The following is a 48,695-nucleotide window of genomic DNA, read 5'->3' as shown; positions in this document are numbered from 1 at the left end:
GCAAAAGAAAAGCCATCGCCATCGATCCTTCCTATATTCCCAAATCAGGCAAGAAGACACCTTGGATAGGTTACTTCTGGTCTGGTTGTGCAGGAGAATACAAGCGTGGACTGGAAATCATGGGCATCGGTGTCATTGACATCGACAATCATGAATGCATGACTTTAGGTTCCATTCAGACGCCGGATTGTAAGACCTTGGATAATATGGACAAGAGCCTCGTTGACTGGTACAGCAGCTATCTTATCAGTAGAAAAGACAAGCTACAGAGCCTGTCCAGAACGGTGGTTGCAGACGCATTCTTTTCCAAGGAAACATTCATAACACCTATGTGTGAGAACGATTTCCATGTCATCAGCCGCTTTCGGAATGACGTAATCCTGTACTATCCGACATTGGAGCAGAAAACAGGAAAACGTGGTCATCCCAAGTGGTTTGACGGCAGGATTGACTTTGCCAATCTGGATTTGACCCGGTGCAAGGAATACGAGGTGAACAAAGGAAAGCTATACGGATTGAGGGTATATGCAAAAGCTCTCAAAAGGTATGTTTCCTTAGCCGTCTGGTATCCGATGGACGGGAGGACAGACAAGTGGCAGCTTTACTTCTCTACAGACGATTCCATGGATGGACGTGAGGTGCTGGATTATTACAGAACCAGGTTCCAACTGGAATTTTGCTTTAGAGATGGCAAGCAGCATGCAGGAATCACCAACTGCCAGTCAACCGACTTCAGGAAGTTGGATTTTCACTTCAATGCATCGCTCGCAGCTGTCAACTTGGCCAAAGCGGCATGTAAGAGGCTCGGAATAGCCTATTCCATATCCTCTTGCAAGTCATTCATACACAATGCTTATATGCTTGAACGATTTATTTGCGTGTTCGGGATTAACCCAGACATGCAAGTTATTGACAAACTTTTCAAAGAACTCATTTTATTTACTGCCAGAGCCGCTTAGGCTTGGCGAATTTTTAACGAACTATTATATAGCATATATGATAAAATAAGTAGAAAAAATATTCTTCTCATTGCAAATTCAACTTTTGTTTTACTATAGAAAGTCCATTTTCTTCAGGAGATTGATAATAGAGTTTATATAGAATAAGGAACAGAACTTATGATTATCAGTACCCTAAAACCTTATTCTATATAATGTCTAATATATGTTTTTAATGTTACTTTTTTTCATTACTAAAAATCAAAATAAACAATTTCTGCATTCAAAGAAATTCCATAAATTCTTTTCTTGTTTATATCCACTACAAAATCACAAATTGGACAATCCAATATATACTTAGACAAACATTTCCCATCCATAGAAAACACATACAAGCAATCAGAATAGGAATAATGTACTTTATCATCTTTTGACTTGCCTGAATAAAGTGCATAAATCTTACCTTCCACAGCCTTTATATCCAAATAGGCTCTTCTCGATTCAGGAGATTTTACCAATACAGAATTACTAACAGAACGATTGAAATCAAATTTAAAACTAAAGCCCCTTTTGGGCCCTTTTAACATTAAAACAGATTTCCCCATAGTATCATATACCTCAATAAGATCTAAATATTTACCAGCTAATACAATATAAGAGCGAGAATCATCCACACATAGATGAGTGGAAAAAATATCAGACATAATGGAAGGGGAAAAACGATCTTTAAACTGAAAAGAAGAATTCAACACAGATTGTTTGTTCATGTTCAATGGGTCGCAAATAAAGAAACGTTCTTTATAGCAGAATAGACTATTCACAACAAAACGGCCATCATTCAACCAGTGAGGATTATTTATTCCCAATAATAGAGAGTCTCGTAAATTAATAATATTCCAATCATCAGTAGAAGTAGAAAGAGATAAATCAAAACAAGGGCGACCAACCCATAATTGACGGGTCACATCAAATGTCCAATAAGATAAAGAATCAGTTGACATATCAAAACTTGCAGCCGATAATAATTCCATTGGAGCATTTCCTTTTAAATAAACAGCTCCCAGATAAGTTTTTCCTGATATTGAATAACAACGTACTAGTGTGTCCGAAGAATACGCAGCATCAGCAACCCATAACAAGGAATCACCTAAACCTAGACAAATAGGATTACAAATTACAGAGTCATTAAAAATAGCTGAATGTAAAACATGTACATCTGAAAAAGATTCATCTTCAAAATAAGTTATATCAGTAATATTGACCAACTCACTTTCCAAAGTCCGATTAGAATCGGAGCATGCAGTCAAATAAAATAATAATACTATAAAACAAAACAAATCCTTCATTTTTAAACTAATATATCTGATTTATGATAAAGTAACAAATGAAATATCCCACTTTCGTAATATGAACAATAAAAATAACTTCTGCAAACTCCTACTAACAAACACTTGATCTTAAAAAGCGCTTGTATTAAAATCCGCTGAAGTTATTTATTACTGTTACATAGTCACAAAATCAATAATTCACAGAGCTAGTCTATCTGTCGAATAGACCAACTAAAACTTTGTTAAATCCGTGTTTTGAACTTATTAACAAAAGCATTGCGAATTAAAGACAGCGACAAACTAACATTCATCCTGTCCTTCAAGAATATCGCCTGATGACAATTTGCATTCATCACCTGGATCAGGACAACATTTTACAGTTCCGCTTTCTCCTCCTGCCAATGCTTCTACATTAGCCATAGCTAAATCTGACATTTCAACCTCCTGCTGTGAAGCATATACACTATAACCAGCAACCAAAGCAAATGCGGATGCAAAAACTACTTTCAATATTTTCTTATTCATTTTAGTTCAAATTTTTACTTTAATTAATTTATAATTCTAATAATTTCTAGGGAGGAACACCCTCCAATTTGTGGTATTAAAAATAATAATTATCTTTGTATAGGTAACACCTCCTTTCTTCGATTGGACGGGTTTAACATGGAGTGGAATATGATGTTCATTGTTTGCAGACATATATTCATGTTTCCACTCTTTTCCATATCTCATTTTTTGACTGTTCCCCAAAAGTCCAAAGTAAAGGACTTCTCGGGGATATTGCCATATATCGTTATGGTACGCCAGAAATCACCCGGCTCTTCCGCCTTGTATTCAACCGTCATTGCAGCTTTCCCTCCGGGTGGAATCTCATCCCAGTCGTATTCCGCAGTCATGCAGTCGCATGAAGTTGTTGTTCCCTTTATTCGGAACACTTCCTTTCCGGTATTCCTCAGGATAATCTTCCTGCTTGCAGTCATATTTTTACCTACCACACCATAGTGATATTCCGCAGAATCTGCCTGAATCGTGGTGACCGGCTGTGAAACAGCTTCAATTCCCGTTATTTCCTTCAGGTAAAGGTCCTTCACAGAAAGATTATGAATCGGATTACCTATCACTTTTACTCTATTAGCCGAATCCACAAGAAAGGTCTGGAAGATCATTTCCCCGGGAAAACGGTTCAGTCTGTAGAAACTGTCTTCCGTGTCCATACATACAGGATGCGAGAAATTGTCTCGTTTCAAAATGTATCTCAATTCACTGACATCTTTTGTCTGGAAGAAGAATACAAACGGGACATTACCATCACTAAGCGAATCAACCTCGTGCATAAATTTCTTCCAGTTGGGTAGCTGAAGCTTACAACTGATACATCCCACAGAGTCTACAAAGACTACTACCTTATAGTCCGACTTAGGAATCCTATAAGGAACCGTATCTGTAACAAAACGCGTGAACACAGGATTATCGGGGAAACGGATTTCCTTGTTGTTCCATTCCTTAACCAAAAATTCTATCTTTGCACGCTCATTCTTCTGGCAGGACATAGCAAAAAACAAGAGACAGATGAATGATATCTTTATGAAACCATAGACAATTGAATGCTTTATTTCCATAGGTTCAAGAGTGACTTATTCGTTAAAACTCCAACCGGACACGACATATTTTACTTTTATTGCATTAATTGGACAATCGACGCATCCCAGTCCCGCACAATGAACCGGGGTTAAATTTTCTCCACCAGCTAAGGCTTCTACATTCTGCATTAAAATATTGTATTCTGTCTTCTTGGGATAATGTAGAAACGCAACTGTACCCACAATACAAATAACGATAACCGTAAATAAAACCAATGTTCTCTTCATCTTAATTACATTTAAAATTTTGTCATGACGAAATTAAGTATAAAAATTGTCTTTATAAAAATTGTTCAGGACCTCAATCCATACAAGAAACACAATCCACTATAATACAGATACATGCAATCAATAAATGTCAGTTCATGTCAGTTGGATCCAAAGGGAGAATCAGACGATAAGCTCCGTTTCCGTCACTATGCAACGTAACGGATGAGAATTGTTTAAGCTTCTTCCTAAAGCGTTCAATCATTTTATAAAAGCTGTCCAATGAATATTCTTCAAGGTCTTTACCCATAATCTGATAAATCTCATATTTGGTCAATGTATGGTCGGATGCTTTGAGAAAGTGCTCCAACAGCACAGACATGGCAGGGGAAAGTTTCTCAATGACACCGTTACCATCACAAAACAAACGCCGTTCGGCATCAAAAAACACATCGTGCTCCAGTCTGTAGACACGGGCCTTTATATGTCTGGGCTTATTGCGTAATTTGACAGGAAGTGGCACTTTTTCGACTATCTTTTCCACCACCACAGTTCGTTTCGAAACCAACTGATTCAGTCTGTCGTAAAACAACCAGAAAAAAATATACATACACCAAAGAAGGACAACCGTTATAACCATTCCGCCCGGTAGAAGACTCCACCAGGAATAAGAAATATAACCGGATAATTCCATTTCCAGACGATAACCCAAATAGGTGGAGACCAGACTATCCGACGGAGCAAACTCTTCCATTGCTCCCGAAACAAAGCTCGAAACTTTTCCCGACAAATCGGTTATTCTGGAACATACCCCTGTCTTACCTTCTATATCGGATAATGCCAACTGCTTATCCCAGGCATAGTGCAAGGAATCAAAAGGAAACGGATATTTCTCAAGAATTAAGCTGAGATAAATATTCTTATCTCCATCTTTAAAATAAGCGTTATTCCGCCTGTGTAAAGGAAGATGATAAACATGAGTTCCATCCTGTGATGCAAATACCACAGAATCTGGAATATCGGTTTCTAAAGTCTTTTGCTGAAATAAAGAAGTGACAGTATGAAAACCATATATCTCCATTTTATCCAATTTATTCAGTTCGTTTCCCACTGCCTCAAGAAAAACAGCTTTAGCCTGCCGGCTCCATGCTTGCTCACGTTGCTTACACGCATTGAATATTAATATACCATATACTATAGTAAAAAGCATACAAGCAACTAGTACTCCTATCCTGATAATATTCTTTCTTTTAACTATATATGTCATATTCATTATTGGAGCTCATTATTTCTTTAAATCAAATCTCGTTATCAGATTGTCTGTAAACACGTCTGTTGCAAGAAATAATTTTTTTACTTCATCCACCCAAATTCCACAAACAGGCTTGTTAAGTTCATAACACTTTACAGGTAATCCAGTCAATGTAAAGGTATAAAGCTTACTGCCTCCGTCAGGCAAATGTATTCCTTGCTTCTCACTCCGGGCAATTTCCTTGAATGAAATCCCCTGAAAAACTGCATAAATCAAATGTTCTGTTACTTTCACATCGTGGAAGCCCATAATGCCGATAGGTAAGCCATATCCTTGTGATATATGAAATAGGGGTTCCCCATGTGGACCGTAATAAACATAGTGTTCTCCGGTCTTTAAATTAAATATCTCTATGACTTCGCCCAACTGGGTAACCATGGCCAGCACACCGTTTTTCGGATTATAATCCACGAAACTGCGCCATGCCTGCGCCAAAGCAGTCTTTCCGGAGTCCTCCATACTTCTTTCGCTGGGTATGGCGCCTATGCTCTCTTTAATCTGCCCGTGTGCATCCAATACATGGTAACGGTAATTACCGGTATAGTCTGTTACCAGAAATCCTTCATCTGTCTTGCAAAAGTCCAGGGTGCGTATAAGGCGCTCATCCAAAAGTATTTCTTCCGCACGTTCGACATTGCTTGACGAAGCGGATATACGCCAACGGGTTATCTGTCGGCGGTTGGAATCAAGCACCCACACAGAATCGGGAGAACAGATTCTGACGCGTTCGGCAGAAAGTACCTCTTCCGGTCCTTCTCCACGTCTGCCGAATGAAGTGATATACCTCCACTCCGGATAGGTGAATGCATGGAGAAAGCAACTGTCAGGATGCAGGTCAAGAATGACCGCAAGACTGTCCTTTATTTCCACCCGGTAAGGATAGCGCAGGTAAACGCTATCACAAGAGATGGCTTTCGCCAGCGACAGAGTTCTCACTTCTGGAAAATCCATATAACGTGGATATACTTCTTTGGACACGAAATGGCAATTATAAAACAATAACAACATTCCGATCACTATAATAATTTTCTTTTTCATAAAAATTAATCACTCATTTTTACAAATTTTAACTCATTTTCTAAACAAAATACAAAAACAAATTGAATTTCCTTTTGAAAATAAAGACATAAAATATTTTCTAAATTAATCTGGCTTCACAATATTTTTTATAACTTTAGACTCTCGAAAAACACAAAGCGGAATCGTTTGTCTATTTATCGGACCTATTAAATAAACATATTACTGTATTTTTAGCGACAATATAAAAACGTAATTAATTAACTTATATATAAAGTTCAATTTCAATTAAATAATTATGAATACAACAAAAACAACACTCACCCTCTTGTTTTCTATATTCTTTATTTCTTGTATACAACAAGATTCTGCTTATTTTCTAAAGCATGCTCTCAAACAGGCAGAAAATAACCGAAAAGAACTGGAAAAAGTTCTGAACAGATACAATAAAACTCCTGAAGATAGCCTTAAATATAAGGCTGCATGTTTTTTGATAGAAAACATGTCTTCACACTATTTTTTTGAAGGAAAGTTACTCGATCAGTACACAAGTTTCTATACTATTTTAAGAAATACAGAAGGCTCATCCAATCCGGCTCAAATTGCTGATTCTATCCGAAATTTATACCCGCCTTTTAATATAAGAAACCTACAAATAAAATATGATATAAAAACTATAGACTCAGCATTCATTTGCAAAAATATTGATCATGCATTTAAGGTATGGAAAGAACAACCCTGGGGTAAATCTGTATCTTTCAACACTTTCCTTCAATATATTTTACCATATCGCATTGACAATGAAAAGCTGACAGAATGGAGGGAGGTTTATTATAACAAATTCAACCATCTGTTAGATAGTTTACGCTCTTCAAATTCTCAAGATAAAGGAAATCCGGTAGCTGCAGCAAAAGTTTTAACAAAATATTTACAAGATAGCACACATACTTATTTTACAACTTATGCACCGGCTTCTCTTCCACATATCGGAGCCTTAGCGGCGCTACAGCAATGCGGAAGTTGTAGAGAAATTTCAGATTTCTTAGTTTACCTGTATCGCTCACTAGGAATTCCATGTGCTGTTGACAATATGCCTATACGTGCAAACGATAATGTCGGACATTCATGGGTAGTATTATGGGACAGTCAAGGCAAAGAATATTGTCAAGAATATATGGACGACATACAACCAATCGAAGAAAATGGGAACAGAATCGCTTCTACAAAAACAAAAGTATACAGAAAGACATTCAGTCTGAACAGGCAAATGGAAAAAAGCATGACTGAACTTGAAAAAGAAATTCATCCGTTCTTTAAGCATCCACATTTTATAGATGTGACATATCAATATGCCCCCAATTATAAACAATATTTCTTCATCCCGGATTCTTTGCTATATCCCAATCATCCAACTTCCGGTATTGCTTATCTATGCAATGCAGTACAATTATCATGGTCGCCTGTTGCCTGGGGACAAGTTGATGATCAGGGCATAGTCTTTCAATCTATTGAATGTGGAGGATTAGTGCGTGCTGCTACATGGATAAAAGGACAACAAATATTCCTGACTGATCCATTTATGATAAATTCCGACGGAACACTAGATATCTTCAATAAGCATGAAAAGAAATGTACAATAAATCTATATGCCAAATACAATACCCAGGATGAACCTTTTGGAGCATTGATGATAGGAGGAGTATTCCAAGGGAGCAATGATATTCATTTCAACAAGAGCGATACATTATACATCATTAAAGAAGCTCCTGTGCGATTGAACACAGTTGTAAAAGCCCAAACCAGCCGCAAGTATCAATACGTCCGCTACTATGGCCCCCAAAATAGTTACTGCAACATAGCAGAAGCCGTTTTTTTCGGAAAAAGCGCCTCTATACCTTTGAAAGGGAAAATAATAGGAACTCCAGGGTGTAAAGAAAATGATGGAAGTCATGAATATACAAACGTCTTTGATGGGAAAAGCTGGACTTCATTCAATTACAAAAACAGTTCCGGAGGATGGGCTGGTCTTGACCTCGAAGAGCCAAAGCAAATAACACACATCTCGTATACTCCACGCAATAGAGATAATTATATCCGTCCGGGAGATGTTTATGAATTGTTATATTGCGATAAAAATTGGATATCTGCCGGTTTACAAACAGCAACATCTGATTCATTAACATACAACAACATACCTCAAAATACATTACTTATCCTAAAAAATCATACTAGAGGACAACAAATAAGACCTTTTGTCTATAAAGAAGGAAAACAAATATGGCTATAAAAAGCAATGACACTGAAAAGCCTTTTTTCTTTGTACAAAAAATAAAAAAACATGCTGATATTTTATGACATTTTTCAGCATGTTTTATAAAACTCTTCAGCATGTTTTATTTATCACTCTTTCATCAACCAGTCGGGCGGCTCCGCCCCGTGATGTCCTGCCAGATTAGAACCGAAGACAAATACCTCACCCGGTTTCAGCGAGGAAATCCAGTCGGGGTATATTCTCTGTTTTTTGCCGGAGTGTATCCGGCTATATATTTTGCGTAACATGAGGCATAAGCTCCGTCTGCCAACTGCTTCAGCAGACTGAGAAATTCTTCAGGCAATAAAGAAAGTACTTTGTCCGCTATAAACGAGGGAATTTCCTGATAGTATGCTTCGGCCACTGCCCCCGTGATGCAGGCAAGTGTATCGCTGTCGCCGCCCATGGAAACTGCCATGCGGAGAGCACTCTCCATGTCCTTGCTTTCGAGAAAAGCAATCAGTGCCTGCGGAACCGTGCCTTGGCAACTCGAATCCCAACGGTAGGTTTGATGCAAATGTTCCCAGCTTTCATTCAGGTTGTAACCGAAGCGTTTTTCGATATATTGTTTGATTTCTGCTTTTCCGCTGCCGGTACGCGCCAGATAGATGACTGCCGCTACTGCCTGCGCACCTTTTATTCCCTCGGGATGATTGTGTGTGATAGAAGCCGAAATGCCGGCCACTCTCTCGGTTTCTTCTAACGTATCAAACAGCCAGCCTATGGATGAGACTCGCATGGCAGAGCCGTTTCCCCAGGAATTGTAAGGACACCGACGTACTGCCGGCTTTCCGGTTGTGTCGTCTGTCAGGCTTTGAGGATAAAAAAGCCACAGACGGAACTTACCTCCGTAACCACCCATCGGACAAGGATAAGCGTTAGCTACTTTTACCATACACTCTTCCAGTAGCTGATGCGGGTAAGCCGTTTCGCCTGCCGCCTTGCACTTCATCGCCCAATCGGCAACTGCCATGGTCATAACGGTATCATCTGTATAATTACTGGAAGAAGAAAACATCGGAAAACTGTAATCGCGGGTATTGTGAAACTCGTACACGGAACCCACTACATCACCTATAACTGCACCTAACATAGCATGATATTTTAAAGATTATACAAATGTAAAGAATTTTTCTTCCAGTCAGACAAATAATACGCACTATTTATCACGAGATATTGCCAAGAAAGGTTCTCACACTATTTATAATTCTTAAAATTTATGTTAATATCACATTTCAGGTATCTACTCAGACGCGATATTGCTTTACTTTGTACTTCAAACAAGAGTGCACTTAAACAAGATCCGAACGCCTGCCATATCCAGACAGACTCAGGATGTAATCACTAAATTGAAAAGAATGGACTTAACAAACAAACTCTATAAGGTATTTTTAATTGCAGGAAGTGAACCGCTGGGCACGGCGGGCATGCAGGCCGATATCAAATCCATATCGGCATGTGGAGGATATGCTGCCGGAGCAATTACCTGCATAGTCGATGAAGATACAATAAAGGTAAAAAGTATTCAGACCATCCCTGTTGAGATGGTTGTCAGCCAGACTTATTCGTTTCTGGAAGACGTAGGGGCCGACTGCATCAAGACGGGTATGCTATACTCTCAGGAGTTGGTAACGGCTATCGGGGATGTGGTGAAAAAACAGTCTATACCTATCGTGGTAGACCCCGTGATGGTTTCTTCTGCCGGCGACAAGCTGCTGCAGGACGATGCAATCCAGGCCTACAAGGATTGTCTTTTCCCCTATTCTACCATCATCACGCCCAACCGGAGAGAAGCCGACCTGCTACTGGGAAAGAGCCTGACCAAAGATAACATGAAGGAGTATATTCCCGAACTGAGCAAGTGGGGAAACTGTGTCATCGTCAAATCCATAGAAGACGGAGATTACCTGATTGATGTATTTTACAACCCGATCAGCAAGTGCTTCAAGCTGTACAAGAAGGCACGCATACAGACCAAGAACGTAAACGGCACGGGAGATACGTTTGCTTCTTCCATCGCAACTTATCTGGCAAGGGGATACGACATGAATACGGCTGTCGACAAGGCAGAGAATTTCATCTACAATGCGATTCTCTACGGATCGAATGTCAAGTTCGGCTCCGGATATGGTCCGGTCTATCCGTTTTACGAAAATTTAAGCAACTTCCTGAAAGAAGATATCCAGTATGCAGCAGCCCTACAGGTAGAACAATATATTCTCTGAAAGACAGCAAAGCAGACAAAAAATATTCGCATAAAAATTATAATACCCCTTACTTTTCAACTATTTTCAAAAGTAAGGGGTATTTTTTATCTAGCCTGATTTATTTCAGAAGGACTTCTTCGATTCCTTTCTCCAAGACTTCCTGTGGCAAAGCACCTTGTGAAACTTGTGGCGTATCTCTCAATGGGATGAATACGAGAGTAGGCAGACTTGTAATGCCGAAGGCTGCTGCAAGCTCACGCTCCTTATCGGTATTGACCTTATAAATTACAATCTTATCCTTATATTTTTCTGCCAGCTTCTCCAGTACGGGGGACAGCCTGCGGCAAGGTCCGCACCAGTCGGCGTAAAAATCAACAATGGCTGGTTTGCTTCCCTCATAAACCCATTTGTCCGGATTCTTCTTATAGTCGTATACCTTTTCTATAAACTCCGACTGGTTGATGTGAATAACTTTACCTGTCTGTCCATAAACCAGACTGCCTGTCATAAAAACAGATACAATCAGCAATAATATCTTTTTCATATCAATTTTCTTTTATGTAACATTTATTTACCACTCAACAGTACATTCTGAATAGCTTCTACCAGTGTTTTCTTAGGAAGTGCTCCCTGTGCCATCTGCGGTGCATCCGTCAACGGGACGAAAAGCAAGGTAGGTACGCTTCTGATTCTGAAAAGAGCTGCAAGTTCTTCTTCCTCGTCTACGTTTACCTTATATACGTCTACCCGACCGGCATATTCTTCGGCAATTTCATCCAATATGGGAGCCAGCATCTTGCATGGACCGCACCAGGTAGCGTAGAAATCGATTATTGCGGGACGTTCACCCAAAAACTTCCATTCGGGATTTACTTCATAGTTTGCTACTTTATTCAGGAAATCGGCTTTTGTAAGGTTTACTGCTTTCATATTCTTTTATCTTTATGGTTTATACTTTACTATCGGAACAAATTCTTCTCATTTTCAATGATCAGGTATTTGTTTCTGATGCAAAAATACAATCTGCCTGAAAGGTTTACAACAGCTTTTTTCTATCTTTGTATAGATAAAATCTATTGATGTATGACTTTACAGCAAATGGAATATATAGTAGCGCTGGACAAGTATCGTCACTTTGTGCTGGCTGCCGAGGCTTGTGGTGTGACTCAGCCTACTCTGAGTGCCATGATCCAGAAACTGGAAGAAGAGTTGGATGTGAAAATATTCAGCAGGGACCGGAAGAATATTTCTCCTACTGCCATCGGAGAAAAAATAATAAGGCAGGCAAGAATAGCCTTGAACGAAACCCAGAGAATCAGAGAGGTGGTAGCTGATGAAAGCAGCAGCATGAACGGCAGTCTGCGTATCGGCATCCTGCCAACCATCGCTCCCTATCTTGTTCCCGACTTTATCTATCATTTCAGAAATACATATCCCAATGTGAATCTTTCCATCGACGAAAAGGAGAACAAATCGCTGGTTCAGGATCTCAGATTCGGGAATCTGGACATTGCCATCACCACGCCTCCCGAAGCGCAGGCCAACATTCTGGAGATTCCGGTATATGTGGAAAAGTTTGTTGCCTACTTCTCGGAAAGATGCAGTAAAGCACGGCAGATAATCGCAAACGGCAATCTGCCACCGGAACACATGTGGATTCTGAAAGAGGGACACTGCCTTCCCAACAGTGGCATAAATTTCTGTAAAAACAAAGATATAGGTAACCATATCTATGAGGCGGGAAGTATTGATACGCTCATAAAAATAGTAGATAAAAACGGTGGATACACCATTATTCCGGAACTGCATATCAGTACATTGAGTGAAGAACAGAAAAAGAACATACAGACTCTCGATGTCAATCCGCCTGCACAAAGAAATGTCTCGATTCTTATAAAGGACGATTTTATAAGGGAGAGGATGGTAAATGCCGTACTCGACACCATAAAGGCAATCATACCTGCACACATGATGGATGAACGTTTCAACAGGCTTTCCATCAAACTGAGATAAACAGTCCGTTCCGCAGGGGTGTCGTACTATTATCCAATAATGTCTGTAGCCAGTCCATAATGAAATCAGTTTATCATTTCATTAATTTTATCCACTAATCCTTTCTTAAATTCTCCCGGAGATTTACGGGCATTCGAAAAAGCAAATTCAGTCATGTTTTCGGCTTTTTCCTGTCCGTTTTTATGACTGACAATATAAAGAGAAGACCATGTTACCTGATATTTCTCGGCTATTGCCTCATTTTCCGGTTTCGAGATGTCTATAATTCTGAAACTCAATGTACCGTCTGCCAGTCTGTCTGCAAAAGCACTGTCAATTGCTGCCCTTGCATTTTTTTCGATTGCAATACAGGTAGCACAGCGTTGCTTGCTGTGGAAACAAAGAACTTCTACACCATCCGAACGAACTGCCGTTTCTTTTTCTGCCGGCAAAACGGTTCCTTCAGTCTTGGATTTCATCCCGCAAGCAACAAAAACAAAGCATGCAGCTAATAAAAATAAAATCTTTTTCATATTTACATATACTTAAAGTTAGTCTTTCGTAGAATAACGAACAATAAATAGAAAAAAAGAGCCGGCTTAACCGCAACAGCTCTCTTTCTTGCACACCTGTTGTCCGAAGAAACCGGCAAACATTTTCTGCGCCAGTGCCCAGTTCTCCTTATTAATGCAATATTTCACTTTAGGAGCCTCTATTTCTCCTTGAATCAGACCTGCTTCTTTCAGCTCCTTAAGATGTTGTGAAACTGTAGCTTTTGCTATAGGCAGTTCTTCGTGAATATCACCAAAAAAACAGGTTTCCTGGCGGAGCAGAAACTGCAAGATGGCCATACGCGCAGGATGTCCCATCGCTTTGGCAAAACGGGCTATCTGTTCTTGTTCGTCTGTATATTTCTTATCAGCCATAGAATATTTATTATTTGTTGTTCGCAAAACCACGAATAAAATAATTATCCTGCAAATTCTTTCTGAATTTTAACTGTAGGGATATTGCACAACGAGTGCTTTACCATTATACTTCTTCCCTCGCATACATGCAGTAAAGAGCATAAAAGTAAACAATAAAATATAGTTTGAAATAAGATATGACTTCCAGAATGAGAAGCCAGAGAAAAGAAAATCAACGGAAGGTTATCCACCTGTTGCTCATAAAGTTGATTGCACCGTACACAAAAAGTCCAAGGAACTGAGCAAGATACTCATTACACCCGCAAATTTCGACAAGAAACAAAAGAAACAGGAATTGCGCTGCATACGCTACCGCAAAAGCACAGGCAAAAAACAAGATTTCATGCCAGATGGTATTCTTTTTCCGGTCAGCATCAAAAGGGAAAATCCAGAATTTACACCATATAAAGTTATGAATCTGCGCCACTACATAAGCCACTACATTGGCTATCATGTAATGTTCACCCTCTATATGCATGAGCAATCCTACAATCAGTGCAGTTATCAGGGCGTTCAATGTACCTACTATGGCAAAACGTAGAATACGGACAGACTCTCTCATCAAAAATAATCGGGAAAAGGCATAAAAAGATTTCGAGGCAAAGCAAGTACAGTCGTCGCGACTATCTTGCCTTGCTCGAAATTATAATATCTGAAAATAACTTTATTTTATTCTTTTATTTCAACTTTCAAGTTAAGCTCGTCGAGCTGTTTCTGATCGAGATAACCCGGTGCATCCAACATGACATCGCGTCCGGAATTGTTTTTCGGGAAAGCAATACAGTCGCGGATAGAATCGAGTCCGGCAAACAGCGAAACCCAACGATCGAGTCCGTATGCCAAACCACCGTGAGGAGGCGCACCAAACTTAAAGGCGTTCATCAGGAAGCCAAACTGTTCCTGAGCCTTTTCGGGAGTGAATCCCAAAATCTCAAACATCTTGGCCTGAAGCTGTGAATCGTGAATACGGATAGAACCACCACCTACTTCTACTCCATTTACTACCATATCGTAAGCGTCTGCACGGACAGCAGCCGGATTAGTATCAAGCAACGGAATATCTTCGTCCTTCGGATGAGTGAACGGATGGTGCATTGCCATCAATCGGCCTTCTTCTTCGCTCCATTCGAACATCGGGAAGTCTACTACCCACAAGCAAGCAAACTGGTTCTTGTCGCGCAAGCCCAGCTGATTACCCATTTCAAGACGAAGCTCGCACAACTGCTTGCGTGTCTTCATCACATCATCACCGCTAAGAATCAGAATCAGGTCACCCGGTTTAGCACCGAAAGCTTCCTTCATCTGCTGAAGCACTTCCTGACTGTAGAACTTGTCAACGCTTGATTTCACATTACCGTCGGCTTCCACACGTGCATAAACCAATCCTTTCGCACCAATCTGCGGACGTTTTACAAATTCTGTCAGCTGATCGAGCTGCTTACGTGTATAGTGCGCTGCACCTTCGGCACAAATACCGCCGATATAAGCCGCATTATCGAATACAGAGAAACCGTAACCTTTCAGAATATCCATCAGTTCGACAAACTTCATACCGAAACGCAAATCGGGCTTGTCGCTACCATAGTATTTCATGGCATCAGCCCATGGCATGCGGATAAACGGTTCTGTCAGTTCCACGCCACGCAATTCTTTAAACAAATGCTTAGCCATACCCTCGAACATCTGGATAATGTCTTCCTGTTCTACGAAACTCATTTCACAGTCAATCTGTGTAAACTCAGGCTGACGGTCGGCACGAAGGTCTTCATCGCGGAAGCATTTTACAATCTGGAAATAACGGTCGAAACCAGAAACCATAAGTAACTGTTTCAGTGTTTGAGGCGACTGTGGAAGTGCATAGAACTGTCCCGGGTTCATACGAGAAGGAACAACGAAATCACGTGCACCTTCAGGAGTAGAACCAATCAGCATCGGAGTTTCTACTTCGAGGAATCCCTTGCTGTCGAGATAACGGCGTACTTCCATCGTCATACGATGACGCAGTTCCAGATTTTTACGGACTGCCGTACGGCGCAAATCAAGGTAACGGTATTTCATACGGAGGTCATCGCCACCGTCGGTATTGTCTTCGATTGTAAACGGAGGAGTCAGTGCAGTATTCAGCACATTCAGTTCTGAAACAATGATTTCAATATCTCCTGTCGGAAGATTGGCATTCTTGCTTGAGCGTTCGCTAACCTGGCCTTTCACCTGTATGACAAACTCACGGCCCAAATGATTGGCACGTTCGCACAATTCTGCATTCACATCTGTATTGAACACCAACTGAGTGATGCCATAACGGTCGCGGAGATCAACAAATGTCATTCCGCCCATTTTACGTGTACGCTGTACCCATCCGGCAAGTGTCACGTTTTTACCTGCATCGGCAAGTCTTAACTCGCCGCACGTATACGTTCTGAACATATCTTTTTCTATTTATAGACACTTATAATTTGTGACAAAGGTAGCACATGTTTTTGATTTATGCAATAAATTTGCGCCTGCAAAAGAGGGAAAGGGCTGTATGGCCCTTACAAATTAGCAGTAAAAATGAATTTACATTATAACAGAGCAAACGATTTAACCCAAGGTAGCATCATGGGAACGATGTTGCGCTTTGCCGTTCCGATGATTCTGGGCAATCTGCTGCAGCAGTGCTACAACATAGCCGACACACTGATAGTAGGTCATTATCTGGGGGCAGATGCACTGGCTGCCGTAGGATCGGCTTATACGCTTATGGTATTTATCACATCGGTGTTTATCGGTCTGTGCATGGGCAGCGGCGCTGTCTTTTCGATACAATACGGAGCTAAAGATTATGAAGGTATGAAGCAAAGTCTGGTTTCATCGCTGGTGCTGACAGGAGGTGTCACACTGGTGTTGAACATAATTGCACTGGCTGGTATCCATCCTATCATCCGCCTGCTTCAGACTCCCGCAGAAATAAAAGGCCTGATGTTCGACTATCTGTTCATCATATTCCCGGGCATAGCAAGTACATTCATTTATAATTATTACGCATACCTGCTGCGCGCACTGGGTAATTCAATAGTACCTCTCTATTTTCTGGCAGTTTCTGTAGTATTGAATATTGTGCTCGACTTACTTTTTATTCCGATATTTCATTGGGGAGTATCAGGAGCAGCAGCGGCTACTGTCATTTCGCAAACCATAGCAGCGGCAGGACTTTGTATCTATGCATTGTATCGTTTTCCGATATTCAGACTGAAGCGTAACCAAATCCGCCTGCACCGGAAATCGGTAAAAGAAATTGCTACTTATTCGTCGCTGACGTGTATGCAACAATCCGTTATGAATTTCGGTATTCTGATGGTACAGGGACTGGTTAACAGCTTCGGGACAAGCGTCATGGCAGCTTTTGCTGTTGCGGTAAAAATTGATTCGCTTGCCTACATGCCGGTACAGGATTTCGGAAACGCCTTTTCTACATTTGTAGCACAGAACTTCGGTGCCGGACAAAAAGAACGTATCCGGCGAGGTATCCGCAGTGCTGTCAGTGTTACGACGTGGTTTTGCCTGATAATCTCAGCAGTGGTGTTCATCTTTGCCCGCCCGCTGATGCAGTTCTTTATCGATAACACGGAAACTGAAATTATCAATATCGGAGTCGAATATCTGCGGGTAGAAGGCAGCTTCTACGTAGGTATAGGTTATCTGTTTCTTTTATACGGGTTTTACCGGGCTGTACGCATGCCGGGCATGTCGGTTGTACTGACTGTTTTTTCACTGGGTACACGTGTCGTTCTGGCATATGCACTGGCAGCAATACCAGCCATAGGTGTTCACGGCATCTGGTGGTCGATTCCTATAGGATGGATATTAGCCGACTGCTTTGGTGTTTGGTATTACCATAATGTCAGGCACGGTCTTTGGAGTTCAGGATATGGCTCTGTGCAAGATACTCGGGAGTAGCGGCATAGATATACATCACACTTCCTCCTTTGATGGTATCGATAAGCGGCCGGGAAAGTTTTTGCGGAACGGCAGGACATCCGAAACTTCTTCCTAGCCTACCCCCTGCACGAATGACGGAAGGATCGGCATAGGCAGCTCCATGTACTACGATGGCACGTTCGCGGGCGCGGTCGTTTATACCTTTCTCCAGTCCGTCGAGTATCAACGAATAACCGTTCTTTCCCTGATAGGTAGAAGCCGTAAGATAGAATCCCAATGAACTTTTGTACGAGCCATATTCATTGGAGAAAGACGTTGCATATACTCCTCCGCTATTCTTTCCATGAGCTACTACCGAAGAAAAAAGCATTTTCTTTTCTTTCATATCAAATACATACAGACGCTTTTCGGTAGAAGGTTTGGAAAAATCTATCAGAGTCAGTATTTCTTTTTTGCGCTGAGCAATCCGGTAATATCCTGTTACCGCCTGACGAAAAGCGGTGTAATTCACTTCACCCTCCAATTGCATTTCTCTAAAAAGTTCAGCACACCGGTCGGGTTTTGCCATACTTTTAACTTCAGGTACGGCAGATGCTCCCTCACCTAGTCCGGTAAAGGAATACAAAAAAGAAACAAACAGGAAAAATACAGTTAATGATATACGCAGCATGGTCTTTCTTAAAAATAACGGCTGCAAAATTACTCATTTTATCTGTAACTATTTATTATCAGATAGTTAAAAGCAACAAGTTTTATTATTTATTCACTCTATTACGACTATCAGCGTAGCTTCGGCAGGCATATTGTCGAATATAAACTTGGAATGTGAAGTAGCATTACGCACACACATGTGCGAACGGGGAATGGTTCCCAGCGACCAGCTGTATTCTATCATTGCTGTACGGGGTACATTAACGGGCACTCCATGTATATATGCCCCGTTGGTAAACCGTGAGGCATAAGGAGCATATCCGCCCGTAGCTGAACCTCCGTCTTTCAGGAACACCATTTTTGTTTTCTTTTCCTGAAGCAGAAACATTCCCAATGGCGTTTCTTGAGCATAAGGCGGACGATGCACGCCTGTAGTAGCCGGATTCATGCTTCGTATCACCCACTCACCTTCTGACAGACGTTCTAAAGTTGCTATATTCTGATCGCCCCGGTCGACAAAAACGACATAGTGAAAAACAGTGCTGTCGGGCAAGACACGAAGATAGCGCGGCGGTACAAGATATTCTTCATCTTCCACCACCGGAGCTATACGCAGGAAACTGCCAGCCTTTCCACGGAGATATGCCAGCGAGCCGTCACGTCCATAACGTTCCGGGACAGAAGAATCTGTCGTTAGATACAGGGGAACAGACTGATATCGCTCCACACCAAGCGTATCGGCAATCCGTCCGTAAGCATTGCGTATATAACGTCGTACCAGAGGAGCCTCACTGTTTAGGTTTTTATAGTTTCGCAACACTACCCATTGTGACGTATCACGATGCATGTTTTCGATAAAGGCAAGACACTTCCGTATCGTTTCCCATTTGAAACTGCGCACGGTATCACCATAGGGATAAGTATCCTCAAGTGTATATTTATCGTAGAGCAAATCTTTGGTCAGATTGATATCAGACGCAACGAGAAGTTCCGGAGTATGAGCCGGAAGAAGAAGACTGTCGGGAGTTAGTTCTGTTTCTTCTGACAGACGGGGCATACCGGTTTGTTGTTCGCCGCAGGCAAATAAAAACAAGCAAACGGTCAACAGCAATATGGAGAAGCCCTTTTTCATAGCAAGGAGGTTAATGTTCATTGTAAAAGTAATAAAAAAATTTCAAAAAAAGAATCTTTTACCTAATAAACAAACCACTTTGCCTGTTTGTTGCAATTCCTTAAAAAAACACTCCGGAGCAAACGGAAAAACATTCATTTTTCCCGTCTGCTCCGGAGTACCCAGAATAGTTACAAGTATGACCTTATCCCATTTTTCCTGTCAGATAAGCACGTGTACGCTCGTCTGTCGGGTTATCAAACATCTTGTCTGTACGGTCATACTCTATCAGTTCACCCATATACATAAACATCGAATAGTCGGATATACGCATAGCCTGCGACATGTTGTGGGTAACGATCAAGATAGTAACATCTTTCTTCAGACCGTCCATCAGTTCTTCTATATACTTGGTTGCAATAGGGTCCAAGGCAGAAGTAGGCTCGTCCATCAACAGCACATCCGGTTTCAACGCAAGCGAACGGGCGATACACAAACGCTGCTGCTGTCCTCCGGAAAGGAATGTACCACGTTTGGTAAGTGAGTCTTTCACTTCATCCCACAGAGCAACACTACGCAAATTACGCTCTACGATTTCATCTTTTTCCGATTTGGAAAGGCGGATTCCATTCAATAAATAGCCAGCCAGTACATTATCGTAAATATTCATGGTCGGGAACGGATTCGGACGCTGAAATACCATACCAATACGGCGACGTTCTTCCATCGGTTGCATCTGAAGCACGTTTTCGCCATTCAACAGAATTTCACCTGTCACACGAATATTTTTATAGAGTTCGTGCATACGGTTTACGGCACGCAGTAAAGTACTCTTTCCACAACCCGAAGGTCCCATGATAGCCGTAATTGTATTTTTCTGAATGTCTGCCGACACATGCTTCACAGCCATCGTACTGGATGTATATGAAATACAGACATCCTTTATTTGTAATATCGGTTCTTTTATATTTTCCATTTCTTCGCGATTCGTTTTGCTAATAAGTTCAGACATAGTACAAAAGTAAGCAGGAACAGTGAGGCTCCCCAAATCAGGCTCTGCAAGTTAGGATCATTGAAGAATTCCCAGATAAGCAAGGGAACGGCCGACATCGGCTTAGTCATATTCCAGCTGATAGCAGCTCCTCCCAGTGCAGTAAACATCAGCGGAGCTGTTTCACCTACTACACGCGATATAGCCAGCAAAATACCAGTAAAGATACTTCCCAAAGCAGAAGGCAGCATTACCTGCAGCATAACACGCCAGTAACTACCTCCCAGCGCCAGACCGGCCTCTTTCAATGTTTCCGGCAGCACTTTCATTGTTTCTTCTGTAGAACGGATGATAAGAGGCAGCATCATAATGAACAGTGCCACGCTTCCGGCTATAGCCGAATAGCCTTTCATCGGCACTACCACCCAGATATATGTAATAATACCGATAATGATAGAAGGAGTACCCTGAAGCAAGTCAGTAAGGTAACTGACAATCGTTGCAAACCAGTTTTTCCGATATTCAGACAAACAGATTCCACAGAACACACCCACTGGTATAGCAACTACGGCAGCAAGCATCAACATCAGGAAAGTACCCACAATTCCATTGGCAATACCACCCGGAATATCCTGCCCCGCCGAGACAGCCTGCATCGCCTTATATGCATTGGGAGTTGCCTCGGTAATGAATGACCATCCCAACTGTTTCCATCCTTTTATCAGCACTTCTCCCAAAATAGCAAGCAAAGGGATCGCTGTCAGTCCGGATAGCACACACACCAGCACATAAAGCAACCGGTTCTTGAATATACGGATTCGAATGTTATTATCACGTACCATTTATACAAATTCTATTTTATAGATTACACATGTCTTGCCTTGCGTATCAATATTTTTCCAATCATATTGATAACAGCTGTTATAAGGAACAATAACAAACCGATGGCAATCAATGACGAAAGTTTCAGTCCGTCGGCTTCACCAAACTGATTGGCTATGATACTAGCCATCGTGTTACCTGTAGTACGCAAGGTCTCAGGCATCTGATTGGTGTTACCAATCAGCATTGTAACTGTCATCGTTTCTCCCAAAGCACGTCCGATAGCCAAAATATAAGCGGAAAAGATACCCGATCCTGCCATAGGGAAAACCACTCTCCGGATAACTTCTGCACGGGTTGCTCCCATAGCATATGCTCCTTCTTTCAAGTCGGAAGGAACCATTTTGATAAACTCCGAACTCAGAGAAGCTGCATAAGGTACAATCATAATAGCCAACACAAAAGCCGCAGTAAGGATTCCCGAACCTTGTGGAGATAGGTTTAAATGCATGAATACGTTACGCAATACATAAAATCCCCACAAGCCATAAATAATGGAAGGAATACCAGCCAGCAGATCGGTAACGGTTCCCAGCACTGCTGCAATTTTCTTTCCACGGAAATACTCACCTGTAAACAAGGCAACCGGCAAAGAGAACGGAATACACATCAGCAGAGCAAGAATTGTAGTAAGCAATGTTCCGGTAATAAACGGAAGTGCTCCGTAGCTTTCTTTTCCTGCCGTCGTTACCCAGTCGTCGGAGAAGATAAAATTCCAGAAACCAAAATGTTCGAACGCTCCGGAGGCATCGGCAGTGAGGGAATATACGATTCCCCCACCGATGATAGGAATAACAACAGCCGACAGAATAAGTAAAACTCTAAAAATTTTGTCTTGCATAAAATATCAGCTTTGCAGTAATAATCTATTATTTCAGAATCGGCTGTCCCTGATAAGTAACAGTCTTAAGGTTTGCCAGACTTTGTTCAACAGCTTTCTTAGGCAGCGGAGCATAGTGTACGGTAGCAGTAGTCTGCTGTACGCTGTCGCTTAACATATATTGCATCAAATCCAGCGTAGCTTTAGCCTGTGCTTCCGAACGGTCTGAATAATTCTGTTCCTTGTAAATCAGCAACCAGGTAAAACAGCTGATAGGATAAGCTCCTGCTGCATCGGCATTGGTTATAGAACAACGAGTGTCCTGAGGAATATCACCGGCAGCAGCCGAGATACTTTCTGTAGACGGAGTGATCAGCTCACCACGCTGGTTCTTTACAGCTGCATAAGGAATTTTCTGTGCGAAAGCATATTCAGAACCAATATATCCCAATGAATACGGAGTCTGTGCAATGATACCAGCTACACCCGGATTACCTTTTGCAGCCTGTCCGACAGGGAAATCCACTGTTTTACCTGATCCGAAAGTATTTTTCCAGCTTTCGCTGACTTTAGACAAATAATCGGTAAATACAAATGTTGTACCGCTACCATCCGAACGATATGCAAGAATTATCTTCTTTGCAGGCAATTTCACATCCGGATTCAGTTCCTGCAAACGTGCATCATTCCAGTCTGTTATCTTTCCAGCATAAATATCAGCAATAACATCACCCGACAAGTTCAATTTAACTACATCCGGTAAATTGTAGGCCAATACCACAGCTCCCATACATGTCGGGATGTGTACTACAGGTTCCATTTCTGACATTTCCTTATCGCTCAAGAAAGCATCACTTCCGGCAAAGTCTACGATACCATCTTTCAGGTTACGTACTCCACCACCACTACCAATGCCACCATAAGAAACTTTATTATCGTGTGTAGCACCATATCCTTCAAAGCTCATGTTATAGAAAGGTAATGGGAAAGTTGCTCCCGCACCAGTTAATTCTACAGATTCAGTTGATGATTTTTGTCCACCACATGCAGTAACGGCAATAGCCATTATACCTGCCACCAAAGGCAAATAATGTTTTTTCATTGTTTATTAATTTAATAAATTGAATTTTCTTATATTTAAAAATCTCTTTGATAATTTCATAAGGAGAAAGAAGCGTTCAGATAAGCATAATATGAATTGGGCATACTTCCTGCTTTGGGCGACCATATCCGGAAGTTAGGAGAAAGTTTTATGTATTTTCCAAGCCGGAACTCCGCTCCTACAAGTCCTGCCATACCATCATTCTCTTCATTCCATTTGTTTTTTGAAGTAAGATAGTCCCAACGACCAAAGACTCCGACTTTCTTAGACAAGTTGACCGTTGCATAGGCTGACACACCGCTCTGGTCTTGTCCGTCTGTGTAGCTGGCATTTTTCTGATAATTATATTCTGCCGCCAGAGAAAATGACTTGTGTTTATATCCGATGAAAGAAGCCAGATTTGTTATACCTTTACCTGATTCTTCCGAAGCTTCATTATAAGAACCATACAGACGGATAAAAAGATTCTTGACAGGCATCAGTGTCACTCCTGCCCCATATTGCAGACCGTCTTTTACCTGAAGTTTTTTGTAACCTTCGCCATTGGCAAGAATAACGTCTGCCGATACATAATCGTTGAAATCGTAAGCTGCCGATACAGCAAGATCGGCACTGCTTCCGAACTTATACTCATCCTGGAAAGATTTCATCACATACCGCTTACCCCAGAAGCTTTCCTGAAACTTAAACTGGGTAGTAGAAATCAAACCTGCGTGTAATGTCCACTTTTCACGTTTCCATGATATCTGGGCATTCTTAACAAAACCTATACGCTGATGATCATCAACACTTTTAGACTGTCCGAAATCGGCAACTACCTTTAACTGAAGTTCTTTCGACAAATCATACTGATATCCCAAGTACGCTCGGTCTAAATTAAAACCACGGTCATCATTCACATGACCAAAGCCGGAATGGATATCAGAAAAAATCGTAATAATAGCCTTGCCTTTCGGGGGTTCTTCTTTGTTGCTATCTTCGGCATGTGCCGGCATAGCCACACATCCTAACAAGCCTGCGATAAAGGCACATCGTGTTTTTAAATTTTTCTTATTCATTATACTTCTGCTTTTTATTTCGATAGCAAAAGTACAAGGCACACGTAACTTGATTATGTCATAATTATTACAAAGATGTTACATCGTCTTCGGGGAAACGAAGTGTTTCTACCTTTTCCAGACGAGAACGCAGACGAGGCATCAAAGATTTGCGGATGCGAAGGCGCATGAAACAGTCCATATCGTACGACTGTTCCAATATCTCGGGAGATTCTTCTTTTACAATACGCATTACATCGTTCATGAAAGGATATTCAAAAGCAACCATCACATCCTGATCTACCGTTTTTTCTATCACCGTCGCTTCGGCTATTGCTTGTGCGGCTGCTGTCCGATAGGCCACAATCAATCCACTGGTACCTAATTTAATTCCTCCGAAATAACGTACCACAATAACCAGAATATCGGTCAGTTCATTCGAATTGATTTGTCCTAAGATAGGCTTTCCGGCTGTACCTGAAGGTTCTCCATTGTCATTAGCACGAAAATCTTTCCGTTCAGCTCCAAGCATATATGCATAGCATACATGGCGTGCATCATAGTACTTTTTCTGGTACTCTTCCAAATATTGTTTTATTTCGGCAAGTGTACGCACTGGGATAGCAATGGCTATGAACTTGCTTCGCTTCTCTGTATAAACAGACTCTGACTGTCCTTCAATGGTTTTATAAGTATCTTCCAAAATAATTCGTTTTTATATTAGATTCAAGTATTTATTTATGCAATACATGTACGCGGATTCTGTTAACCAGCGACTTTCCTACAATAATCAGTGTAACGGCCGACAGCACAAGAATAATTCCTAAAATAATGCGTGGCGTAAGGCGTTCACCAAACACCAAGACACCGAAGAATAAGGCTGTAATCGGCTCCAAAGCACCTAAAATAGCCGCAGGAGTAGAACCGATATAGTGTATAGACTTAGTCATGGCGACTAAAGATATTACAGTCGGGAATAAAGCTAACCCTATCGGATTGATCCACAGCCAAGGAGTACTGATAGGATCGAGATGCGTACAGAACTTCAAACGGACAACAAATACGCTCAAGCCAAACAATAAAGCATAAAATGTAAGTTTTGCAGTAGGCATGTCTTTCAGCGACGAACGATTCACTCCTATAATATAAATAGCATACGTAAGTGAGGATATAAAGACAAGTAAAACTCCGATTAAACTTAACGTCTTTCCACCTTCACCCTTGTACAATAAGGATATGCCAACAAAAGCCAAAGCAATAGAAACAGCTGTTATAACAGAAACTTTCTCCTTAAAGAAAACAGCCATAATAACAGCAACCAATACCGGATAAACAAACAGAATGGTAGAAGCAATGCCTGCATCCATATAATTATAACTCTGAAAAAGAGCAAGCGAGGAAAATGCAAACAGCATCCCCATAACAAGTAAAGGCAATACTTCGCTACGATGCAATGCAAATGACTGTTTCTGCACCTTCATCAGCAAAGCAAGCATCACTACACCTAGTCCGTAACGGTAAAACAATACCGAATCAGCACTTACTCCATCAGCATAAAGAGGCAGAGTAAATAGAGGATTCAGTCCATAACTGGCAGCTGCCACTGCTCCATAAACAAAACCTTTGAATGTATTACTAGCCATGAAATATCTGTTACTTTTGCAAAACCGGATGCAAAGGTACACAATTTAAGTAAAAAACATTTGGCACAATCATAAAAAAGGTCAGGACATTTTCGCTAAAATCTCCTGACCTCACTATATATCGGATTAATCTTTGCCGAAAAGAATATTTCCCAGTACAAGCTAACTGTTAAAGTTGCTATTATCACTCGCCAGTGTTGGCCGGGACTTACTGCAGCAGCATAAAAACATAAGCCAATTCTGCTTTGCAATTTTATACAGCAAAAGAAATCCCATATAAAACTAATATTATTCCATCATACACTTACTCCAGCTTATGTATCACCAGACCGGAGCGAAGCTTAGGTTCGAACCAAGTAGTCTTAGGCGGCATAATATTTCCGGTATCTGCAATGTCCATTAATTGTTTCATGGAAACCGGATAAAGTGCAAGCGCCATCTTCATTTCACCACTGTCTACCCGCTTCTTCAGTTCACCAAGTCCGCGAATACCGCCCACAAAGTCGATACGCTTGTCCGAGCGCAGGTCCTTGATACCGAGAATCTCGTCCAGAATCAGGTTGGAAGAAATCGTGACATCCAGCACCCCAATCGGGTCGTTATCGTCGTAAGTGCCCGGTTTGGCCGTCAGACTGTACCATTTTCCCTCCAGATAAAGAGAGAAATTATGTAAGGCGGCCGGTCTGTAGATGTCCGTACCTTTTTCCTCCACCACAAAGTTCTTCTTCAACGCTTCAAGGAAGGCTTGCGGAGTCAGTCCGTTCAGTTCCTTCACGACACGATTATAGTCGATAATAGTCAGTTGCTCTGCCGGAAAACACACTGCCATAAAGTAGTTGTATTCTTCATCACCCCGATGGTTCGGATTCTGAGCCGCCTTTTCAGCCCCTACCAGTGCTGCTGCCGCACTACGATGATGTCCGTCAGCAATGTAAAGCGAAGGCATTTCTTTGAACGCTTCTGTCACAGCTTCAATATCCTTATCGTCATCAATTACCCAGAACTGATGGCCGAAGCCGTCATCCGGTGCCACAAAGTCGTACACCGGTTTCTGTGCCGTATATTTAGCCACCACAGCATCCAGCGTCTTGTTTTCCGGGTAAGCAAAGAACACCGGTTCGATGTTCGCATTGTTCACCCGCACATGCTTCATACGGTCCTCCTCCTTGTCACGGCGCGTCAGCTCATGCTTCTTAATCACCCCGTTCATGTAGTCGGGTACATAAGCTCCTACCACCAGACCATACTGCGTCTTGCCGTTCATAGTCTGGGCATAAATATAATAACACGGTTTGTCGTCCTGCACCAGCCAGCCTTTTTCCTGGAACATTCGGAAATTCGCTACCGCCTTATCGTACACACACGGATCATGTTCGTCTGTTCCCTCCGGGAAGTCAATCTCCGGTTTAATGATGTGATACAATGATTTCTCGTTGCCTTTCGCCTCTTCGCGGGCCTCAGCCGAGTTTAACACGTCATAAGGGCGGGAAGCTACCTGCTCCACCAAGTCCTGCGGCGGACGAACACCCTTGAAAGGTTTAACTATTGCCATAATGCTTGAAATTTCGTTTGAAAAATAACACTAACGTCCACAGCGCATAAAGGAAAAACATCAATGCCATGCCGCACAGAAATCCTTTCCAGAAATCATCCAGAAACGACCTGCACAAAGAATTCACCAGCAGCAAGGAAGCTCCGATCCCCAATGGGATCAGCGAATGCCGTTCGTATGCGGTCAGTTTCATTTATGCACAAATAAAAGAGTTACTTTTTATTTACACGGAATTTCTCACAACCATCTTTCAGGAAGCCCACAATCTGACGGGCCGCTGCGATACCGGCATTGATATTTGCTTCAGCTGTCTGTGCACCCATCTTCTTCGGAGTAGAGAAATAACGTCCCGGAAAATGATCGGCAAACTCTTCATGATGTGCTGGCATAATATCAGTTACATATTTCAAGTCCGGACGGTCATTCATCAGGCGAAGCAAATCCGCTTCATTAATCACCTCCTTACGGGCAGTATTAACCAGCAGACCGTTTTTCGGCATACGATTTACCAAGTCATAGTTAATCGAGTTTTTGGTTTCGGCAGTAGCCGGAATATGCAAAGACACCACGTTACAAGTAGCATACAACTCTTCAGCAGAATCAACCGGTTTTATACCATCAGCCTCCATCACCTCTTTCGGACAATAAGTATCATAAGCATAAATATCCATACCGATTCCTTTTGCTATACGAGCCACATTGCGTCCTACATTACCGTATGCATGAATACCCAGCTTCTTGCCCATCAGTTCCGTACCCGATTTGCCGTCGTAAAAATTACGAACCGCCATAATCATCATACCGAAAGCCAACTCAGCAACTGCATTTGAGTTTTGTCCCGGAGTATTCATCACACAAACGCCATGTGCAGTAGCAGCCTCCAGATCGACGTTATCGTAACCAGCTCCAGCACGAACTACGATCTTCAATTCGGGAGCGGCATCAAACACTTCATTATCAATAACATCACTACGGATAATAATAGCATTGGCATCTTTTACAGCTTCAAGGAGCTGTGCTTTTTCTGTATATTTTTCAAGTAAAGCCAGTTCGTAACCAGCAGCTTCTACTTCCTTACGAATACCGTCGACTGCAACTTTTGCAAACGGTTTTTCTGTTGCTACTAAAACTTTCATAACTATCAGATTTAATATAAATAAAAAAAGCACACATACCCGCACACTATCTATCCGTGCAGGTCTGTGTGCCTTTATAAACGACTAATAAATTAATGCATTTTTTCGAACTCCTGCATGCAGTCTATCAGAGCCTGAACGCTCTCTACAGGCATGGCATTGTAACAAGAAGCGCGGAATCCACCTACTGAGCGATGTCCCTTGATACCAACCATTCCTTTATCTGTAGCAAACTTCAAGAAGTCTGCCTCCAAATCCTTATATTCGTCTGCCATTACAAAGCAAATATTCATATAAGAGCGATCGCCTTTATCTGTAACCGTTCCGCGGAACAGTTTATTACGGTCGATTTCAGCATACAACATATCTGCACGTTGCTTAGCACGGCGTTGCATTTCTTCTACTCCACCCTGAGCCTTTATCCAGCGCAATGTCTGCAAAGCCGCATAAATAGGAACTACAGGAGGTGTATTAAACATAGAGCCTTTATCAACATGAGTCTGATAATTCAACATGGTAGGGATATGACGTGAAACTTTGCCCAAAGCTTCATTTTTCACTATGACAAAAGTAACGCCTGCCGGTGCCAGGTTTTTCTGTGCACCGCCATAGATACAGATATATTTTGAGACATCAATCGGGCGAGAGAATATATCAGATGACATATCGGCAACCATCGGAACATTCACATCCAAATCGGCATGGAGTTCTGTTCCATAAATCGTATTGTTTGTAGTAATATGGAAATAATCCACATCTGCCGGTACTGTATAATCTTTCGGAATATAAGTATATCCGTCTTTTTCGGAAGAAGCTACTTCAACTGTTTCACCGAATGCCTTCGCTTCTTTCAAAGCTTTTTTTGCCCATGTACCTGTATTAAGATATGCAGCTTTCTTTTCAAGGAAATTATAAGGAACCATACAGAACTCCATACTTGCTCCTCCACCCAGGAAAAGTACCGAATACCCTTCCGGAATATTCAGAAGTTCCTTAAACAAGGCAACAGCCTCGTCTACCACCGGCTGGAAGTCTTTAGCGCGGTGACTGATTTCCATCAACGAAAGTCCCGAACCATTAAAGTCAAGAATAGCCTGAGCTGTTTTTTCGATCACTTCGCGAGGCAATATAGAAGGTCCCGCATTGAAATTATGTTTTTTCATTTGGAAGTTTGTTTTGGTTAAACATTTGTTCGTTCTTACAATTGCGAATATAGCGATTATTTTTAGATTTCCAAAAGTTTTTGTAATATTTTTCTAGCAACCCAGGGCTTTTAATAACAAATTACACAAAACAATGCGGTTTAATTTACAAATTAACACAAGAAGTAAGTTCTATGACTTTTGAACAGACTAGAGTCATAGCATTTTGAGAGAATTTCTTACCGAAACAAGGTTTTATTGACACAAAGTTATCATTTAGCCAGTTCTATCAAAGCTTTTATCCCCTTAATCTTTTCATTTTGCACAAGTTTTAACACCTGTTTATATTTAGAACGAGAAACCGCTGCAAAAGCATAATGATCTTTCACATCTACACGGCCAATATCCTCCTTGCTTAAATTTCCTTTTTTAGACAAAAAACCTACAATATCTATTTTATTGATTTTATCTTTTTTCCCCTTTCCTATATATAAGGTAACAAAATCAGGCAGGGCAGGTTTAGGAAGCACAGCCGGCAAGAGATATTCCTCCGGTTCTTCCTTTATGTAAGAAGGCAACTGTTCTTCAGAATGAAGAATGATGTAAGAACTACCATCAGCTTCCCAGCGTGCCGTACGTCCGTTCCGGTGTATAAACCCGTCTTCTGCAACTGGAAGATGATAATGAACAACATTTTTTATATCGGGAATATCTAAACCACGTGCTGCCAGATCGGTCGAGATAAAAATATGACAGCTACCATTCCGAAATTTATATAAAGCTCTTTCCCGGTCATCCTGCTCCATTCCACCATGAAACGTTTCGCAATACACTTTCATGGAATGTAAATATTTACCTACACGGTCTACACTTTCACGATGGTTGCAAAAAACCAGAGTAGACTGATTTCCCAAACAACAAAGCAACTTATATAAAGTTTCCAATTTATCTTTTACAGGAGAAATCACTTTATACAAATGCAAACGTTCAGAAATACCTCCATCAGGATCAAGAAAATTTAATTTGACGGTACGGTTCAAGCCGGTAAAATGAGGAATCTCTTCAGCATCTGTAGCCGAAAGCAGAAAACGACGACGTAATTTAGGCAATTTACTTATAACATCCGACATTTCTTCCTGAAAACCGAATTCCAAACATTTATCGAATTCATCAATCACCAAAAGCTTCACTGTAGAAGCATCAAAATTTTGTTTTTCCAAGTGATCGTTCATTCGTCCCGGTGTACCGACAATTACTGACGGGCAGATACCTTTCATTGTACGATGTTCGTCCATTGCCGGACGCCCTCCGTAACAACTCATTATTTTAAATTCCGTATTCATAGACTTAAATACTTGCTCTATCTGTAAAGCCAACTCGCGGGATGGGACTAAAATAACAGCCTGAACTCCTTGCTGACCGGGCTTCAAAGAAGAAACAAGAGGCAATAAATAAGCCAAAGTCTTACCCGAGCCCGTAGGCGAAAGCAGGACTAAATCACCTCCTTCACGATAGGCATCGACAGCTGTTTGCTGCATCACATTCAACTGTTCTATTTTCAAATTCGCAAGTATTGTTTGTATATCCATAAATTCCGGTTTTTAATTATTCTACGCAAAGATAACCAGAAGTCATGACATTATCAAAGGAAAAGCAGGTACAGGCAGCAGATGATGATAACGTTTATCACATTTACAGAAAAAAGAAAGTGCCCGACCTGCTTATTCTTTTAGTTATGATGAACAAAATCTCTGAATCTATCTAATCCTTCTGTTAGCAAGGCCCTCGGACAAGCTATATTCCAACGCATAAACCCTTCACCTTCTGCTCCATACACATCTCCAGAATTCAGCCACAAATGAACATTTTCCTTTAATAGACATTCCAGTTCCTTGGATGGTAGAAGCAACTTCCGGCAATCCATCCAGACCAGATAAGTACCTTCTAATTCAGCAATAGGAAAATCAGGCAAATATTTTTTCACAATAGTCTTTCATGTATTGGTAGTTTTCAAACAGATAACGACACAAACTGCGCCAACCGCTCCTCACCCTCATTATAGGCAGCTATCGTGGCAATAACGCCAAAAGGATTAACGTCGCAGACTTCATTAATATTAATCGCTTTATCTATCTTATGGCGCATATATTCGTCTGCACAAACAATATTAGCAATTTGCAAGCCTGCGATATTAAAAGCTTTGCCAGGAGATACACAAGTAACAGAATACTTCTGAAACTTTTCAGAAAGTGAAGCAAAAGGAGTATAGACATTTTCTGGAAAGACCAGCTCACAATGTATTTCATCTGCAATGACTGTCACCCCATTACGAATACAAATCTCTCCGATTTGGCACAATTCCTGTTTACTCCACACTCTGCCAGCAGGATTATGCGGATTACAAAGCAGCATAAACTTCACTTCCGGATCTGCTGCCTTTCGTTCCAAATCGTCAAAATCGATAGAGAAAGTTTTTCCATCCCACAGTAAGGGACTACTTACTATCTCACAACCATTGTTTCTGATAGAGGAAAAAAAACAGTTGTAAACCGGTGTCTGAACTAAAACTTTATCTCCCGGAGCCGTTAATGCCTTTATGATGGCGGATATGGCCGGAACAACTCCCGAAGTATAAATAATCCATTCACGATTTATCTGCCACCGATGCCTCCGACTAAACTATCCTACAACAGCACTATAATACTCATCCGGAACGCGAGTATATCCAAAAATGCCGTGCTGTACACGTTGCTGCAGCGCACGAATAATAGCTGGAGCTGTCCGAAAATCCATATCCGCTACCCACATCGGCAAAATATCCGGCAGCGTCGCACTATCCCATTTATATGAATTAGTATGATGTCGCGAAACTATTTCGTCAAAATTATATTTCATACTTTATTTAATCAGAAAAACAAGTAAGTCCATCCCATAATTTCAGCTCACAATCACCTGGTGCTTTAATATGTTCATCAAGAATTATCTGTCCGTAACTTTCGGCAGTAATACATCCCGTACGAGGATTCTTTACACTATGTACTGCACTCTTAATCGTAGCATGCACAGAACTATATTCAAAAGCAAGATCACAATCATCAGCCATTACACAATCCTCCATTATTAACCCGTGAGCATAACAAAGAGGTTGTGTGCCCGAGATTTTACAATTAACCAAGCGCAAATTCTTAGAATGCCAGCCTAAATATTCTCCATTAATTTCAGAATCATACACCGTCACATTTTCTGTATTCCAGAACGCATCTTTCGAATTGATCACTGCATTGTGAATTTCTACATTTCTGCAATACTGAAACGAGTAGTTGCCATTCTGCATATAATCTTTTATGGTAATATTTTCACTATGCATAAAAAGATAATCAGCATTATCCACATGCACATTTTTTAAATTGACATTACGACAATGCCACAACGTTTCCTGAGCATTAGGCAAGTGTACGTTAACCAGCTCCAGTCCATCCATTTCATGGAACATTTTAGGAGCCTCCACTTTTGTATCCGTCATTTTCAAATTTTGCGAATACCAAAGTGCAGCACGTGCTCCTTCAGTAAACAGACAGTTTTTGACAATAAAGCCATTGACGTGCCAAAATGGATATTTTCCCTCAAAACGACAGTTCACTGCAATAATATTACTACATTCTTTTAAAGCAGATTCTCCTGCATGAATTGTTACATTATCAATCTGCAAATCATGAGAAGCAAACAAAGGGCGTTCGCCTCCAAACTCTGTATTTTTTACCTGTTGCATAATTTATCCGTATTTATTGATTAACTATATGAAAGTTTACAGTAACATTACCTTGCCCAAGAATATCTTTCAAACCTGTAGTATGATCAATCCGGCCTAATCTGGTATAACTATAACTGGAAGAAAACGTTTGATAGAAAAGGACAATACAGTTCGAGCCATAAAGCATTAGGTCACCGGTTTGAATAACATCTATCTGGCGACTATCTACCGGTAAACTTTGAGGAAGGTAACAATATTTTTCATTTCCGTTCAATTCAGTCATATCGACAGTAAGAGGCAATAAATCAAGAAATTCACGAACCGTTTCATTATTCTCCAATGTTGCAGTAAACGGAGTTTTATTTATTGTCACAACAATCTGCTTGACCGGAGAACAATCTCCGTCGTCATTATCCTCCGGAACATTTGAAGACGGAGGGGAAATCGTTTCGTCAATATCAGGAATATCATCAGGGGAACAAGCCGTAAAAAACAATAAACCTGCAATCAAGCAATATTTAAAAGATACAATCTTCATCCTATAACTTTCACTTTTCGAATAGAAAACTCACTCGTACAAACAATTATTCTAAAGAAAGAACAACCGTAACATTCCCTTTACCCAAAGCATTTTTAAGCTCATCTTGAGTAACATTGATTATTTTACCCAATCGAGTCAAAGAGTAGCTATTACGATCATAATAAATAACCATATAATGTCCCTGATATAAAATCAAGTCTCCAGAATCAGTTTGAATCCACTCATCATTTCTCGGCAGTCTAACCCCTAATGTTCCTACCTTTTCCATATGGGCATAATCACTCATCTCTACTGTTACATTGCATTTCGCCAATAATTCTTTCAAAGCCATTGCAGAAGAATTATTCTCCAACACAGCAACAAAAACTTTACTGCCAATATGCAGCTTAATTGTATCACGTTCCATTGTCTTACTTTTATTACAAATTTTATCTTTATTAAATTGGATTGGGGCTTTGCCTAGATTATTGCCATACGATGTAACTGCAACAAATAACAAGACAGCTATCACAGACATAAATAATCTTCCCGATAATAAGCAATATCTCATAGCATCAGGTAATTTTTATCCATTTTCCTTTTTCTAACCTTATCAAGAATATCATTCCTCTGAAACAAAGCTCAATACACATAGCCAGCCAAACGCCCTTCAACCCCATCGAAGGAGCAAGACATGAAGCCAAACTAAGACGTACAGCCCATATACTGACAAAGTTCATTATGCTCGGCATGAGTGTATCTCCCGTACCGATAAAAACTCCATAAGCAACAATTGCCGCAGCAAACATAGGCTCTGCAAATGCCTCAATACGCAAAGCCATCACACCTAATGAAAGTATCTCTGCATCAGGTGTCATTGCCCCGATTATTAAAGGAGCAGCCCAATACATGACACCACCCATCACTCCCATTACCAACATACCAGTTGCTACTGTTATCCGGGCAAAAGATCGGGTTAAATCTTTTCTTCCCGCTCCCAGACTTTGCCCGATCAATGTCGTCGCAGCATCAGCAATACCATACCCCGGCATATAACATAAGCTTTCTGCGGTTATTGCAAAAGAATTTGCAGCTATAGCAAAGATTCCCAATGGAGCAACAATAACAGTTGTCAAGATCTGTGCTCCGCAAATAACAATATGCTCTACACACATGGGAACTCCTATTTTGAACGATTTTATTAATACTTTCGAAGTCAAAAAGAAACTTCCAGGTCTGCCCACCAGAGCTAACTCTTTCGAACAACGACAGAGATACCAAGTCATCATAATGGCAACCAACATCTCAACCAGTCCTGTACCCAAAGCAGCACCTTCAACTCCTAGTCCCGCTCCAGGAACAAAAACAGATATATTACCTATCTCTAACTCCCGGGAAGGATATATCAGAAAAAAATTAAAGACAACATCCATTATACACATCAGAACATTCAGCATGCTAGGCACATGCATGTTGCCACTACATCTTAACATACCTCCCGCTAAAAAATTAAGCTGAAGGACCGGCAGAAATAAAATAAATATCAGGAAATAAGAAGAAGCATCATACTGAATAGCAACATCACCTCCCAGCCATGCAGGAAGAGGAGTGCTAACCAGTACACCAATTACAGTCAGCAGCAAGCTGAATATCGTAGTCGCAACAAAAGACTGCCGAAGGACAGCACGTGCCTGACCAAATTCTTTCGCTCCGATATGATGTGCTACCTGCACAGAAAAGCCCGTAGCAGAAGCAACACATACTCCCCAGAACAACCAGGTAGAAGTAGAAACCAAACCGATAGAAGCAGAAGCCTCCGCTCCCAGACTACCAACCATTGAAGCATCAATATATTGCATAACAATATATGAAATCTGAGCTACAACTGCCGGAATACTCAAACGTATGGTAAGTTCCAGTTGCTGCTTAAATGTCACATGCTCTCCCCTGCGAATAAGTGAAAGAGAGCTTCAGCCTTATTGGTTTGGTTTCTCATTTCCTGACACAATTATTACTTATATCTAAAATTGGCCGTATAGCAGTCTTATTTCAGATAGGTATAGAAAAACCGTTCTATCTTATCGAATGGAATAACTCCTGCCTGATTATCATATAAATCTACATGACTTGCACCTGGAATAATCAGTAGTTCCTTATTATCCCCTTTTAACTTCTTAAAGGCATCTTCACTAAAATAACGGGAATGTGCCTTTTCACCGTGAATCATTAACACAGCACTTCGAATTTCATCACTATATGTCAGCAACGGTGTATTGATAAATGAAAGGGACGAAGTAACATTCCATCCGTTATTCGAGTTCAGAGAACGTTTATGATAACCACGCTTTGTTTTATAATAATCATAGTAATCTTTCACAAACTGAGGAGCATCCTCTGGTAGCGGATCCACTACCCCTCCAACCAGTGCATATGAACCATTCCGTGCATCTATAGTCCGCTGGGCATTCAACTTCTTGCGAAGTTCATAACGTGCATCTGCATCCATCGCATCAAAATATCCATTAGCATTTACACGACTCATATCATACATAGTAACAGTGACAGTTGCTTTTATACGAGTATCGATAGCAGCCGCATTAAGAGCCATGCCACCCCATCCACAGATACCGATAACACCAATGCGCTCTGGATCTACATCTTCACGAATTGAAAGAAAATCTACAGCAGCAGAAAAATCCTCCGTATTAATGTCGGGAGAGGCAACATAGCGAGGTTCACCACTGCTTTCACCCGTATAGGAAGGATCGAAAGCAATAGCCAGGAATCCACGTTCAGCCATTGTTTGCGCATAAAGCCCTGATGACTGTTCTTTGACTGCCCAAAAGGACCACTCACTGCAATAGCCGGAAGTTTCCCTTCAGCCTGCTTAGGCTTATACAAATCGGCAGCCAACGTAATTCCAAAACGGTTTTTAAAACGGACACTTTCTACTGTTACCTTGTCACTTACAGGAAAAGTCCTATCACTATCCTGTGCATAAAGTATATTCATAAGCGTTGACATAAAAAATACGATTAAAAAACTCTTTATCTTCATAATATCTCAAAAACAATTCCATTATTATCAAACTTTCTTACCCATCTCATAAGCTTCTGTCAATACAGGCTTATCTTTTATTTCTCCTACATGCCAGACTCCTCCACCGAATACTGTTCCTTTTATTATAGGATTCTCAAGACAATCGAGGAAACCACAGAAATTGTCTACAACGCGTTTCATAATTGTTTCATCTTCTTCCGCTGCTGTCGCTATAAAATAAAATTCTTTGTTTTTCATTTCTGTATAAGGACCGCAGCAACGATCTATCAGTGTTTTCATCTGTGCACTCATTGCATAGAAATAGACAGGAGTTGCCATAACAATGACATCAGCCTCCAGCATCTTTCCGATAACCTCAGCCGCATCATCTTTTTGTGGACACGGTTTTTTATGCAGGCTACAGACGCTGCATCCAAGACAAGGGTGAATCGTCTTATCACGCAAGAAAATCTTTTCTACATGATTTCCACTTTCTACTGCTCCACGCATAAACTCATCACAAAGCGTATCGGAATTACCTCCACGACGTGGACTAGATGATAAAATCAAAACCTTTTTAGCCATATTTAATATTGTATATCAGTTAGTATAAATTATCGACAATGCAAATTTCGCAAGAATACATAAGCATCTGTGTAGACAAATTACGGATGTTATAACCTCAATTACAGATTCAAAAACAGGGTTCAATATTATCTATCGCTTCAAAAAACCGTAACTTCGGTTATACAATCAGTAATTATGGTTGTAGGGATATATGAGATTTCGCTTAATTTTGTATTCAGATAAAAATCAACTCTGCATATGGACAAGATACTTAATTTAAATAATGTGGACTTATATAACCAGATATACGGACTTGAAACATTACATCCGCTGGTAACAGTCATCGACCTGAATAAAGCCACCCGGCAAATGACCTATACGCATTGGAATTACGGTGTTTATGCGCTATATCTGAAATTAGAAAAAGCCTGTGACATTAAGTACGGACGTCAAACTTACGATTATCAGGAAGGGACTGTAGTATGTTTCGCCCCCGGACAAACAACCGAAACCACACTGACAACAGACCGCGTACAACTGAATGTACTGGGAATACTTTTCCACCCCGATTTATTACATGGTACGAGTTTAGGAAAAACAATTAAAAAATACACTTTCTTCTCATATGAAGTCAACGAGGCCTTGCATCTGTCGGCCGAAGAAAGAAGTATTATCGAAGAGTTATTAAAGATTATACGCATGGAGCTGGAGCACGGCATAGACAAGCATAGTAAAACTTTATTAGTAAACCACATCGAATTACTGTTAAATTACTGCATGCGCTTCTATGAACGACAGTTTACGACACGCAGCAAAGCAAACAGTGATGTCCTGACACGGTTTGAAAATCTCCTTAACGAATATTTTGAAGGGCCTCAGGCCGAACAGGACGGGTTGCCGACTGTAAAATACTTTGCCGACAAACTATATCTTTCCTCTAACTATTTTGGTGATATGCTAAAAAAAGAAACAGGAAAAAGTCCACAGGAATATATTCAGGAAAAAATCATAGAACTGGCAAAGGAACGGATCTCAGCTACAGAAAATACAGTCAGCCAGATTGCATATTCTTTGGGCTTCCAGTACCCACAACACCTATGCCGGTTATTCAAGAAACGAGTAGGCTGTACCCCCAATGAATATCGTACACAAAACAACCAACAATAAACAACTTCCACAGATAAGGACAAAAAGAATATGTTAGATTTCAAAACTGTGTACGAATGCAACTGTTGCCTTGGCTGCAAGACATTACACCCTCAGGTAAGCATTATCAATCTGGAAAGCCCCAACCTGGAACAAGACGCTGTAAAATTCGAGTTTTACGCAATCTTGCTGATAGAAGAATGTCCTGACTCCTGCTACTGTTGCGGGCGTAAATATTACGATTATTCGAATGCAACAATGGTGTTTCTCACTCCCGGTGAAATATTCCGGATGAGTGAGAATAATACCTTGCCCAATAAAGGATATCTGCTAGCATTTCATCCTGATCTACTTTTCCGAACCTCATTGAATAATCATATAAAAAATTATACTTTTTTTTCGTACAAGAAAGAAGAAGCATTACACTTGTCCCAACGGGAAACAGCCAAAATAACATGTTGCCTGGAAAACATTGAAGACGAGCTGCATCACCCCATTGATACACATAGTAGTACAATACTTTCACGCCACATCGAATTATTACTCGATTATTGTACACGTTATTATGAGCGCCAGTTTATTACCCGAGAAAACAAGAATAAAACACTCCTGGACAAAATGGAAAAACTTCTCGAGCACCATATTGCATCGGGACAACTCCAAGATGGAATAATGCCTGATCCGAAAATACTCAGTGAAGAACTGGGACTATCACCTGCATACTTTGAAGATTTATTAAAATTTGAAACGGGCAAAACACTTGAAGAATATTTTCAATTAAAGCGTTTGGAAACTGCTAAAAGGATGTTGCTTCAAAAAGATTGTATGCCAACTATTATAGCCAAGCAACTAGGATATCCCAGCGTGCAATATTTCAGTTTAATCTTTAAAAAAATAACTGGATTTTCTCCAAGCGAATATCGCTATTCACACAACTGATAAGTAATAAAATAATTTTTTTATCCGCACATACATTGCATTTTATCAACTGTTTTGTATTTTCGCATAAACAAATAACAATACAACAAACGAAATACAAATATATATGTGTGGAATAGTAGGATATATAGGAAGCAAACAAGCTTATCCTATACTTATAAAAGGGCTAAAGCGTCTGGAGTATCGCGGTTACGACAGTGCAGGAGTAGGTCTAATCAGCCATGAATCTAAATTGAACGTGTATAAAGCGAAAGGTAAAGTATCAAATCTGGAAGACACTGCATCACAAAAAGATACTTCGGGGCATACAGGTATAGCCCATACCCGATGGGCAACTCATGGAGAACCTTGCCAGGCTAATGCACATCCCCATTTATCACAGTCAGGTAATCTCGCATTAGTTCACAACGGCATCATAGAAAACTATGCAACTCTGCGTGAACAATTACAAGAAAAAGGATACACATTCAAGAGTTCAACCGATACAGAAGTATTAGTACAACTGATAGATTACTTTCAAACAACTTACGACACTGAGTTGCTAGAAGCTACACAAATGGCATTACACAAGGTTGTCGGAGCCTATGCTATCGCCGTATTAGACCGCAGACATCCCGGACAAATCATAGCAGCTCGCAAAAGTAGTCCATTAGTTATCGGAGTAGGTACAGACGAATTCTTTTTAGCATCCGATGCAACCCCGATTGTTGAATATACAGACAAAGTAGTTTATCTGCAAGACGGAGAAATCGCTATCCTAGAAAACGGAAAGCCACTCAAGTTAGTAAACCTCGACAATGAAACACAACCTGCCGAAATCAAGAAAGTAGATATGAATATCGGTCAGCTGGAAAAAGGAGGATTTCCTCACTTTATGCTGAAAGAAATATTCGAGCAACCGGAGTGTATTAACGACTGTATGCGCGGACGAATAAACGGTACACTACATGAAGTCACACTATCTGCTGTAAACGATTATAAAGAGCAGTTACTCAATGCCCAACGTTTTGTCATTGTAGCATGTGGTACATCATGGCATGCCGGTTTAATAGGTAAACAGCTGATAGAAACATTTTGCCGTATCCCTGTTGAAGTAGAATATGCTTCAGAGTTTCGCTACCGAAATCCGGTGCTTACGAATCGTGATGTCGTAATAGCAATCTCTCAATCAGGAGAAACAGCCGACACTCTTGCTGCCGTAGAATTGGCAAAATCTCAGGGAGCATTCGTATATGGTATCTGTAACGCCGTCGGTTCATCCATTCCCCGCATCACCGACTCAGGCTCTTACATACATGCAGGTCCAGAAATAGGAGTTGCATCAACTAAAGCCTTTACAGGACAAGTTACCGTATTAACAATGTTTGCATTAACATTAGGAAAAGAAAAAGGAGAAATAAGCACAGCCGATTACAATCGTATTATCGACGAGCTGTTACAAATACCCGAGAAGATAACAGAAGTATTAAAGCAGAATGAAAGCATAGCAAGTTTATCGCGTATATTTACCTATGCCCATAATTTTCTTTATTTAGGTCGTGGTTACAGTTATCCGGTAGCTCTGGAAGGAGCCTTAAAACTAAAAGAAATTTCATACATCCATGCAGAAGGATATCCCGCTGCCGAAATGAAGCATGGCCCCATAGCCTTAGTCGATACAGAGATGCCGGTAGTGGTAATTGCCACTCAGAATGCCATGTATGAAAAGATCGTAAGTAATGTCCAGGAAATAAAAGCCCGGAAAGGACACATTATAGCATTAATCAACAAACAAGATACTATTATCCGCAAGATCGCTGACGAGTGCATTGAAATACCAGAAACATTAGAATGTCTCGAGCCTTTAGTTACTACCATTCCATTACAATTATTAGCTTACCATATAGCGGTATGTAAAGGAAAAGACGTAGACCAGCCACGCAACCTTGCCAAGTCTGTTACAGTAGAGTAAACACACACATAAAAATACCGGATCTTACGAACAGGCATAACCTTTTGTAAGATCCGGTATTTTTTATCAGCACAATGTAATAAACCTACTCTACATAAAGCACCAGTCCTTTCAGATATTCTCCTTCCGGATGATAAATATTTACCGGATGGTCTCCCGGCTGAGTCAACTGATGAAGAATGCGCACACTACGACCACTCTGAGCCGCAGCAGTAAATACTGCATTCCGGAAATTCTCCTTATTGACAACTTGCGAACAAGAGAAGGTAAACAGAATACCTCCCGGACGAATCTTTTCGAAAGCTTTCGCATTCAGTTTCGTATATCCACGCAAAGCATTACGCAAGGCATCACGATGCTTAGCGAAAGCAGGAGGATCCAGAATAATCAGGTCATACTGATCACCCATACGGTCCAGATACTTAAACGCATCTTCCGCATAAGCTTTATGGCGAGCATCCCCAGGGAAATTCAGTTCTACATTCTCGTTTGTCAAGTCAATAGCCTTTGCTGAACTGTCTACCGAATGAACAAGGTTTGCTCCACCTCGCATGGCATAGAAAGAAAAACCTCCAGTATAACAGAACATATTCAAGACATTACGTCCTTTTGCATATCGCTCCAGCAAATGGCGGTTCTCACGCTGATCAACAAAGAAACCCGTTTTCTGTCCTTTCAGCCAGTCTACGTGGAACTTCAGTCCATTTTCCATTGCTACATTTTCAGGACTTCCTCCCTTGATAAACCCATTCTCCGTCGACAACAAATCAGCCTTAAAAGGCAATGTTGTTTCCGACTTATAGTAAATATTTTCAATCACATCTCCCATTACTTCTGACAAAGCATCGGCTATTTCCATGCGATATACATGCATTCCTGCCGAATGTGCCTGCATAACAGCTGTATGATTATAAACATCAATGATCAGTCCCGGCAAATTGTCCCCCTCGCCATGCACCAGACGATACGTATTGTTCTGAGGATTTCCAATCAGTCCTAAAGCAACACGCAAATCTTTCGCTACAGCAAGCTTACGTACCCAAAATTCATGGTCGATCGTTTCCTGCACAAATGACAATACACGCACAGCGATACTTCCAATCTGGAAGTGACCACATGCTATAAATTCTTTTTTCGATGTATACACATCTACAATTTCGCCTTCTTCGGGTTCACCCTCTACACGAGCGATAGCTCCCGAAAACACCCATGGATGAAAACGTTTCAACGATTCTTCCTTACCAGGTTTCAGATATACTTTCTTATACGACACGCTAATATCTTATTTTAATTATTTTCAGTTTCCACTACTTTTACAATCTCATAACCTCCAGTGCTGCGCAAATCATCCAGGTAATTGTATATTTCAACACACGCCCAGGCATCAGTTGCAGCATAAAGTTGCTGAGCTTCCGTCAGGACTTCAGCCTCCCAGTTTGACAGACGCTGCGATTTAGAAATCTTCTTGCCGAACAGCAACGCATAAATTTTCTGCAAGCTTTTTTCCTCTATACCGAAACAAGGAACATAATCTTGCAATTCCACCCAGTTTCCGCTGCGCGGATCTTTTGTATTTCTCTTGCGAAGCATTGCAAAATCATCCTTCAGCGAAAGACCTACTTTCAAGACATCATTTTGCAAGAACTCTTCCAGAAAATCAGGCAAACCCAAACGGTTCAACCGAAACAGGAAACAAGTGTCATGTGTAGATATCTGCAATAAAGCCACCTTATGCGTAGTTTCCCTTTTTAAATGAAGGACGAGTCTCCGTATCTACACCTACAATAGAATGCGTATTCAGATAGCTGATTGCCTTACGCGCCTCAGCCTCCGTATTGACAACGAAGATTCTTCCCTCAAAATTAACCTTTGGCAATGCTGCCACACTCTGCTTTGATATTTTATTTTGTAATACGACCATGCGTTTATTTTTTCCTCTTACAACTCTCATTCCCACCGGTCACCTGATCCATCGTCTTCTCCGGCTTCCAGTCCCTCATATAAATCATCCTCACTGTAACCTTCATCCTCTGCAAAAGGAGAAGACGCATAAGCATCATCTTCAGCCTCTTCATCAGTGTCAGTCTGTTTACTATACCTCACCTCATGCAATGCACGCATTACGTTTACAAGACGCTGCCCCCAGAACTCAGCAAAATGCTCCCGGCAGATTACAAGTGCATCGTTCATTGTCTGATCGAACCCCAACTGATATACACAAATAAAATCCTTCAACGGCTGATATATATCAGCTAAGTTCTCAGAAATATTCTGCTTGATAGGAGTATCACTATAAACCATATCATCCAAAAACACATCCAGATAATCATCTTTCTCTCCCATCAATGCAGCTATTGCACACCGGACACGCTCATAATCTCCTTCGGTTACAAAAGTTTCCGGATCGAATTCGTCTATACGCTCACCCTGAGGCAATAAAGAAGCTTTCAGATAAAGCAAAGGCAAAAGCTTGAGCGCCGTATCAACAAAGGTACGTCTCTTTGTTTCATTCACACGTTCCAGAAAGCCACAAAACTCAGCCGCTACAGTAACAAATTCTACCGTATTTTTATCAAATATAATCGGGGTATTACTTTTTTCCATAATCAAACAAATTACGTGGCAAAGGTACGAAAAAAAATAAATCTCCACAATTTATTATAAGTAGAGGCAGTCGGCGAGTTCAAAAAATATTCGTACATTTGCGTTCAAAATTTGAACATCAGAACAGCATTATGAAGAAAAAAACAGATAACAAACCCAATGTGGGAAAATCGGACATACCCAACAAGGTAATGACCGCGATTAAAGGTGAAACAGTCCATTTCATTATCGGTTTGCTATGCGTCATTTTCGGCGTTTACATGTTATTAGCATTCAGTTCATTCTTCTTTACAGGAGGAAATGACCAAAGTATATTATCCCATCCCAATCCGGGGGAATTGCTGGAAACAGGAAACCGCATACAGAATTATGCCGGAGCAAGAGGAGCCCAGCTGTCACAATTCCTGATAAATGACTGCTTCGGTATTTCGGCATACTTCATCATAGCCTTTTTAATCGTAGCAGGAATGAAATTGATGAAAGCATACGAAATCAATCTATGGAAATGGTTCGTATCATGCACAGCTTTAATGATATGGTTCTCCATTACTTTAGGATTTGCATTTGGAGGAGTTTTAGAAGACTCGTTCCTTTACCCGGGAGGATTACATGGATACAATGTAAGCCAATGGATTTGTTCTCAGGTAGGAGCTTCTGGACTTATTCTTATATTGCTGGTAACAGGAATACTGATTGGCGTATTTTTTACTAAAGGAACAATAGATGTAGTGCGCAAAGCCTTCCGTCCATCTTTGCCCAGACGAAATAAAGAAAAGGACGAAAACAAAGATTCTGAAACGTTGTCTGATAAACAAGAGTCTCCAGCAGAATATCAGGTAAAGAACAATAAAGAAACAAAAAACGAGCCGGTAGAGAATGCTGTTTCGGAGCAGACAGACGAAACTGACACATACGAGGATTCCAAACCTGTAGAGATCGAATTAGAACCAGTAGAGACAACAGCTCCCCTTCAGGTAGAAACAAGTAAACCTATTTCAAATAAAGAAACCACTCCTGCTCCCGTAGAAACAAACAAGGAGGAGGAAGACGAAAACGAATATAGTGAACCAGCATTCGAGATAAACAACGAACGAAAAGAAGAGGATGAAGAATATCGTGGAAACATAAACCAGCCCTATAATCCTCGTCTGGATCTGGAACATTATAAATTTCCGACTTTAGACCTTCTCAATTCCTATGGTGATCACGAACCTACCATCGACATGGAAGAGCAAAATGCCAACAAGAACCGTATCATTCAGGTACTACGCAGTTTTGGCATTGAGATCAGTTCTATTAAAGCAAGCGTAGGTCCGACTATCACTCTATATGAGATAACGCCAGCCGAGGGAGTACGTATTTCGAAAATACGTAACCTGGAAGACGACATAGCCCTTAGCCTTTCTGCCTTGGGAATTCGTATCATTGCTCCAATTCCAGGAAAAGGAACAATTGGTATCGAAGTGCCAAATGCTAATCCACGTATTGTGCCTATGAGTTCCATTCTGGCAAGCAAGAAATTTCAGGAAACAACATTCGATTTGCCTGTTGCTTTAGGTAAAACTATCACAAACGAGGTGTTTATGGTCGACCTTACTAAAGCCCCACACATGCTGGTAGCCGGTGCAACCGGACAAGGAAAATCTGTAGGACTAAACGCTATCGTTACATCGCTGCTTTACAAGAAGCACCCCAGTGAACTGAAGTTTGTCATCATCGACCCGAAAAAAGTAGAATTTGCCATCTATGCTCCAATCGAAAAACATTTTCTGGCCAAACTGCCTGATGCGTCCGATGCTATCATCACCGATGTATCAAAAGTAGTACAGACATTAAATTCACTCTGTGTTGAGATGGATACTCGTTACGACTTATTGCGAAAAGCTGGTTGCCGTAACATTAAAGAGTACAATGCCAAGTTTACCAGCCGACAGCTGAATCCGGAAAACGGACATCGTTTTATGCCTTACATCGTCATTATCATCGATGAGTTTGGTGATTTGATCATGACTGCCGGTAAAGAAGTTGAATTGCCTATTTGCCGAATTGCCCAGCTGGCACGTGCTGTAGGAATACATGCCATTATTGCGACACAGCGTCCTACGACCAACATTATTACCGGTACGATAAAGGCCAACTTCCCTGCCCGTGTAGCTTTCCGCGTTGCTTCTATGATGGACTCACGTACCATTCTCGACCGCCCGGGAGCACAGCAACTGATTGGAAAAGGTGACATGCTTTATTTACAGGGAAATGATCCTGTACGTGTACAATGTGCATTTGTCGATACCCCAGAAGTAGAGAAAATAGCCGAATACATCAGTCACCAGCAAGGATATCCTACAGCTTTCATCTTGCCTGAATATGTTGATGAAAATGCAGAAAGCAGTAGTGCAGCAGATGTTGACATGAACAGACTCGACCCGTTGTTTGAAGAAGCTGCCCGTCTGGTAATCTACCATCAGCAAGGTTCAACATCTCTGATCCAGCGTAAATTTTCTATCGGATATAACCGTGCTGGAAGAATTATGGACCAGCTGGAACGTGCTGGTATAGTAGGTCCGGCAAACGGCAGTAAGGCGCGTGACGTGCTTTGCATGGACGAAAACGATTTGGATATGCGTCTGAATAACTTAAAAAACCAATAACATGAAAATGAAACGATTTACCTTTTTTATACTGATGCTTGCAGCAACCGTACACACTGTGTTCGGACAACGTGAAGCTAAAGCTCAGGCCATATTGGACAAGACAGCAGCAGCCTACCAAAAAGCAGGAGGCATAGCCATCACTTTTGGAGGGACACAGCAAGGAACGCTATTATTGAAAGAATCTTGTTTCTACCTTGATTGTGCCGGCATAAAAAGCTGGTTCGATGGAAAAACACAGTGGAGCTATGCACAGCAAAACGATGAAGTAACACTGTCAACTCCCAGTCCTGAAGAAATACAAAGTGTCAATCCATATGCATTGATCACTTCATACAAAACAAAGTTCAATTACCGTTATATTGGCTCAAAAAACCGTAACGGAAAGCAAGGACAGGAAGTTCTTCTCACTCCACGTCAGACTGGAGATATCAAATCGATTACTCTCACAGTTTCGGCAGCGTACGAACCTTTGTATATCGGCCTCAGTCTCTCCAATGGAGAAACTCAGGAGTTTAATATTACCTCATATCAAACAAACCGTAATTTGAGTATCTCCGACTTCCGTTTCGACAAGAAAAAATATCCAAATGCAGAAGTCATCGACCTGCGATAAACATTCACACTAGCAATCGAGTAGGAGGTAAACATTAATCATAGGTGTTTATCTCCTATTTTCATGTTCACCGACCTCTCACACCACCGTACGTGCCGTTCGGCATACGGCGGTTCCTATTTTGGGTACCATTCGAGATACGAGCCCATTAAGGTAGGATATCCTGCTTTTCGCAGGCTATCATTATTTATCGCCACTTTCAATATAGGACTGTCAGCGATACGCCAATAACCTTTGCGAGTGTTACCCCATTCACATGCCTTATATTTTTCTATACCGCATTTAATGAGGTTCCCCACCTTGGTCTTGGGTTTCTTCCAAGCTTTCCATATACACCTACGTATTCTACGTCTTAACCACTCATCTGTGTCAAGAAGACAGCGTTTCATATCGGCAAGGTGATAGTATCCAATCCACCCACGTATGTAATCTTTCAGCTTCTGTTTCCTCTTGACGTATCCCCATCCCTTGCTACGATTAGTCAGCTCTTTGAGGCTCAATTTCTTCTTTGCTTTGGATTTAGGGTGTACTGTAAGGTGATATTTGCCTTTCATTACATAAAAGGAATAACCGAGATACTTTACTCCTTGAACTTACATATTACAGTCTTTTCCTTGATGACTTTAAGATATAGAGTTCCATCCATAAACGGGTATGGACTCTTTGGATTCTTCTTGCTGCCCTTTTTGGACTTGGGAGTAGCATGATTATCTGATAACTCTCGACCGAAGTCCTCTGCGTTCGAGTTCTAGCCAGCTCTTGAAAATAATCTACTTAACAAGGAATTAATGGTCCTCCTTGAGGAGTACTTCTCGCTCTTTCAAAAAATATTGTCCTACCCGCGCAGAAGAAATTGGGTATCACATGTCACTCTGCGCCTTTTCTTCCGGTAAAAATTCCATAGCTGCTAGGCTCCGATCTCCACACCCTTTATGTCCGTCTCATCACCCGAAGACGAACGATTACACTGGCCTTTACCCGTGAAAGCACCCCTCCTCGAAGAAAC

43 protein-coding genes and 4 pseudogenes are annotated in these 48,695 nt (G+C 41.0%); 10 read left to right on the top strand and 37 right to left on the bottom strand.

The window, feature by feature from the left end:
- Positions 1–959, top strand: a 959-nt coding sequence (locus BACCOP_RS10455) for a transposase (RefSeq protein ID WP_007568997.1), incomplete at its 5' end; no start/stop codon positions are given.
- A 233-nt stretch (positions 960–1,192) separates the two neighbouring features.
- Here the strand turns inward: BACCOP_RS10455 and BACCOP_RS10450 are convergent.
- The 6 genes from BACCOP_RS10450 to BACCOP_RS10425 all read right to left on the bottom strand — a co-directional run bounded on the left by BACCOP_RS10450 (position 1,193) and on the right by BACCOP_RS10425 (position 6,463).
- Complete coding sequence (locus tag BACCOP_RS10450) at positions 1,193–2,284, bottom strand: BF3164 family lipoprotein (RefSeq protein WP_007568995.1); 1,092 nt, start codon at positions 2,282–2,284, stop codon at positions 1,193–1,195.
- Positions 2,285–2,566: 282 nt separating this feature from the next.
- Positions 2,567–2,791, bottom strand: coding sequence for an NVEALA domain-containing protein (locus tag BACCOP_RS10445; RefSeq protein ID WP_007568993.1), 225 nt, complete (start codon positions 2,789–2,791; stop codon positions 2,567–2,569).
- 203 nt (positions 2,792–2,994) lie between these two features.
- On the bottom strand, positions 2,995–3,885 hold the full coding sequence (locus BACCOP_RS10440; RefSeq protein ID WP_007568990.1) for a DUF1573 domain-containing protein: 891 nt from the start codon (positions 3,883–3,885) through the stop codon (positions 2,995–2,997).
- 15 nt (positions 3,886–3,900) lie between these two features.
- Positions 3,901–4,134: an NVEALA domain-containing protein gene (locus BACCOP_RS10435; RefSeq protein WP_007568988.1), complete on the bottom strand. Its 234-nt coding sequence runs from the start codon at positions 4,132–4,134 to the stop codon at positions 3,901–3,903.
- Positions 4,135–4,264: 130 nt separating this feature from the next.
- Complete coding sequence (locus BACCOP_RS10430; RefSeq protein WP_235776962.1) at positions 4,265–5,323, bottom strand: hypothetical protein; 1,059 nt, start codon at positions 5,321–5,323, stop codon at positions 4,265–4,267.
- Between the two features lie 75 nt (positions 5,324–5,398).
- Positions 5,399–6,463 carry a BF3164 family lipoprotein gene (locus tag BACCOP_RS10425; RefSeq protein ID WP_007568983.1) on the bottom strand — a complete coding sequence of 355 codons (1,065 nt, stop codon included), beginning with the start codon at positions 6,461–6,463 and terminating at the stop codon, positions 5,399–5,401.
- 277 nt (positions 6,464–6,740) lie between these two features.
- On the opposite strand from BACCOP_RS10425, the gene BACCOP_RS10420 reads away from it, so the two are divergent.
- Positions 6,741–8,729: a transglutaminase domain-containing protein gene (locus BACCOP_RS10420; RefSeq protein WP_007568981.1), complete on the top strand. Its 1,989-nt coding sequence runs from the start codon at positions 6,741–6,743 to the stop codon at positions 8,727–8,729.
- Between the two features lie 196 nt (positions 8,730–8,925).
- Here the strand turns inward: BACCOP_RS10420 and BACCOP_RS10415 are convergent, their stop codons facing one another.
- Entirely contained in the window at positions 8,926–9,846 is a 921-nt protein-coding gene (locus tag BACCOP_RS10415) for an ADP-ribosylglycohydrolase family protein (RefSeq protein ID WP_007568979.1), read from the bottom strand.
- A 265-nt stretch (positions 9,847–10,111) separates the two neighbouring features.
- Between BACCOP_RS10415 and thiD the strand changes: the two genes are divergently transcribed.
- Positions 10,112–10,978 carry a bifunctional hydroxymethylpyrimidine kinase/phosphomethylpyrimidine kinase gene (gene thiD, locus BACCOP_RS10410; RefSeq protein WP_007568977.1) on the top strand — a complete coding sequence of 289 codons (867 nt, stop codon included), beginning with the start codon at positions 10,112–10,114 and terminating at the stop codon, positions 10,976–10,978.
- Between the two features lie 100 nt (positions 10,979–11,078).
- Here the strand turns inward: thiD and trxA (BACCOP_RS10405) are convergent, their stop codons facing one another.
- A complete protein-coding gene (gene trxA, locus BACCOP_RS10405; RefSeq protein WP_007568974.1) occupies positions 11,079–11,504 on the bottom strand; it encodes a thioredoxin in 426 nt (141 codons plus the stop codon).
- Positions 11,505–11,527: 23 nt separating this feature from the next.
- Positions 11,528–11,890: a thioredoxin gene (gene trxA, locus BACCOP_RS10400; protein WP_007568972.1), complete on the bottom strand. Its 363-nt coding sequence runs from the start codon at positions 11,888–11,890 to the stop codon at positions 11,528–11,530.
- Positions 11,891–12,043: 153 nt separating this feature from the next.
- Here trxA (BACCOP_RS10400) and BACCOP_RS10395 point away from each other — a divergent pair, with 153 nt between their 5' ends.
- Positions 12,044–12,973: a LysR substrate-binding domain-containing protein gene (locus BACCOP_RS10395; protein ID WP_007568970.1), complete on the top strand. Its 930-nt coding sequence runs from the start codon at positions 12,044–12,046 to the stop codon at positions 12,971–12,973.
- 65 nt (positions 12,974–13,038) lie between these two features.
- On the opposite strand, the gene BACCOP_RS10390 is transcribed toward BACCOP_RS10395, so the two are convergent.
- From BACCOP_RS10390 to aspS, 4 genes are all read right to left on the bottom strand, one after another.
- Complete coding sequence (locus BACCOP_RS10390) at positions 13,039–13,485, bottom strand: nitrophenyl compound nitroreductase subunit ArsF family protein (RefSeq protein WP_007568967.1); 447 nt, start codon at positions 13,483–13,485, stop codon at positions 13,039–13,041.
- A 66-nt stretch (positions 13,486–13,551) separates the two neighbouring features.
- The gene (locus tag BACCOP_RS10385) at positions 13,552–13,878 is read right to left on the bottom strand and encodes an ArsR/SmtB family transcription factor (protein WP_007568966.1); all 327 of its coding nucleotides are present in this window, start codon (positions 13,876–13,878) and stop codon (positions 13,552–13,554) included.
- Between the two features lie 214 nt (positions 13,879–14,092).
- Positions 14,093–14,482, bottom strand: a complete 390-nt coding sequence (locus BACCOP_RS10380; protein WP_007568962.1) for a GtrA family protein — start codon at positions 14,480–14,482, stop codon at positions 14,093–14,095.
- Positions 14,483–14,589: 107 nt separating this feature from the next.
- On the bottom strand, positions 14,590–16,347 hold the full coding sequence (gene aspS / locus BACCOP_RS10375; protein ID WP_007568959.1) for an aspartate--tRNA ligase: 1,758 nt from the start codon (positions 16,345–16,347) through the stop codon (positions 14,590–14,592).
- A gap of 126 nt (positions 16,348–16,473) precedes the next feature.
- On the opposite strand from aspS, the gene BACCOP_RS10370 reads away from it, so the two are divergent.
- On the top strand, positions 16,474–17,859 hold the full coding sequence (locus tag BACCOP_RS10370; RefSeq protein ID WP_007568957.1) for an MATE family efflux transporter: 1,386 nt from the start codon (positions 16,474–16,476) through the stop codon (positions 17,857–17,859).
- On the opposite strand, the gene BACCOP_RS10365 is transcribed toward BACCOP_RS10370, so the two are convergent.
- The 20 genes and pseudogenes from BACCOP_RS10365 to BACCOP_RS10270 form a co-directional block, all read right to left on the bottom strand.
- Positions 17,804–18,409, bottom strand: coding sequence for a murein L,D-transpeptidase catalytic domain family protein (locus tag BACCOP_RS10365; protein ID WP_370858885.1), 606 nt, complete (start codon positions 18,407–18,409; stop codon positions 17,804–17,806). The two genes, BACCOP_RS10370 and BACCOP_RS10365, sit on opposite strands and share 56 nt — an antisense overlap.
- Positions 18,410–18,604: 195 nt before the next feature.
- On the bottom strand, positions 18,605–19,624 hold the full coding sequence (locus tag BACCOP_RS10360) for a L,D-transpeptidase (RefSeq protein WP_148315611.1): 1,020 nt from the start codon (positions 19,622–19,624) through the stop codon (positions 18,605–18,607).
- 184 nt (positions 19,625–19,808) lie between these two features.
- Positions 19,809–20,579 carry a phosphate ABC transporter ATP-binding protein PstB gene (gene pstB, locus BACCOP_RS10355; protein ID WP_007568950.1) on the bottom strand — a complete coding sequence of 257 codons (771 nt, stop codon included), beginning with the start codon at positions 20,577–20,579 and terminating at the stop codon, positions 19,809–19,811.
- On the bottom strand, positions 20,567–21,436 hold the full coding sequence (pstA, locus tag BACCOP_RS10350) for a phosphate ABC transporter permease PstA (protein WP_007568948.1): 870 nt from the start codon (positions 21,434–21,436) through the stop codon (positions 20,567–20,569). The genes pstB and pstA overlap by 13 nt, the downstream gene beginning before the upstream one ends.
- A 23-nt stretch (positions 21,437–21,459) precedes the next feature.
- Complete coding sequence (gene pstC, locus BACCOP_RS10345; RefSeq protein WP_007568945.1) at positions 21,460–22,317, bottom strand: phosphate ABC transporter permease subunit PstC; 858 nt, start codon at positions 22,315–22,317, stop codon at positions 21,460–21,462.
- Between the two features lie 28 nt (positions 22,318–22,345).
- On the bottom strand, positions 22,346–23,398 hold the full coding sequence (pstS, locus tag BACCOP_RS10340) for a phosphate ABC transporter substrate-binding protein PstS (protein ID WP_007568943.1): 1,053 nt from the start codon (positions 23,396–23,398) through the stop codon (positions 22,346–22,348).
- Between the two features lie 56 nt (positions 23,399–23,454).
- Complete coding sequence (locus tag BACCOP_RS10335) at positions 23,455–24,456, bottom strand: hypothetical protein (protein ID WP_007568941.1); 1,002 nt, start codon at positions 24,454–24,456, stop codon at positions 23,455–23,457.
- A gap of 67 nt (positions 24,457–24,523) precedes the next feature.
- Complete coding sequence (locus BACCOP_RS10330) at positions 24,524–25,144, bottom strand: IMPACT family protein (RefSeq protein WP_370859001.1); 621 nt, start codon at positions 25,142–25,144, stop codon at positions 24,524–24,526.
- Between the two features lie 25 nt (positions 25,145–25,169).
- Entirely contained in the window at positions 25,170–26,078 is a 909-nt protein-coding gene (locus BACCOP_RS10325; RefSeq protein WP_007568937.1) for a DMT family transporter, read from the bottom strand.
- A gap of 304 nt (positions 26,079–26,382) precedes the next feature.
- On the bottom strand, positions 26,383–27,630 hold the full coding sequence (locus tag BACCOP_RS10320) for a DUF1015 domain-containing protein (RefSeq protein ID WP_007568935.1): 1,248 nt from the start codon (positions 27,628–27,630) through the stop codon (positions 26,383–26,385).
- 212 nt (positions 27,631–27,842) lie between these two features.
- Complete coding sequence (locus BACCOP_RS10315; RefSeq protein ID WP_007568931.1) at positions 27,843–28,766, bottom strand: NAD(P)-dependent oxidoreductase; 924 nt, start codon at positions 28,764–28,766, stop codon at positions 27,843–27,845.
- Between the two features lie 92 nt (positions 28,767–28,858).
- Entirely contained in the window at positions 28,859–29,929 is a 1,071-nt protein-coding gene (gene serC / locus BACCOP_RS10310) for a 3-phosphoserine/phosphohydroxythreonine transaminase (protein WP_007568930.1), read from the bottom strand.
- Between the two features lie 251 nt (positions 29,930–30,180).
- Positions 30,181–31,497 (bottom strand): DEAD/DEAH box helicase, encoded by a 1,317-nt coding sequence (locus tag BACCOP_RS10305; protein WP_007568928.1) that lies wholly within the window; start codon positions 31,495–31,497, stop codon positions 30,181–30,183.
- Between the two features lie 140 nt (positions 31,498–31,637).
- A pseudogene (locus BACCOP_RS10300) lies at positions 31,638–32,803 on the bottom strand (MalY/PatB family protein).
- Between the two features lie 7 nt (positions 32,804–32,810).
- Positions 32,811–33,677, bottom strand: coding sequence for a DUF3737 family protein (locus BACCOP_RS10295; protein WP_007568920.1), 867 nt, complete (start codon positions 33,675–33,677; stop codon positions 32,811–32,813).
- Between the two features lie 13 nt (positions 33,678–33,690).
- The gene (locus BACCOP_RS10290; RefSeq protein ID WP_007568918.1) at positions 33,691–34,197 is read right to left on the bottom strand and encodes a cyclophilin-like fold protein; all 507 of its coding nucleotides are present in this window, start codon (positions 34,195–34,197) and stop codon (positions 33,691–33,693) included.
- Positions 34,198–34,243: 46 nt separating this feature from the next.
- Positions 34,244–34,750: a cyclophilin-like fold protein gene (locus tag BACCOP_RS10285; RefSeq protein WP_235776961.1), complete on the bottom strand. Its 507-nt coding sequence runs from the start codon at positions 34,748–34,750 to the stop codon at positions 34,244–34,246.
- A 4-nt stretch (positions 34,751–34,754) separates the two neighbouring features.
- Positions 34,755–36,116, bottom strand: coding sequence for an MATE family efflux transporter (locus BACCOP_RS10280; RefSeq protein ID WP_007568913.1), 1,362 nt, complete (start codon positions 36,114–36,116; stop codon positions 34,755–34,757).
- A 107-nt stretch (positions 36,117–36,223) separates the two neighbouring features.
- A pseudogene (locus BACCOP_RS10275) lies at positions 36,224–37,203 on the bottom strand (alpha/beta hydrolase).
- Between the two features lie 60 nt (positions 37,204–37,263).
- Complete coding sequence (locus tag BACCOP_RS10270) at positions 37,264–37,803, bottom strand: flavodoxin family protein (RefSeq protein WP_007568907.1); 540 nt, start codon at positions 37,801–37,803, stop codon at positions 37,264–37,266.
- A 240-nt stretch (positions 37,804–38,043) separates the two neighbouring features.
- Here BACCOP_RS10270 and BACCOP_RS10265 point away from each other — a divergent pair, with 240 nt between their 5' ends.
- The 3 genes from BACCOP_RS10265 (at position 38,044) to glmS (ending at position 41,821) form a co-directional block, all read left to right on the top strand.
- The gene (locus BACCOP_RS10265) at positions 38,044–38,952 is read left to right on the top strand and encodes a helix-turn-helix domain-containing protein (protein WP_007568905.1); all 909 of its coding nucleotides are present in this window, start codon (positions 38,044–38,046) and stop codon (positions 38,950–38,952) included.
- 30 nt (positions 38,953–38,982) lie between these two features.
- Positions 38,983–39,870 carry a helix-turn-helix domain-containing protein gene (locus BACCOP_RS10260; protein WP_007568904.1) on the top strand — a complete coding sequence of 296 codons (888 nt, stop codon included), beginning with the start codon at positions 38,983–38,985 and terminating at the stop codon, positions 39,868–39,870.
- 106 nt (positions 39,871–39,976) lie between these two features.
- The gene (gene glmS, locus BACCOP_RS10255) at positions 39,977–41,821 is read left to right on the top strand and encodes a glutamine--fructose-6-phosphate transaminase (isomerizing) (RefSeq protein WP_007568903.1); all 1,845 of its coding nucleotides are present in this window, start codon (positions 39,977–39,979) and stop codon (positions 41,819–41,821) included.
- Positions 41,822–41,906: 85 nt separating this feature from the next.
- On the opposite strand, the gene BACCOP_RS10250 is transcribed toward glmS, so the two are convergent.
- The 3 genes and pseudogenes from BACCOP_RS10250 to BACCOP_RS10240 all read right to left on the bottom strand — a co-directional run bounded on the left by BACCOP_RS10250 (position 41,907) and on the right by BACCOP_RS10240 (position 44,425).
- Positions 41,907–43,094, bottom strand: a complete 1,188-nt coding sequence (locus tag BACCOP_RS10250) for a class I SAM-dependent rRNA methyltransferase (protein ID WP_007568902.1) — start codon at positions 43,092–43,094, stop codon at positions 41,907–41,909.
- 14 nt (positions 43,095–43,108) lie between these two features.
- Positions 43,109–43,742 (bottom strand): annotated as a pseudogene (locus tag BACCOP_RS10245) (3'-5' exonuclease).
- Positions 43,743–43,768: 26 nt separating this feature from the next.
- The gene (locus tag BACCOP_RS10240; RefSeq protein ID WP_007568899.1) at positions 43,769–44,425 is read right to left on the bottom strand and encodes a DUF5063 domain-containing protein; all 657 of its coding nucleotides are present in this window, start codon (positions 44,423–44,425) and stop codon (positions 43,769–43,771) included.
- 131 nt (positions 44,426–44,556) lie between these two features.
- Between BACCOP_RS10240 and BACCOP_RS10235 the strand changes: the two genes are divergently transcribed.
- Together BACCOP_RS10235 and BACCOP_RS10230 are read left to right on the top strand one after the other, a co-directional pair.
- Positions 44,557–47,073, top strand: a complete 2,517-nt coding sequence (locus BACCOP_RS10235; RefSeq protein ID WP_007568898.1) for an FtsK/SpoIIIE family DNA translocase — start codon at positions 44,557–44,559, stop codon at positions 47,071–47,073.
- Positions 47,074–47,080: 7 nt separating this feature from the next.
- Positions 47,081–47,689, top strand: a complete 609-nt coding sequence (locus BACCOP_RS10230; RefSeq protein ID WP_040312023.1) for a LolA-like putative outer membrane lipoprotein chaperone — start codon at positions 47,081–47,083, stop codon at positions 47,687–47,689.
- A gap of 116 nt (positions 47,690–47,805) precedes the next feature.
- Here BACCOP_RS10230 and BACCOP_RS19270 read toward each other — a convergent pair.
- Positions 47,806–48,332: pseudogene (locus BACCOP_RS19270) on the bottom strand (group II intron maturase-specific domain-containing protein); the annotation flags it as partial.
- Positions 48,333–48,695 lie beyond the last annotated feature (363 nt).

Origin of the sequence: Phocaeicola coprocola DSM 17136, assembly GCF_000154845.1 — a bacterium.
Taxonomy (GTDB): Bacteria; Bacteroidota; Bacteroidia; order Bacteroidales; family Bacteroidaceae; genus Phocaeicola; species Phocaeicola coprocola.
This window is presented reverse-complemented; position numbering and strand designations above follow the sequence as displayed.

What these genes read in the sequence shown, in the direction of transcription:
- BACCOP_RS10450 (WP_007568995.1), bottom strand. Translation starts at nt 2,284, where the DNA reads ATGAAGGATTTGTTTTGTTTTATAGTATTATTATTTTATTTGACTGCA.
- BACCOP_RS10445 (WP_007568993.1), bottom strand. Translation starts at nt 2,791, where the DNA reads ATGAATAAGAAAATATTGAAAGTAGTTTTTGCATCCGCATTTGCTTTG.
- BACCOP_RS10440 (WP_007568990.1), bottom strand. Translation starts at nt 3,885, where the DNA reads ATGGAAATAAAGCATTCAATTGTCTATGGTTTCATAAAGATATCATTC.
- BACCOP_RS10435 (WP_007568988.1), bottom strand. Translation starts at nt 4,134, where the DNA reads ATGAAGAGAACATTGGTTTTATTTACGGTTATCGTTATTTGTATTGTG.
- BACCOP_RS10430 (WP_235776962.1), bottom strand. Translation starts at nt 5,323, where the DNA reads ATGCTTTTTACTATAGTATATGGTATATTAATATTCAATGCGTGTAAG.
- BACCOP_RS10425 (WP_007568983.1), bottom strand. Translation starts at nt 6,463, where the DNA reads ATGAAAAAGAAAATTATTATAGTGATCGGAATGTTGTTATTGTTTTAT.
- BACCOP_RS10420 (WP_007568981.1), top strand. Translation starts at nt 6,741, where the DNA reads ATGAATACAACAAAAACAACACTCACCCTCTTGTTTTCTATATTCTTT.
- BACCOP_RS10415 (WP_007568979.1), bottom strand. Translation starts at nt 9,846, where the DNA reads ATGTTAGGTGCAGTTATAGGTGATGTAGTGGGTTCCGTGTACGAGTTT.
- thiD (WP_007568977.1), top strand. Translation starts at nt 10,112, where the DNA reads ATGGACTTAACAAACAAACTCTATAAGGTATTTTTAATTGCAGGAAGT.
- trxA (WP_007568974.1), bottom strand. Translation starts at nt 11,504, where the DNA reads ATGAAAAAGATATTATTGCTGATTGTATCTGTTTTTATGACAGGCAGT.
- trxA (WP_007568972.1), bottom strand. Translation starts at nt 11,890, where the DNA reads ATGAAAGCAGTAAACCTTACAAAAGCCGATTTCCTGAATAAAGTAGCA.
- BACCOP_RS10395 (WP_007568970.1), top strand. Translation starts at nt 12,044, where the DNA reads ATGACTTTACAGCAAATGGAATATATAGTAGCGCTGGACAAGTATCGT.
- BACCOP_RS10390 (WP_007568967.1), bottom strand. Translation starts at nt 13,485, where the DNA reads ATGAAAAAGATTTTATTTTTATTAGCTGCATGCTTTGTTTTTGTTGCT.
- BACCOP_RS10385 (WP_007568966.1), bottom strand. Translation starts at nt 13,878, where the DNA reads ATGGCTGATAAGAAATATACAGACGAACAAGAACAGATAGCCCGTTTT.
- BACCOP_RS10380 (WP_007568962.1), bottom strand. Translation starts at nt 14,482, where the DNA reads ATGAGAGAGTCTGTCCGTATTCTACGTTTTGCCATAGTAGGTACATTG.
- aspS (WP_007568959.1), bottom strand. Translation starts at nt 16,347, where the DNA reads ATGTTCAGAACGTATACGTGCGGCGAGTTAAGACTTGCCGATGCAGGT.
- BACCOP_RS10370 (WP_007568957.1), top strand. Translation starts at nt 16,474, where the DNA reads ATGAATTTACATTATAACAGAGCAAACGATTTAACCCAAGGTAGCATC.
- BACCOP_RS10365 (WP_370858885.1), bottom strand. Translation starts at nt 18,409, where the DNA reads ATGGCAAAACCCGACCGGTGTGCTGAACTTTTTAGAGAAATGCAATTG.
- BACCOP_RS10360 (WP_148315611.1), bottom strand. Translation starts at nt 19,624, where the DNA reads ATGAAAAAGGGCTTCTCCATATTGCTGTTGACCGTTTGCTTGTTTTTA.
- pstB (WP_007568950.1), bottom strand. Translation starts at nt 20,579, where the DNA reads ATGGAAAATATAAAAGAACCGATATTACAAATAAAGGATGTCTGTATT.
- pstA (WP_007568948.1), bottom strand. Translation starts at nt 21,436, where the DNA reads ATGGTACGTGATAATAACATTCGAATCCGTATATTCAAGAACCGGTTG.
- pstC (WP_007568945.1), bottom strand. Translation starts at nt 22,317, where the DNA reads ATGCAAGACAAAATTTTTAGAGTTTTACTTATTCTGTCGGCTGTTGTT.
- pstS (WP_007568943.1), bottom strand. Translation starts at nt 23,398, where the DNA reads ATGAAAAAACATTATTTGCCTTTGGTGGCAGGTATAATGGCTATTGCC.
- BACCOP_RS10335 (WP_007568941.1), bottom strand. Translation starts at nt 24,456, where the DNA reads ATGAATAAGAAAAATTTAAAAACACGATGTGCCTTTATCGCAGGCTTG.
- BACCOP_RS10325 (WP_007568937.1), bottom strand. Translation starts at nt 26,078, where the DNA reads ATGGCTAGTAATACATTCAAAGGTTTTGTTTATGGAGCAGTGGCAGCT.
- BACCOP_RS10320 (WP_007568935.1), bottom strand. Translation starts at nt 27,630, where the DNA reads ATGGCAATAGTTAAACCTTTCAAGGGTGTTCGTCCGCCGCAGGACTTG.
- BACCOP_RS10315 (WP_007568931.1), bottom strand. Translation starts at nt 28,766, where the DNA reads ATGAAAGTTTTAGTAGCAACAGAAAAACCGTTTGCAAAAGTTGCAGTC.
- serC (WP_007568930.1), bottom strand. Translation starts at nt 29,929, where the DNA reads ATGAAAAAACATAATTTCAATGCGGGACCTTCTATATTGCCTCGCGAA.
- BACCOP_RS10305 (WP_007568928.1), bottom strand. Translation starts at nt 31,497, where the DNA reads ATGGATATACAAACAATACTTGCGAATTTGAAAATAGAACAGTTGAAT.
- BACCOP_RS10295 (WP_007568920.1), bottom strand. Translation starts at nt 33,677, where the DNA reads ATGCAACAGGTAAAAAATACAGAGTTTGGAGGCGAACGCCCTTTGTTT.
- BACCOP_RS10290 (WP_007568918.1), bottom strand. Translation starts at nt 34,197, where the DNA reads ATGAAGATTGTATCTTTTAAATATTGCTTGATTGCAGGTTTATTGTTT.
- BACCOP_RS10285 (WP_235776961.1), bottom strand. Translation starts at nt 34,750, where the DNA reads ATGAGATATTGCTTATTATCGGGAAGATTATTTATGTCTGTGATAGCT.
- BACCOP_RS10270 (WP_007568907.1), bottom strand. Translation starts at nt 37,803, where the DNA reads ATGGCTAAAAAGGTTTTGATTTTATCATCTAGTCCACGTCGTGGAGGT.
- BACCOP_RS10265 (WP_007568905.1), top strand. Translation starts at nt 38,044, where the DNA reads ATGGACAAGATACTTAATTTAAATAATGTGGACTTATATAACCAGATA.
- BACCOP_RS10260 (WP_007568904.1), top strand. Translation starts at nt 38,983, where the DNA reads ATGTTAGATTTCAAAACTGTGTACGAATGCAACTGTTGCCTTGGCTGC.
- glmS (WP_007568903.1), top strand. Translation starts at nt 39,977, where the DNA reads ATGTGTGGAATAGTAGGATATATAGGAAGCAAACAAGCTTATCCTATA.
- BACCOP_RS10240 (WP_007568899.1), bottom strand. Translation starts at nt 44,425, where the DNA reads ATGGAAAAAAGTAATACCCCGATTATATTTGATAAAAATACGGTAGAA.
- BACCOP_RS10235 (WP_007568898.1), top strand. Translation starts at nt 44,557, where the DNA reads ATGAAGAAAAAAACAGATAACAAACCCAATGTGGGAAAATCGGACATA.
- BACCOP_RS10230 (WP_040312023.1), top strand. Translation starts at nt 47,081, where the DNA reads ATGAAACGATTTACCTTTTTTATACTGATGCTTGCAGCAACCGTACAC.